General features: G+C 64.1%; 51 protein-coding genes (1 of these 51 running past the window's edge). 23 read left to right on the top strand and 28 right to left on the bottom strand.

The window, feature by feature from the left end; all coding sequences use genetic code 11:
* The 9 genes from GGQ99_RS23985 to GGQ99_RS24025 all read right to left on the bottom strand — a co-directional run.
* Positions 1-383, bottom strand: a 383-nt coding sequence (locus GGQ99_RS23985) for a proton-translocating transhydrogenase family protein (RefSeq protein ID WP_183264484.1), incomplete at its 3' end; no start/stop codon positions are given.
* Positions 383-1,684, bottom strand: a complete 1,302-nt coding sequence (locus GGQ99_RS23990) for a Re/Si-specific NAD(P)(+) transhydrogenase subunit alpha (RefSeq protein ID WP_183264485.1) — start codon at positions 1,682-1,684, stop codon at positions 383-385. The genes GGQ99_RS23990 and GGQ99_RS23985, both read right to left, overlap by 1 nt.
* A 291-nt stretch (positions 1,685-1,975) precedes the next feature.
* The gene (locus GGQ99_RS23995) at positions 1,976-2,224 is read right to left on the bottom strand and encodes an aa3-type cytochrome c oxidase subunit IV (RefSeq protein WP_108607019.1); all 249 of its coding nucleotides are present in this window, start codon (positions 2,222-2,224) and stop codon (positions 1,976-1,978) included.
* Between the two features lie 225 nt (positions 2,225-2,449).
* Positions 2,450-3,742, bottom strand: a complete 1,293-nt coding sequence (locus GGQ99_RS24000) for an ABC transporter substrate-binding protein (RefSeq protein WP_246389724.1) — start codon at positions 3,740-3,742, stop codon at positions 2,450-2,452.
* 65 nt (positions 3,743-3,807) lie between these two features.
* Positions 3,808-4,587, bottom strand: a complete 780-nt coding sequence (locus GGQ99_RS24005) for an N-acyl amino acid synthase FeeM domain-containing protein (protein WP_108607017.1) — start codon at positions 4,585-4,587, stop codon at positions 3,808-3,810.
* Positions 4,588-4,741: 154 nt separating this feature from the next.
* On the bottom strand, positions 4,742-7,051 hold the full coding sequence (locus GGQ99_RS24010; protein ID WP_183264487.1) for a putative bifunctional diguanylate cyclase/phosphodiesterase: 2,310 nt from the start codon (positions 7,049-7,051) through the stop codon (positions 4,742-4,744).
* Between the two features lie 139 nt (positions 7,052-7,190).
* Positions 7,191-10,667 (bottom strand): indolepyruvate ferredoxin oxidoreductase family protein, encoded by a 3,477-nt coding sequence (locus GGQ99_RS24015; RefSeq protein ID WP_183264488.1) that lies wholly within the window; start codon positions 10,665-10,667, stop codon positions 7,191-7,193.
* Between the two features lie 208 nt (positions 10,668-10,875).
* Positions 10,876-11,409, bottom strand: a complete 534-nt coding sequence (locus GGQ99_RS24020) for a hypothetical protein (protein ID WP_183264489.1) — start codon at positions 11,407-11,409, stop codon at positions 10,876-10,878.
* The gene (locus GGQ99_RS24025) at positions 11,402-12,001 is read right to left on the bottom strand and encodes a CGNR zinc finger domain-containing protein (RefSeq protein ID WP_183264490.1); all 600 of its coding nucleotides are present in this window, start codon (positions 11,999-12,001) and stop codon (positions 11,402-11,404) included. The genes GGQ99_RS24020 and GGQ99_RS24025 overlap by 8 nt, the downstream gene beginning before the upstream one ends.
* Before the next feature lie 94 nt (positions 12,002-12,095).
* Between GGQ99_RS24025 and GGQ99_RS24030 the strand changes: the two genes are divergently transcribed.
* From GGQ99_RS24030 to GGQ99_RS24040, 3 genes are all read left to right on the top strand, one after another.
* Entirely contained in the window at positions 12,096-13,001 is a 906-nt protein-coding gene (locus GGQ99_RS24030; RefSeq protein ID WP_183264491.1) for a branched-chain amino acid ABC transporter permease, read from the top strand.
* A 206-nt stretch (positions 13,002-13,207) separates the two neighbouring features.
* A complete protein-coding gene (locus GGQ99_RS24035) occupies positions 13,208-13,792 on the top strand; it encodes a TRAP transporter small permease subunit (protein ID WP_108607012.1) in 585 nt (194 codons plus the stop codon).
* Positions 13,789-15,537 carry a TRAP transporter large permease gene (locus GGQ99_RS24040; protein WP_183264492.1) on the top strand — a complete coding sequence of 583 codons (1,749 nt, stop codon included), beginning with the start codon at positions 13,789-13,791 and terminating at the stop codon, positions 15,535-15,537. The genes GGQ99_RS24035 and GGQ99_RS24040 overlap by 4 nt, the downstream gene beginning before the upstream one ends.
* Before the next feature lie 117 nt (positions 15,538-15,654).
* On the opposite strand, the gene GGQ99_RS24045 is transcribed toward GGQ99_RS24040, so the two are convergent.
* Positions 15,655-16,767 carry a TRAP transporter substrate-binding protein gene (locus GGQ99_RS24045; protein WP_108607010.1) on the bottom strand — a complete coding sequence of 371 codons (1,113 nt, stop codon included), beginning with the start codon at positions 16,765-16,767 and terminating at the stop codon, positions 15,655-15,657.
* A gap of 297 nt (positions 16,768-17,064) precedes the next feature.
* Between GGQ99_RS24045 and GGQ99_RS24050 the strand changes: the two genes are divergently transcribed.
* On the top strand, positions 17,065-17,838 hold the full coding sequence (locus tag GGQ99_RS24050; protein WP_183264493.1) for a gamma-glutamyl-gamma-aminobutyrate hydrolase family protein: 774 nt from the start codon (positions 17,065-17,067) through the stop codon (positions 17,836-17,838).
* A gap of 35 nt (positions 17,839-17,873) precedes the next feature.
* Here GGQ99_RS24050 and GGQ99_RS24055 read toward each other — a convergent pair whose 3' ends face one another.
* The 4 genes from GGQ99_RS24055 to GGQ99_RS24070 form a co-directional block, all read right to left on the bottom strand.
* A complete protein-coding gene (locus GGQ99_RS24055; RefSeq protein WP_108607008.1) occupies positions 17,874-18,908 on the bottom strand; it encodes a LacI family DNA-binding transcriptional regulator in 1,035 nt (344 codons plus the stop codon).
* 64 nt (positions 18,909-18,972) lie between these two features.
* Positions 18,973-19,911, bottom strand: coding sequence for a DMT family transporter (locus GGQ99_RS24060; protein WP_108609744.1), 939 nt, complete (start codon positions 19,909-19,911; stop codon positions 18,973-18,975).
* 94 nt (positions 19,912-20,005) lie between these two features.
* The gene (locus GGQ99_RS24065) at positions 20,006-20,518 is read right to left on the bottom strand and encodes a MarR family winged helix-turn-helix transcriptional regulator (RefSeq protein ID WP_183264494.1); all 513 of its coding nucleotides are present in this window, start codon (positions 20,516-20,518) and stop codon (positions 20,006-20,008) included.
* Between the two features lie 197 nt (positions 20,519-20,715).
* Positions 20,716-21,450 carry an intradiol ring-cleavage dioxygenase gene (locus GGQ99_RS24070; RefSeq protein WP_108607006.1) on the bottom strand — a complete coding sequence of 245 codons (735 nt, stop codon included), beginning with the start codon at positions 21,448-21,450 and terminating at the stop codon, positions 20,716-20,718.
* 182 nt (positions 21,451-21,632) lie between these two features.
* On the opposite strand from GGQ99_RS24070, the gene GGQ99_RS24075 reads away from it, so the two are divergent.
* The gene (locus GGQ99_RS24075; protein WP_108607005.1) at positions 21,633-22,715 is read left to right on the top strand and encodes a CobW family GTP-binding protein; all 1,083 of its coding nucleotides are present in this window, start codon (positions 21,633-21,635) and stop codon (positions 22,713-22,715) included.
* 115 nt (positions 22,716-22,830) lie between these two features.
* The gene (locus tag GGQ99_RS24080; protein WP_108607004.1) at positions 22,831-23,805 is read left to right on the top strand and encodes a WD40 repeat domain-containing protein; all 975 of its coding nucleotides are present in this window, start codon (positions 22,831-22,833) and stop codon (positions 23,803-23,805) included.
* A 61-nt stretch (positions 23,806-23,866) separates the two neighbouring features.
* Here GGQ99_RS24080 and GGQ99_RS24085 read toward each other — a convergent pair whose 3' ends face one another.
* The gene (locus GGQ99_RS24085) at positions 23,867-24,319 is read right to left on the bottom strand and encodes a hypothetical protein (protein WP_183264495.1); all 453 of its coding nucleotides are present in this window, start codon (positions 24,317-24,319) and stop codon (positions 23,867-23,869) included.
* Between the two features lie 73 nt (positions 24,320-24,392).
* Here GGQ99_RS24085 and GGQ99_RS24090 point away from each other — a divergent pair, with 73 nt between their 5' ends.
* Positions 24,393-24,824 (top strand): MarR family winged helix-turn-helix transcriptional regulator, encoded by a 432-nt coding sequence (locus GGQ99_RS24090; protein WP_108609743.1) that lies wholly within the window; start codon positions 24,393-24,395, stop codon positions 24,822-24,824.
* A 23-nt stretch (positions 24,825-24,847) separates the two neighbouring features.
* On the opposite strand, the gene GGQ99_RS24095 is transcribed toward GGQ99_RS24090, so the two are convergent.
* Complete coding sequence (locus tag GGQ99_RS24095; protein WP_159091616.1) at positions 24,848-25,300, bottom strand: hypothetical protein; 453 nt, start codon at positions 25,298-25,300, stop codon at positions 24,848-24,850.
* A 152-nt stretch (positions 25,301-25,452) separates the two neighbouring features.
* On the opposite strand from GGQ99_RS24095, the gene GGQ99_RS24100 reads away from it, so the two are divergent.
* Complete coding sequence (locus GGQ99_RS24100; protein WP_425486857.1) at positions 25,453-26,838, top strand: aspartate aminotransferase family protein; 1,386 nt, start codon at positions 25,453-25,455, stop codon at positions 26,836-26,838.
* A gap of 30 nt (positions 26,839-26,868) precedes the next feature.
* On the top strand, positions 26,869-28,257 hold the full coding sequence (locus tag GGQ99_RS24105; RefSeq protein ID WP_183264497.1) for a glutamine synthetase family protein: 1,389 nt from the start codon (positions 26,869-26,871) through the stop codon (positions 28,255-28,257).
* A gap of 17 nt (positions 28,258-28,274) precedes the next feature.
* Here the strand turns inward: GGQ99_RS24105 and GGQ99_RS24110 are convergent, their stop codons facing one another.
* Together GGQ99_RS24110 and GGQ99_RS24115 are read right to left on the bottom strand one after the other, a co-directional pair.
* Positions 28,275-28,568 (bottom strand): addiction module antidote protein, encoded by a 294-nt coding sequence (locus GGQ99_RS24110; protein WP_183264498.1) that lies wholly within the window; start codon positions 28,566-28,568, stop codon positions 28,275-28,277.
* A gap of 2 nt (positions 28,569-28,570) precedes the next feature.
* A complete protein-coding gene (locus tag GGQ99_RS24115) occupies positions 28,571-28,858 on the bottom strand; it encodes a type II toxin-antitoxin system RelE/ParE family toxin (protein WP_183264499.1) in 288 nt (95 codons plus the stop codon).
* A 196-nt stretch (positions 28,859-29,054) separates the two neighbouring features.
* Between GGQ99_RS24115 and GGQ99_RS24120 the strand changes: the two genes are divergently transcribed.
* Positions 29,055-30,290, top strand: coding sequence for a putative DNA modification/repair radical SAM protein (locus GGQ99_RS24120; protein ID WP_183264500.1), 1,236 nt, complete (start codon positions 29,055-29,057; stop codon positions 30,288-30,290).
* Positions 30,290-31,750, top strand: coding sequence for a UdgX family uracil-DNA binding protein (locus tag GGQ99_RS24125; protein ID WP_183264501.1), 1,461 nt, complete (start codon positions 30,290-30,292; stop codon positions 31,748-31,750). Before GGQ99_RS24120 ends, GGQ99_RS24125 begins: the two co-directional genes overlap by 1 nt.
* Position 31,751: 1 nt before the next feature.
* Here GGQ99_RS24125 and GGQ99_RS24130 read toward each other — a convergent pair whose 3' ends face one another.
* The 4 genes from GGQ99_RS24130 to GGQ99_RS24145 all read right to left on the bottom strand — a co-directional run bounded on the left by GGQ99_RS24130 (position 31,752) and on the right by GGQ99_RS24145 (position 36,309).
* Positions 31,752-33,017, bottom strand: a complete 1,266-nt coding sequence (locus GGQ99_RS24130) for a glycerate kinase type-2 family protein (RefSeq protein ID WP_183264502.1) — start codon at positions 33,015-33,017, stop codon at positions 31,752-31,754.
* An 18-nt stretch (positions 33,018-33,035) separates the two neighbouring features.
* Positions 33,036-33,542: a heme-degrading domain-containing protein gene (locus GGQ99_RS24135; RefSeq protein ID WP_183264503.1), complete on the bottom strand. Its 507-nt coding sequence runs from the start codon at positions 33,540-33,542 to the stop codon at positions 33,036-33,038.
* A gap of 57 nt (positions 33,543-33,599) precedes the next feature.
* Positions 33,600-34,919 (bottom strand): guanine deaminase, encoded by a 1,320-nt coding sequence (gene guaD / locus GGQ99_RS24140; protein ID WP_183264504.1) that lies wholly within the window; start codon positions 34,917-34,919, stop codon positions 33,600-33,602.
* 169 nt (positions 34,920-35,088) lie between these two features.
* Positions 35,089-36,309 (bottom strand): urate hydroxylase PuuD, encoded by a 1,221-nt coding sequence (locus tag GGQ99_RS24145; RefSeq protein ID WP_183264505.1) that lies wholly within the window; start codon positions 36,307-36,309, stop codon positions 35,089-35,091.
* 148 nt (positions 36,310-36,457) lie between these two features.
* Between GGQ99_RS24145 and GGQ99_RS24150 the strand changes: the two genes are divergently transcribed.
* Complete coding sequence (locus GGQ99_RS24150) at positions 36,458-37,378, top strand: LysR family transcriptional regulator (protein WP_108606995.1); 921 nt, start codon at positions 36,458-36,460, stop codon at positions 37,376-37,378.
* Between the two features lie 10 nt (positions 37,379-37,388).
* On the opposite strand, the gene GGQ99_RS24155 is transcribed toward GGQ99_RS24150, so the two are convergent.
* Complete coding sequence (locus GGQ99_RS24155) at positions 37,389-38,585, bottom strand: serine hydrolase domain-containing protein (RefSeq protein WP_183264506.1); 1,197 nt, start codon at positions 38,583-38,585, stop codon at positions 37,389-37,391.
* Positions 38,586-38,759: 174 nt separating this feature from the next.
* Positions 38,760-39,236 (bottom strand): SRPBCC family protein, encoded by a 477-nt coding sequence (locus GGQ99_RS24160; protein WP_183264507.1) that lies wholly within the window; start codon positions 39,234-39,236, stop codon positions 38,760-38,762.
* A 114-nt stretch (positions 39,237-39,350) separates the two neighbouring features.
* On the opposite strand from GGQ99_RS24160, the gene GGQ99_RS24165 reads away from it, so the two are divergent.
* Together GGQ99_RS24165 and dps are read left to right on the top strand one after the other, a co-directional pair.
* The gene (locus tag GGQ99_RS24165; protein ID WP_183264508.1) at positions 39,351-39,866 is read left to right on the top strand and encodes a winged helix-turn-helix transcriptional regulator; all 516 of its coding nucleotides are present in this window, start codon (positions 39,351-39,353) and stop codon (positions 39,864-39,866) included.
* Positions 39,867-39,977: 111 nt separating this feature from the next.
* Positions 39,978-40,466 (top strand): DNA starvation/stationary phase protection protein Dps, encoded by a 489-nt coding sequence (gene dps, locus GGQ99_RS24170; protein WP_183264509.1) that lies wholly within the window; start codon positions 39,978-39,980, stop codon positions 40,464-40,466.
* Positions 40,467-40,490: 24 nt separating this feature from the next.
* On the opposite strand, the gene xdhC is transcribed toward dps, so the two are convergent.
* From xdhC to uraH, 4 genes are read right to left on the bottom strand one after another with little or no spacing between them, the layout of a single operon-like run.
* On the bottom strand, positions 40,491-41,441 hold the full coding sequence (gene xdhC, locus GGQ99_RS24175; protein WP_183264510.1) for a xanthine dehydrogenase accessory protein XdhC: 951 nt from the start codon (positions 41,439-41,441) through the stop codon (positions 40,491-40,493).
* Entirely contained in the window at positions 41,438-43,798 is a 2,361-nt protein-coding gene (xdhB, locus tag GGQ99_RS24180; protein WP_183264511.1) for a xanthine dehydrogenase molybdopterin binding subunit, read from the bottom strand. The genes xdhC and xdhB overlap by 4 nt, the downstream gene beginning before the upstream one ends.
* Position 43,799: 1 nt before the next feature.
* Positions 43,800-45,281: a xanthine dehydrogenase small subunit gene (gene xdhA, locus GGQ99_RS24185; RefSeq protein ID WP_183264512.1), complete on the bottom strand. Its 1,482-nt coding sequence runs from the start codon at positions 45,279-45,281 to the stop codon at positions 43,800-43,802.
* Between the two features lie 3 nt (positions 45,282-45,284).
* Positions 45,285-45,650, bottom strand: a complete 366-nt coding sequence (gene uraH / locus GGQ99_RS24190) for a hydroxyisourate hydrolase (RefSeq protein ID WP_108606989.1) — start codon at positions 45,648-45,650, stop codon at positions 45,285-45,287.
* A gap of 178 nt (positions 45,651-45,828) precedes the next feature.
* Here uraH and puuE point away from each other — a divergent pair, with 178 nt between their 5' ends.
* From puuE to GGQ99_RS24235, 9 genes are all read left to right on the top strand, one after another.
* Complete coding sequence (gene puuE / locus GGQ99_RS24195; protein ID WP_183264513.1) at positions 45,829-47,262, top strand: allantoinase PuuE; 1,434 nt, start codon at positions 45,829-45,831, stop codon at positions 47,260-47,262.
* Positions 47,263-47,267: 5 nt separating this feature from the next.
* Entirely contained in the window at positions 47,268-48,113 is an 846-nt protein-coding gene (locus GGQ99_RS24200; RefSeq protein WP_183264514.1) for a bifunctional allantoicase/(S)-ureidoglycine aminohydrolase, read from the top strand.
* 21 nt (positions 48,114-48,134) lie between these two features.
* Positions 48,135-48,635 (top strand): ureidoglycolate lyase, encoded by a 501-nt coding sequence (locus tag GGQ99_RS24205; protein ID WP_183264558.1) that lies wholly within the window; start codon positions 48,135-48,137, stop codon positions 48,633-48,635.
* A gap of 4 nt (positions 48,636-48,639) precedes the next feature.
* A complete protein-coding gene (locus GGQ99_RS24210; RefSeq protein WP_183264515.1) occupies positions 48,640-49,233 on the top strand; it encodes a nucleoside deaminase in 594 nt (197 codons plus the stop codon).
* A 92-nt stretch (positions 49,234-49,325) separates the two neighbouring features.
* Positions 49,326-51,332 (top strand): CocE/NonD family hydrolase, encoded by a 2,007-nt coding sequence (locus GGQ99_RS24215; RefSeq protein WP_183264516.1) that lies wholly within the window; start codon positions 49,326-49,328, stop codon positions 51,330-51,332.
* A gap of 142 nt (positions 51,333-51,474) precedes the next feature.
* Positions 51,475-53,058 carry an ABC transporter substrate-binding protein gene (locus tag GGQ99_RS24220; RefSeq protein WP_183264517.1) on the top strand — a complete coding sequence of 528 codons (1,584 nt, stop codon included), beginning with the start codon at positions 51,475-51,477 and terminating at the stop codon, positions 53,056-53,058.
* A gap of 16 nt (positions 53,059-53,074) precedes the next feature.
* Entirely contained in the window at positions 53,075-54,034 is a 960-nt protein-coding gene (locus GGQ99_RS24225) for an ABC transporter permease (protein WP_108606981.1), read from the top strand.
* Between the two features lie 10 nt (positions 54,035-54,044).
* Entirely contained in the window at positions 54,045-54,875 is an 831-nt protein-coding gene (locus GGQ99_RS24230; protein ID WP_183264518.1) for an ABC transporter permease, read from the top strand.
* Positions 54,868-56,330: the 5' portion of an ABC transporter ATP-binding protein gene (locus GGQ99_RS24235; protein WP_183264519.1), read on the top strand. It continues 196 nt past the right edge of the window; only the first 1,463 of its 1,659 coding nucleotides appear in the window; the start codon lies at positions 54,868-54,870; its stop codon lies beyond the right edge, outside the window. Before GGQ99_RS24230 ends, GGQ99_RS24235 begins: the two co-directional genes overlap by 8 nt.

The following is a 56,330-nucleotide window of genomic DNA, read 5'->3' on the forward strand; positions in this document are numbered from 1 at the left end:
GTGACGAGGAAGCCGCCGAAGATGTTGACCGAGGCGAGCACCAGGGCAATGAAGCCGAAGCCGGTGGCAAGCCCGGAGGCTGCGATGCCGACGGCGAGCAGCGCCCCGACCACGATCACCGAGGAGATGGCGTTGGTCACCGCCATCAGCGGCGTGTGCAAAGCCGGCGTCACCGACCAGACGACGTAGTAGCCGACGAAGATCGCCAGCACGAAGATGGCGAAGCGGAACACGAACGGGTCGATCGCCCCGCCGCTCAGCGCATGTGCGGCATCGCCCGCGGCGTCCGCCGTCCCTTGGCTGGTGGCGAGATCCTGGATGCCGAGCCGGACGGCACCAACCGCCTGGTCGAGCTGGTTGAGGGCTTTCTGAAGACCTTCCATCACGCGTCTCCCTGCTTGGCCGGCTTCTTGGCGGTGGTTTTCTGGGCAGTGGTCTTTTTGGCAGCGGCCGGTTTTTCGGCCTTGGCGGCACCGTCGCTTGCCGGGTCGTCGCCGCGGTTCTGGCCCGCAACGACCGGCTTGGGCTTGTCCGCTGCAGCCGCTGCCGCGGCATTGGCGAAGTTGGGGTGAACGACCTTGCCTGCATCGGTCAGCATCGTTGCCTTGACCAGCTCGTCGTCGCGGTTGATGGCGATCTGCTTGGTCGTCTTGTCGACCATGGTCTCGAGGAAGGCGAACAGGTTCTTGGCGTAAAGCAGCGAGGCCGAGGCCGCGACACGGCCCGGCACGTTGAGATGGCCGACGATCTTGGCCCCGTTGGCGGTGGTGACGACCTTGCCAGGCACCGCACCTTCGACATTGCCGCCGCGCTCGACGGCGAGGTCGACAAGCACCGAACCCGGCTTCATCGAGGCGACCATGGCCGCCGACACCAGCTTCGGCGCCGGGCGACCCGGGATCAGCGCGGTGGTAATGACGATGTCCTGCTTGGCGATATGCTCGGCGGTCAGTGCCGCCTGCTTCGCCTGGTACTCCTTCGACATCTCCTTGGCGTAGCCGCCGGCGGTCTCGGCTGCCTTGAACTCCTCGTCCTCGACCGCCAGGAACTTGGCGCCGAGCGAGGCGACCTGCTCCTTGACCGCCGGACGCACGTCGGTGGCGGTCACGATCGCACCCATGCGGCGGGCGGTGGCGATCGCCTGCAGGCCGGCGACGCCGACGCCCATGATGAACACTTTCGCTGCCGGCACCGTGCCGGCCGCCGTCATCATCATCGGCAGCGCCCGGTCATATTCGGCGGCACCGTCGATCACCGCCTGGTAGCCGGCAAGGTTCGCCTGCGACGACAGCACGTCCATGACCTGGGCGCGGGTGATGCGCGGCATGAACTCCATGGCAAACGCCGTGACGCCTGCCCTGGCCATCGCCGCGACCGCGGCGTCGTTGCCATAGGGATCCATGGTGGCGAGCACCGCGGCACCTGGCTTGTAGCCCTTGAGCTCGGCTTCGGAAGGACGGCGCACCTTGAGCACGACATCCGCCTTGCCGGCATCGGCGGCCTTGCCGATCTTGCCGCCGACCGCAGCGAAATCGGCATCGGGGATGCGCGACAAGGTCCCCGCCCCGCTCTCCACGATCACGTCAAAGCCCAGCCCGACAAGGCGTTTCACCGTATCCGGCGAAGCACCAACCCGGCTCTCAATCGCATCAATCTCTCTCGGTATGAATATCGTCTGGCCCACCGTTAAATCCTTTCGGCTGGAACCTTACCAAACGTAAGGTGCCGGACGCAGATAAACGCGTCGGCGCCTTACCAACGAAAAGTATTCTGGACACTAACGGAGGTTGAAACCGCCGACGCACCCGTCCCTTTGGCCATGCCAAAACCTGCCCTTGCCAGACAAATGACCGGCAAGACTGCTGCGTGCGGCGCGTTCGCGTCTGTTCTATTCGAAGCGAAAATCACCGGTTCCAACTCCCCCTAGGCTGGAACGTGGACGACCGCGAAGGCCTCGCGGCCGCAGAAATAGAGATCAGCTAATATGGGTAGGCAGGTCGCGGAGCAGGAAGCCACCCACGGCGACGAGCACCAGGAACAGCACAGCCGAGGAGAAGAAGCCGGCCGGGGCAAAGAAGCCGAACGCCATGGCGACCATCAACGCGACGCAAAAGAGCGTGCCGTATTTGGAAAGTTTGATGAAGAGTTTGTAGGTGCCTTCATGCTCGGCGTAGTCCATCTGCGCGCCAAGTTCGACCGGGCCGGTCGGCGTGTTGTCAGCCATGAGAGTCCCTCCGGAAAACAAGTTCAAGCGCACATACCGAAATGCGCGCGGCAGGGCAATGGGAAGATTGCCCATAGGCTGCGACAAGATAATCAATCAAAAGCGATAAATCGCCTGCTGCCGCTCGATCCGCTCGATGTCGCTGCGGCCACGTGGCAAAAGCCTGTCTATCGATTCGGTGCTACCGTCGGCACCTCGGCCTCATCCCCGGAAGAGCGCTCGGCCCTACAACTTGCAATCTTCGTTCATCGCCCACGGCGCATGCGTCTCGGCATATTTGCGCGCCTCCAGGTCGGCCAGTGGCGCGATCATCGCGCGATCTGCCATCAGCGCGTCGGACGCCTTGACGAATTTTTCCCCGTCCCAACTGAGCATCCATGCGGCGGCATGACCGGCATGGTTGTCGCACGAGGTCGAGAACGTTCCGATCATCCCCTCCGCGCCGACCGAGACGAGCCTGTCGGCGTCGATCTTCAGGTTCTCAAGGCCCCAGCGCAGCTGCTCGGCATTGATGATCCTTTTGTCGAAGTGCTCCTGCGCGGCCTTGATCGCCTCGACCGACAACATCGAGATCAGCACGCCGCGCTGGTAGAACAGCTGGTCGAGTTCTTCTGCCGAAGTCAGCGACGTGCCGGCCTCGACGACATATTTACGGATGTCCTGCATTACCCCGGCGTTCGACGCCGGCAGGTTCCATGACAGGGTGCGATAACCCTTGCCGGCAGCGCCGACCGCCTTCAGGTCCTCGTCATGGCCGGACCACCAGATGCCGACCAGCTTGTCCATCGAAAAGCCGGTCTTGATCGCCTCGGCGAAAGCCCCCGCATTCATCGCACCCCAACCCCACAGCAGCACGAAATCCGGGCGCTCGCTCGCAATCTTCTGCCATTGCGTCGACTGGCTCTGCATTTCCTTCACGCCGACCGGGATCGGCAGCAGCTTGAAGCCGAAGGTGTCGGAATATTCCTGCAGCAGCGGGATGGGCTCTTCACCATAGGGGGCATCGAGGTGAAGAAGCACGATCTTCTTGCCGCGCAGGCTGTCGAGATTTCCACCGGAGATGCTCTTGAGCATCATCGAAGTGCCGTCCCAATAGGTGACCGGCGGGTTGAACACCCAGGGAAACACCTTGCCCTCGGCCATCGCCGAAAAGCCGTAGCCGGGTGCGAGAATCGGCCGCTTGTCGGCGGCGGCCTTCGGCAAAATCGCGAGCGTGGCGCCGGGCGACCATGGCTGGGTGACGATACTGGTGGCCTTGGTGCGGTCGTAGCACTCGGCCGCCTTGTCGGTGCTGAAGCCGGTCTCACATTCGCTGTAGGTCAGCTTGATGCCGTTGACGCCGCCGTCGCGCTCGTTGAGCATCAGCATGTAGTCGCGCTGGCCATCGGCCAGCGGCGTACCCGCGGCGGCAAACGGCCCGGTACGGAAGGCGAGATTTGCGATGCCGATCGCGTCCTGGGCCAAAGCCGGTGCCGACAGCATCGCTCCCGACAGCAAGACGACAGGAAGAAGGGACATCTTGCTCGGCGTCTTCATTCTTCCCAACCGTTGCGGACTGGCCGCCAAGGCGACCTTACGCGAGCTCAGGCGGCTTCGCGAAAATATTTTGCCGTCGGCAGGATGGTCAGCGGAGCCAGTTCGCCAAGCGGTGGCTTGCCGAACATCAGCCGCTGCTCCATCGGCGTCGACTTGAAGAAGGGAAAGCGCTGGAAGGAGCGCTCGCGAATGGCGTTTACATCGGCGCGATAGAGAACCACCTTGTTGAATACGCCCGGATACGAGCGCGGCTCGCTGATCCGCTCGGAATAATAGATCCGCTTGTAGAAGCCAGCGTGGTCTTCGCGAACTGTCGACAGGCAGTAAGGCGCCTTGAAGTGGAAGCACGCCATCCCGGCGAGGCGAAGCGTGATGTAGGGGATCTGGGGGTAGACGCGCGACCACTCGGGGTCGGATGCGAACCGGCTGGGGCAGATGAATGTCAGCCCCTTGGCCAACATCGGCATCACGATGTCGCCGAATGCCTTGGTCGACGGTGACAATGGCGTGGCCAGGGTGACGTGGTGGATACGAAGTGTGCTCACCAGATGCTGGTCGACATAGACACCAAAACGATACGCGTTGGGGGCCTCGTCCAACTCGTCATTGATCGTATGGCTTTCGTTGTCTGGGACCATATCGTTGGAGCGGTACGATTTGTACCTCAGCCGGTAGATGTCTTCGAGATCCTCGCCCTTGTCGCAACGTCGGTATTCGGTGCGCTCGAGCAAGCTCGAAACGTGGCGTGCAAATGACGACCCCGGTTCGGACGCACTGCTACTCTTGACGTCGGCGTCGCCGCCGGACGTCGCTTGATGAATGGTCATGGTAGTCCCCGTAATTCCGCCCGACTGAAGGGTAGCGGAGGCCGGGGTGATGTAAAGATGAAAATCAAACTGTTCCTGTTTACCTTCCGTTAAGGTTAATAGTTTACGGAAAATTAAGCATTTCCACACTGTCGGCAATGTATCTGCGGCCGCCTCAACGAGTGGCGGAGATTCGGGCGAGGCCGATATCCTTGGCGAAAGGCCAGACGGTGTTGGACATCGTTTCAATACCGGACGAAGACAGCGCCGAGCCGAACAGGAACCCCTGGACCAGGTCGGGTTGCACCTCGACGGCCAGGATCTTGAGCTGTTCGAAGGTTTCGACCCCTTCCACGGTGACCGCAAGCCCGAGCGGGCGCGACAGGTCGACGATGCCCTTGAGCAATTGCAGCGAGCGCGGGTTCTGACCGACGTCGGCGAGGAAGCTTCGGTCGATCTTGACCTTGTCGAGCGGCAGCTTGTGCAGGTAGCTCAGGCTCGAATAACCGGTGCCGAAATCATCCAGCGCGATGCGCACGCCAATGCTCTTCAGTTCCTCGACATAGCTGCGCGTCAGCGACTTGTCGTCGAGCAGTGCGGTTTCGGTGACCTCGATCTCCAGGCGGTGCGGCGCAAGGCCGGAGCTCGCCAGTGCCCCCCTCACCTTGTCGATGACGTCGCGGTTGCGGAAATCCTTGGCCGACAGATTGACCGAGACACTGATCTTCGCCGGCCATTTGGCGCATTCCACACATGCCGCATGCAGCACGAACGTGCTGATTTCGGAGATGATGCCCATCTCTTCGGCGAGCGGAATGAAGGTGGCCGGCGAGACCGGCCCGAGCTCAGGGTGATCCCAACGGCACAACGCCTCGCAACTGGCGATCCGCATCGTGGCCATGGAGACGATTGGCTGGTAGACGACGCGCAGGGCGCCTGCCTCGACGGCATTGCGCAGATCGGCCTTCATCAGCTGGCGGTTGCGGAAGGCCGCATCCATCACCGCCTCGAACAGATGCCAGCTGTTCTTGCCAAGGTCTTTGGCCTTGTAGAGTGCGAGATCCGCCTTGACGATCATCGCATCGACCTCGGAGTCCCGCACCTGTCCCAGGACCGCGCCACCGCTCGCCTGGATGCGCAGCACGTGACCGGCGACGTCGACCTCGCCTTGCATCTCGGCAAAGATGCGATCGAGTTCCGCTGTCAGATGTGCTTCGTCGTCGACCCTGTCGAAATAGATCATGAATTCGTCGCCGCCAAAGCGGCTGACCTTGACGTTGTCGCTGGCAAACGCCGCAAGCCGCTCCGCCACGGCATAGATCAGCCCATCGCCGACGGGATGGCCGAGCGTGTCGTTGACGCTCTTGAAGTCGTCAAGGTCGAGCACGGCAAGGGCGCAGAGTCGATCGCGGTCGCCGGCATGGATGCATTCGGCGACCACCTCATGGAAATAGGCGCGGTTGGGCAGCCCGGTCAGGCTGTCGTAGCGCGCCATGAAACGGATCTTCTCCTCCGCCGCGACGCGGGACGTCACGTCCTCGAAGGTGATGACGCCAAGCTCCTGGCTGCCTTCTCGTGCGGAAAATTCCAGGCACTGGCCATTGGCAAGCGCAACCAGGACCTTGCGGTCCTTGCCTTCGCGCAGCGCCCGCGTCAGCTGAGCCTCGATGTAGCGGCAGTCCTTCAGCGCAAGCTGACCGCCGGCCACGCCGCGCATGAGCAAGCCATGGATCGAGCGCCCCAGCAAAGCCTCGGGCGACTTGACCGACATCAGATGCGCAGCCTCGGCATTGGCGACCGCCACGCGCCCGTCCGGGCCAAGCATGACCAGGCCATGCGACATGGTGTTGAGCGCACGGTTGAACCGCTGGGCCAGACGATTGGCTTTCTTCTCTTCCGACACGGCGGTGAACAGCACGTCGCGAACCGTGTCGGCGAATTTTCGGATCGCAAACAGGAATGGCGCCGACAGCAGGCCCAAAAAGACGTGGTAGGCGTCGCCGCGCAGCAGGAAGCCGAGCGAGATTGGCCAGGTCAAGGCGATGATCAGGATGATCACCATACGCGGTGAGCCATAATTGCGGCCGGCGATCGACGTTGCCGTGGCGAGCGTCACGCAAACTGAGGCGATTTCGGCAAACGTATCGTGCGCGAAGTAGATACCCGCGAGGCAAAATGCGCCCAGCGACGCGCCGTGAAGCGAGCCGTAGAGAATGTAGTCATTTTCGCGCTGGTGCGCTTCTTCCCACGTCGTCGGAGACGGCAAGCTGTTGTACTTGCGGAAATTTCGCATGCGCAGCGTGCCGACAAGCAGCATGCAGATCGCAACAACCAGATAGAGCGGATGGGCCGTCTTCCACCAGACGACGACGATCAGGAAGGTCTGCGCGATGATACCGACGGCCAACGTAGAGCCATCGCGGAAAAGCGTTTCCACGAAGGGTATGTAGACGTCGACGGGTATCTCGTTGTTTCTTCTGCGCATCCGAGGCCTGCCTAGGAGGCCAAGGACTGCCACATCCGCCTTAAGAAAGGCTTAGAAACCGGGCGCGGCCAGCATCTGCTTGCCCATCGGGCTCCGAATAGGCCTGCTACCTTAGGTTCAGGTAAACAAGTCGTATCAACTATTCGGCGGCCTGAAGCTCAGTTCTTGTCGGCGGCGCTTTCAACCTTGGGACGAGACGCCCGCGTTCGCCTGCAGCCTTTTCGACACTGGCATGCTTGACGTGGCCATAGCCGCGGATCAGTTGCGGCACCGACGCAAGGCCTGCTGCCGCCTCGATGTTGTCGCTCGACAGCACGCTACGGATCAGTTCCAGATCGGCTTCGTAGCTGTCGAGCAACTGGCGCTCCATGCGGCGTTCGGCGGTGTAGCCGAAGATATCGAATGCGCTGCCGCGCAGCCCTTTCATCGCCGAAAGCAGCTTGAAGCCCTTCATCATCCACGGACCGAAACTCGACTTGCGCGGCACACCATCGGCCCCCTTGCGGCCAAGGATCGGCGGCGCGAGATGGAATTCCAGCCGGTCGTAGTCCTGGAATTGCTTCGCCAGTTCGCGCTGGAACGAGCCGTCGGTGTAGAGCCGCGCAACCTCGTATTCGTCCTTGACCGCCATCAGCTTGAACAGGGAGCGCGCAGCCGCTTCCGCGACCACGGTCGATCCGGGCCTAGCCTTCTCCTCTGCCGCGCGAAGCGAAGCGATGCGCCCGACGTAGCGTTCGGCGTAGGCCGCGTTCTGATAGGCAGTCAGGAACTCGGCGCGGCGCGCGATCACCTCGTCGAGCGTTTGCGCCACCGCAGGCTCCGCCCCACGGCCGGAACGGTCGATCATCGCGCGGACGAACTCCGGCTCGTGTGCTGCGCGCCGGCCCCAGCGGAAGGCGGCGACGTTCATCGCCACGGCCTCGCCGTTGAGCCCGATCGCCTTTTCGATCGCCTCGGCCGACAGCGGCAGGCCGCCATGCTGGAAGGCGAAGCCGAGCATGAACATGTTGGCGCCGAGCGAATTGCCGAAAAGGGCCGCGGCCGTGCGGGTGGCGTCGAAGAAATGCGCCTTCGCGTCCCCTGCCGCCTCGCGGATGGCCTTCTTGAGCCGTTCGGTGGGCAGCGAGAAGTCGGCTGAGCGGGTGAACTCGCCGGGCATGATCTCGGCGGTGTTGGCGACGAAGATGGTGTGGTTCTCGCGGACCGCCGCCAGCACCTTCTTGGCGCCCGACACGACGAGGTCGCAGCCCAGGATCAGGTCTGCCTTGCCGGCCGACACGCGGATGGCGTTAATGTCTTCGGGCGTGCGCGCGATGCGGACATGGGTGAACACCGAGCCACCCTTCTGGGCGAGGCCGGCCATGTCGATCATGCCGCAGCCCTTGCCTTCGAGATGGGCGGCCATGCCGAGCACGGCACCCACGGTGACGACGCCGGTGCCGCCGACGCCGTCGATGATCGCCGCCCAGCCGTCGCGGTCGAGCGCGAACTCCTTCGCCACCGGCACGCCCTCGAGCGGGTCGCCGGTGCCGGCAATGCCGTCGGCCTTGCGGATCTTGGCACCATGGACCGTGACGAAGGACGGGCAGAAGCCGTTGACGCAGGAAAAGTCCTTGTTGCAGCTCGACTGGTCGATCTTGCGCTTGCGGCCGAACTCGGTCTCGACGGGCTGGATGGAGACGCAGCTCGACTTGACGCCGCAGTCGCCGCAGCCCTCGCAGACCAACTCGTTGATGAACACGCGCTTGTCGGGATCGGGGAAGGTGCCACGCTTGCGCCGGCGTCGTTTTTCCGCAGCGCAGGTCTGGTCGTAGAGCAAGACGGTAACGCCCTTGATGTCGCGCAACTCGCGCTGGACGAGGTCGAGATCGTCGCGGTGATGGAAGGTGGCGCCGACAGGAAACTGCGAACGCCCGCCATATTTGTCCGGCTCGTCGGTGACGACAGCGATGCGCTCGACGCCCTCGGCGCGCACCTGGCGGGCGATCATGTCGACGGTCAGGCTGCCTTCATGTGGCTGGCCGCCGGTCATGGCGACGGCGTCGTTGTAGAGGATCTTGTAGGTGATGTTGGCATCCGAGGCGAGCGCGAAGCGGATCGCCAGCGTGCCCGAATGGTTGTAGGTGCCGTCGCCGAGATTCTGGAAGATGTGCTCGCGCTTGGTGAACGGCGCCTGGCCGACCCACTGCGCGCCCTCCCCGCCCATGGCGGTGAAGCCGATGGTGCTTCGGTCCATCCACAAGGACATGAAATGACAGCCGATGCCGGCACCGGCGATCGATCCCTCTGGCACCTTGGTCGAGGTGTTGTGCGGACAGCCCGAGCAGAAGAACGGCGTCCGCGAGGCCACGTCCTTGGTATCGGCGAGCATCGCCTGGTACTGGCGCAGCCGGCTGACGCGGGCGGCGATTTCCTCCGACGGGCCGATGACCTTGAGGATGCGCTCGCCCAGCGCAATAGCGATGTCGTTGGGATCGAGCGCGCCCTTGGCCGGAAACAGCCAGTCGCCGCGCTCGTCGCGCTTGCCGACCACCTTCGGCTGCATCGAGGTGCCGTAAAGCTCCTCGCGCACCTGGGTCTCGAGCAGCGAGCGCTTTTCCTCGACGACGACGATCATCTCGAGGCCGCTGGCGAAGTCCCTGATGTGCTCGATGTCAAGTGGCCAGGGGCAGCCGACCTTGAACAGGCGGATGCCGAGCTGGTTGGCGCGCGCCTCGTCGATGCCGAGATCGTCGAGCGCCTGGCGCACGTCGAGAAAGCTCTTGCCGACGGTGATGATGCCGATCTTCGGCTTGCGGCCGCCGGAATAGACGATGCGGTTGATGCTGTTGGCGCGGATGAAGGCGGAAGCGGCAGCGCGCTTGTATTCGTGCAGCCGCGCTTCCTGGCCAAGCTGGTCGAGCTCGTGGCGGATGTTGAGCCCACCGGGCGGCATGTCGAATTCGGGGATGACGATGTTGAGCCGATCGAGCGAGGCATCAACGGAGGCGGTCGATTCGATGTTGTCCTTGACGCATTTGATCGCGGCCCACGTGCCGGCGAAACGCGACAGCGCAAAGCCGTACAGGCCGTAGTCGATGAGTTCCTGCACCCCGCCCGGATTGAGGATCGGGATCATAGTGTCGACGAACAAGAACTCGGTGGCATGCGCATTGGTCGAGGATTCGGCGGTATGGTCGTCGCCCATCAGCGCCAGCACGCCACCCTTCTTCGACGATCCCGCAAGGTTGGCATGGCGAAAGACGTCGCCCGAACGGTCGACGCCGGGCCCCTTGCCGTACCAGACGGAAAAGACGCCGTCATGCTTGCCCTCGCCCAGAAGCTCTGTCTGCTGCGCGCCCCATACGGCCGTCGCAGCCAATTCCTCGTTGAGGCCGGGCTGGAAGACAATGCTGGATTGGGCGAGTTGCTTCTTGGCCTTCCACAGCTGCAGGTCGAGGCCGCCGAGCGGCGAGCCGCGATAGCCGGAGACGAAACCCGCCGTATCGAGGCCGGCAAGCCGGTCGCGCTCGCGCTGCATCAACAGCATCCGGATGACGGCCTGGGCGCCGGAGAGGAAGATCCGCTCCTTGCCGAGATCGAACTTGTCATCGAGAGCGACGTCGTGAAGCGTCATCAGCATTTCCTGTGCCCGAACCGGCCCCCGATTCGGGCGGCTGACCTTGGGTAGCTTAGGGATAGCTTTTCCGGGCACGGCTGTCGCGTCAAACGAATTTCTTTGCACGGGGAAAAGAACAATCGAAGATGCTTTTGGCCGCTTGCCACGAAACAATCCGAGCGCAGAGCGCCGCAGCGCGCACGAATATTGAAGCTGACCGCAATGCTCAGGCCGGCGGTGGACAGTTCACACCGCGGCCGCCGGGCAAATGCCCGTCCGGATGTCCCTTGAGCTTAGGATTGAGGTCGTAGAACGGCCCGGCGACAAGCGGCTTGTCGGGCAGCACCGACTGGTCCTGCGACGAGACCATTGTCGTCTCGATCACCTGCATTGCCTCGCCCTTCGCCCCTTCGATGACGATCGACACCTTGTAGGGCCGGTCCTTGGCCACGCATTCGAGCGGCGGGCTTTCGATCGTTACCTTGTCGCTCTGCGGCCAGATCTTCTGGCGCACGGCGATCGCCTCGCCGCCTGCGGGGTTCTCGAAATTCACCACGGCTACTTCGCTTTCGCCGACCGGCTTGAGCGGCCGCAAGGTCACCATATAGCGGACGGTGGCGACGCGGTAATTGAACACGAACAGGCGGCCGGACAGCTCGAAGTGCTCGCCCTCGGCGCCGCTGTCGCGGCAACCGGCCAGCCCCAGCAATGCCAGTGCGGAAAGTGCTATGGCAGCGCGCAAGAACCTCCGCTCAGACATTCGCCACCTCCTCCTTGCGCCTGCTGTAATGCCGCCTGGCCTTCTGGCGGTTGCCGCAGACGGCCATGTCGCACCACAGCCGGCTGCCGTTGCGGCTGCGGTCGACGAACAGCCATCTGCAGTTCGGACAGATCCTGAGCCGCGACAGAGCGTCGGTCGACATCAGAGACAGCGCCGAAACGGCAAGCGCGGCCTCGAATGCCAGCGGTTGCGCCGACACGCCGAAGGGCGCAGCCGCCGTCAACGTTTCGCGCGACCCGGCAAGCCCCCGGGCACAGGCATCGAGGAAATCAGGCATGTCGGCCGATGCCAGCCCGCCGGCAACCACTGCGTCGCGGAAAAGCCGGTCCGTGGTCTCGCGCAGGGCGATGACCTTGCCGGCGATGGCATGCGGGTCGGCTGCGGCAAGCGCCCGGCCCTTGAGTTCATCGGCGCGAAATAAGGTCGCTGCATCGGCAAAGCGGGAGATCTCGGCGGGATCGTCGAAGCGGTCGAAGCCGCGCTCGGCGTCGCCCCGCAACACGACCGTGTTGGCGGTGTCGAGCGCAAGCGCGCCGCCGGAAAAGCGATGCCGGGTCCAGGAAACTGACATGGTTTAAATCTAACTGGTAAAGCTAATTTGACAAGTTAGATTCGCGGGCGCAATTTTGCGGCGATGCGGAACGTACCGACCAGCCGGAAAGCGCATGCTCTATCTCCTGCAACAGCTTCTCAACGGCGTGCATTCGGCGGCGATCTATGCACTGCTGGCTTTCGGCTATGCGCTCGGCAACGGCCTTCTCCGTCGAACCAACCTTGCTTATGGCGGCATCTTCGCATTCTGCGGCCAGACCATGATCCTCACCGCGGTCTATGGCTGGCAGGTGCTGTGGCTGACCCTGCCCGCGACGGTCGCCTTCGGCATCCTCGTCGCGCTCGCCTATGCAGGATTGCTGAGCCGCCTGCTGTCGCGCGCCGTCTTCGCTCCGCTCGCCACCCGCTCGCCCAATGCGATTGTCGCCGCCACGCTCGGCGTGCTGCTGGTGCTGTCGGAACTGAGCCGCATCGCCGCCGACACCCATGACTATTGGCTGCCGCCGATGCTGGCGACACCGGTGGTCTTCGCGTCGAGCGGCAATTTCGTCGCGACGCTGACGGTCATCCAGCTGATCAATACGGAGATCGTCGTGCTGGTGATCGTCGGCGGCACGGCTTTCCTGGCCCGCTCCGATTTTGGCCGGCATTGGCGCGCAACGGCCGACGATCCGTTCGCAGCGCAGCTCTGCGGCATCGACACCGCACGCGTGTTTCATCGCGCGCTGTTGTACGGTGGTCTCTGCGCCGGGCTCGCCGGTGTTCTGGCAGCGCTCTATTACGGCAATATCGGCTTCGGTGCCGGCCTCGTCTACGGCCTCAAGATTTTGTTCATCACCGCGGTCGGCGGCTATTACGCCCCTGGAAGGGCAGCGCTCGGCGCCGCGATCTTCGGCATGGCCGAGGCCCTGTGGGCCGGCTACTTCCCGATCGAATGGCGCGATGCCTGGATGTATGCGCTGCTCGCCGCAATGCTGGTGCTGGCAGGCGACCGCAAGGACGCGCCCAGCGCTGTCTGAAGCACAGCTTCTGGCGTGCGACTTTGGTTGAATGTCGCAGCGTCAGCGCAGCTTTTTCCCCGGATTTGCAACCTTCGCAGCGGTTGACGCCATAGCGCTGTTATGTTGACGCGGCACCCATGACCGGCATACCCATGGACATCGGGGAATGCCGGAAAAAGAACGTCGGGGAACAACGGCTGCCCCATCAAATCAGGGAGGAATGCATGGCAGGGCTGCTCGCTCTATCCAGGGTCATTGACCGTATCAACGAGGCAATCGGAAAGATGGTCGCCTGGGCGATCCTTGTTGCCATCCTCGTCAGTGCGGGTAACGCGATCGTCCGCAAGGCGTTCAACATGTCGTCCAACTCCTGGCTGGAGCTGCAATGGTACCTGTTCGGCGCCGCCTTCATGCTGGCAGCCGCCTATACGCTCAAGCAGAACGAGCACATCCGCATCGACGTCGTCTACGGCATGTTCTCGCGCCGCGTGCAGCACTGGATCGACCTGCTCGGACACCTGCTGTTCCTGATGCCGTTCGTCCTCCTGATGATCTACTATTTCATCCCCTATGTGAGCCTGTCGTTCCGCTCGGGCGAAATGTCGTCGAGCGCCGGCGGCCTGATCCTGTGGCCGGCCAAGGCGCTGCTGCTGATCGGTTTCGTTCAGCTCGGCTTCCAGGGCATTTCGGAAATCATCAAGAAGGTCGCCATCATGCGCGGCGACATGGATGATCCGACCCCGTTCATCTCTGCCCACGAACAGGCCGAACTCGAAGGCAAGGCGCTTGCCGACGAGGTGCGTTCATGATCGAGTTCATCGCCCAGAACATGGCGCCGATCATGTTCTTTTCGCTCATCATCTTCATGCTGGTCGGTTACCCGGTCGCCTTCTCGCTCGCTGCCAACGGGCTGCTGTTCTTCCTGATCGGCGTGGAACTCGCGCCTTTCTCCAACGGCAGCATCAACCTGTCCTGGCCGCTTCTCTACGCCCTTCCGGAGCGCTTCTGGGGGGTGATGGCGAACGAAACACTGCTGGCGATCCCGTTCTTCACCTTCATGGGCATCGTGCTCGAACGCTCGGGCATGGCCGAAGACCTGCTCGACACCATCGGCCAACTGTTCGGACCGATCCGCGGCGGCCTTGCCTATGCGGTGATCTTCGTCGGCGCCCTGCTTGCAGCCACCACCGGCGTGGTTGCCGCCTCGGTCATCGCCATGGGCCTGATCTCCCTGCCGATCATGCTGCGCTACGGCTATGACCGCCGCCTTGCCTCCGGCGTCATCGCTGCGTCAGGCACGCTGGCGCAGATCATCCCGCCCTCGCTCGTGCTCATCGTGCTCGCCGACCAGCTCGGCCGCTCGGTTGGCGACATGTACAAGGGTGCGCTGATCCCCGGCCTGGTGCTGACCAGCCTCTACATGGGCTACATCCTGCTGATGTCGATCATCCGGCCGAAGGCGATGCCCGCACTGCCGCTCGAGGCCCGCACGCTGGGCCATGGCGTGACCTCGCTGTTCGTGGCGCTGCTGTTCGCCGCCGTGATCGCCTATGCCGCTCATGTCTATCTGTCGCCGACCCACGGCGCCAACGCCGACATCCTCGGCGCCTGTGTCGGCATCATCGTCATCTACATCGTGGCGATCGCCGACCGTAGCCTCAAGATCAACATGATGTCGCGGCTGGCCCAGCAGGTCATCATCGTGCTGATCCCGCCGCTGGCGCTGATCTTCCTTGTGCTCGGCACCATCTTCCTTGGCATTGCGACGCCGACGGAAGGCGGCGCGATGGGCTCGGTCGGAGCCCTGATCATGGCCGCGGCGAAGGGCAGGCTGTCCTTCGACGTGATCAAGCAGGCGCTGGCCTCGACCACGAGGCTGTCGTCCTTCGTCATCTTCATCCTGATCGGCGCGCGCGTCTTCTCGCTCACCTTCTACGGCGTCAACGGCCATCTCTGGGTCGAGCACCTGCTGGTGTCGCTGCCCGGCGGCGAGGTCGGCTTCCTGATCGCCGTCAACATACTGGTCTTCCTGCTCGCCTTCTTCCTCGACTTCTTCGAACTGGCCTTCATCGTCGTGCCGCTTCTGGCGCCTGCCGCCGACAAGCTCGGCATCGACCTGATCTGGTTCGGCGTCCTGTTGGGCGTCAACATGCAGACCAGCTTCATGCATCCGCCCTTCGGCTTCGCGCTGTTCTATCTGCGTTCGGTGGCAGCGCGCGTGCCCTATCTCGACAGGATCACCGGCAAGAACATCGAGCCGGTGACCACAGGGCAGATCTATTGGGGCGCCGTTCCCTTCGTCTGCATCCAGATCATCATGATCGGGCTGACCATCGCCTTCCCGCAGATGGTGATGCACTACAAGGGTCCGACGGTCGACCCGAGCAGCATCGAGATCAAGATGCCTGACATGCCCAGCCTGGATGGCGGGTTTGGGCTGCCGCCGCTCGGCGCGCCGCCTGCCGGCGGCACCGCTCCGGCAGCGCCGGGTACCGCGCCTGCCCAACCGGCAGCCCCGGCCCCCGACCTGTCCAAGCCGCCGAGCTTCAACTGAACCTGTCGGCAAGCAAAAAGGGCGCCCACGGGCGCCCTTTTTCGTTCCGGCCTTGGCCGCTGGCAAAGAAAAACCCCGGGGCGGCGCCCCGGGGTTTCTTCGCGAGTAGCGATCAGCTCAGAGTTTGCCGCCGCGCTGCTGTACCATCATGAAGGTGTCGTAGTTGTATTCGGCGACCTGCATGTTGAGGTAGTAATCCTTGCGGAAGGCCTTGATCGATTCCCAGGTCTTCTTGAATGTGGCGTTGCCCGCCTCGATCTCGGCATAGGTCTGGTTTGCCGCGTCGAAGGATGCCGACATGATCTCGGGGCTGAACGGACGCAGTTGGGCGCCGGCCGCAACGAGGCGTTTCAGAGCGGCCGTATTGAGCCAGTCGTAGGCGGAAAGCATGTTCGCGTCCGCCGCCTGGCAGGCCACCTTCAGCACCGACTGGTACTGCTTCGGCAGTTCCTCGAACTTGGCCTTGTTGAACAAGGAGTGGACGGTCGGACCGCCTTCCCACCAGCCGGGGTAGTAGTAGAACGGCGCGACCTTCACGAAGCCGAGCTTTTCGTCGTCGAACGGGCCGACGAATTCAGCAGCATCGATCGTGCCCTTTTCCAGGGCCGGGTAGATGTCGCCGCCAGCGAGCTGCTGGGGAACGACGCCGAGGCGTTCGAGCACCTTGCCGGCAAACCCGCCGACGCGGAACTTGAGGCCCTGGAGATCGGCGACCGTGTTGATCTCCTTGCGGAACCAGCCGCCCATCTGGACGCCGGTGTTGCCGCTAGGGAAGCCGACGATGCCCTGCGTTCCCAGGAACTCATTGAAGAGATCGATGCCGCCGCCCTGATAGTGCCATGCGTTGATGCCGCGCGCGTTGAGCGAGAAGGGCACCGCCGAGCCGAGCGCCCAGGTCGGGTCCTTGCCCCAGAAATAGTAGCAGACCGTATGCGCGGCCTCGATCGTGCCGGCCGTTACAGCGTCTGCGACCTGCAGCGCGGGAACGATTTCGCCCGCAGCGAAAACCTGAATCTGAAAATTGCCGTCCGTGACTTCCGACACATACTTTGAAAGCGTCAGCGCCCCGCCGAAGATCGTGTCCGAAAGCGACTTCGGGAACGACGAGGCCAGGCGCCACGTAACCTTGGGATTGGACTGGGCAATTGCCGGTGCTGCAAGCGTCGCGGCAGCCGCTGCTGCCCCGACGCCGGTCGCGCCGGCCTTCCTGATAAATGAACGGCGATCCATCAAATTCCTCCCATGCTGAACCGAAAGAACCTATGCGACGCTGAGGAAATTGTTGGCCTCCCCCCACTACGCGCCCGCGACAATACACGGCGAAGAGTGCGAGTAAAGCGCGCCCGGCTGGGCACTCGAAGTTTGGCCTAGGAAAACGCTGCGGCACCCAAGCATCTAAAACTATAGTCTAATCCCGATTTCGCGACGCATGACAGGCATGCAAACTTGTGTTGGAAAAGAGCCTTCGGATCGCCTATTTTATGGGCAAGGAAACCGCATGCTTCCCACAAGGATCTGAACCTCATCATGCACCAGCCGCTTGTCGCCGTGTCGACCGATGTCCGCCAGTTCGAGAACTACACCTGGCATGCGGCGCCCCAGCAATATCTGGAGGCGGCGATATCGGGCGCCGGCGTACTGCCGCTTCTTGTGCCGTCGTTCGGCGACCGGCTCGACTTCGACGAACTGCTTTCGTCTGTCGATGGCGTCATGCTGACCGGCTCCAAGTCGAACGTCGACCCGCGCCTTTACGGCGAGGAAGCGACCGAAGCCAACGGCCCCTACGACCCGGCGCGCGACTCAACCACCATGCCGCTGATCCGCAGGGCGATCGAGCGCGGCGTGCCGCTGCTCGCCATCTGCCGTGGCATCCAGGAACTCAACGTCGCTCTCGGCGGCAGCCTCGCCACCGAGATCCAGGAACGCGAAGGCTCGATGGATCACCGCGCCCCGGTGAGCGACATCCAGGACGAGCGTTTCGCCATCCGTCAGACGGTCACCATCAAGCCCGGCAGCTGCCTGGCTGGCGTGTTCGGCCCCGGCGACATCATGGTCAATTCGGTGCACCGCCAGGCGGTCGAACGGCTCGGCCCGAAATTGCAGGTCGAGGCGGTGGCGCCGGACGGCACGGTGGAGGCGGTGTCCGTGCGCGACTCGCGCGCCTTCGCCGTCGGCGTGCAGTGGCACCCGGAATATTGGGTTGGTACGGACGACGTCTCGCAGCGCATCTTCAAGGCGTTCGGCGATGCTGTCCGTGCGCATGCCGTCGCACGCCATGCGGCAAGGACGGCGGCGGAGTAAGTTCTACGCCCCGGGGCAACTGTCCCAGCCGGTTTTCAAGTCCGCTCTTTGGGCTTTCCAGTCGACTGCCGGACGTGCAACTCCGGCTTGATCAGTTCCTGCGACGGCCGCACCGACTGGCCGTTGAGCTTGTCGAGCAGCGCACTGGCGGCGCGGCGGCCGACCTCGCGCTGGCCGTTCCACACCGTGGTTAGCGCCGGCGTTGCGATCTGTGCTTCCTCTAGGTCGTCATAGCCGGTGACGGAGACGTCAATGCCCGGCACGAGCCCGGCGCGGGCGATGCCGTTCATCAGGCCGATGGCGACGAGGTCGTTCCAGCAGCAGGCGGCGGTCGGCTTGTCCTTGAGCGCCAGGAACTGCCCGGCCGCCTCGAAACCGCCCTGCTTAGTGCGCGGACCGGCGATGCGCCACGATGGCAGCACTTCGAGCCCGGCCGCCTCCATCGCGTTGACATAACCCTGGTAGCGGTGACGGCCGGTCGAGGTCTGGTCGGTGCCGCCGATCATGGCGATGCGCTTGTGCCCGAGCGAAATGAGATGATTGGTGGCAAGCGCGGTGCCATAGGCGTCGTCGCCCCGGAACACCGGTACTTCCGCGCCCTCGACCGATCGCGCGATCAGTACGGCAGGCAGGCCGTTTTCCTCGGCCATGATGATGTCTTCGGCCGGCGTGCCGATGGCTGGCGACATGATCACGCCGTCGGCGCCGAGCTGCAGCAGCGTGTCGACGAAGGTGCGCTGCTTTTCGAGGTCGTCGTAGTGGTTTGAAAGGATAAAGGTCTGCCGGCTGCGATCGAGCTCGCTCTCGATGGAGCGCAGTATCTCGGCGTAGAACGGGTTCATGATGTCGTGGACGACGACGCCGACGATGCCGGAGCGCGAGGTGCGCAGGCTGGCGGCGCGGCGATTGTAGATATAGCCGATCTCGCGGGCGTGCTGCTTGATGCGGTCGCGGGTGGCGTCGGCGACGAGCGGGCTGTCCCGCAGCGCAAGCGACACGGTAGCGGTCGACACACCCAGCGCGTCAGCAATCGTCGAAAGCTTGATCTTCTGAGCCAGCGGGCCCTCCATCCGCAAGCGTGAACGGACGGTCTTTTAAACCGTTTAAAGCCGTATGCCATTGTTCAACGGCAAATCAAAGCTTTTTTGCCAGCTCCTCGGCTTCGGCATTGGGCGCGGCACGGTTCTTGACCCGCAACTTGTGCTCGCGGTGGATGATGTAGAGACCGCTGGCAACGATGATCGCAGCCCCCGCGAGGGTGTACCGGTCGGGCAACTGGTCGAAGACCAGCCAGCCGAGGATGATCATCCACACCATCTGCAGATAGGGATAAGGCGCAAGCGCCGTGGCTGTGGCGCGCTGATAGGCCTTGATCAGCAGCCAGTGGCCGAAACCGCCGAAGACTCCCAGGCCGAACAGCACCAGCCAGTCATAGAGATGGGCGGGCATCGAACCTGCCAGCGGCAGCGCCGGCAGCATGAAGATGGCGGGCACGACAGCCGAATAGAGGATCAGGCTCTCGGCCGTTTCGCGGCTGCCCATCTGCCGGGTCATGATGGTGTAGAGCGACGAGCTCAGCATGGCGCAGATCGAGAACAGGTGGCCGATGCCGAAGCCGCCGAAACCCGGTCGGGTGATGACGATCACGCCGATGAACCCGACCGAGACGGCAAGCCAGCGCCGCCAGCCGGCCCACTCGCCGAGCAGCGGCCCGGCAAGCGCGGTGATGACCATCGGGCTGGCGAAATTGATCGACACCGTTTCGGCGAGTTGCAGTGTCTGCAGCGCCATGAAGTTGAAGATGGTCGAGCCGAACATGAACACGGCGCGCAGTATCTGCAGCCAGATGTTCTGCGGCACCAGGCGCTCGGGCCGCCGCCATGCCTTGAACAGCACCATGACGAGCATTGCATGGACCGCAAAACGCACCCAGGTGACGAAAGGGGCGGCCATGCCCGACGTCACCAGGTGCTTGGCGCTGGTGTCGAGGAAGGAAAAGACCAGGCCCGACGCGAATATCAGCAGGATCGCCGATGACGGCGTTGCAGTTTCTGCTGGTTTTTCAGGAGTCACGCTGGCAGGCCGGATGGAACGGAGGATCACTCGCTATTGCGCCAATAGGCGCCGCCCGGCAAGGCAAAACTCGTGTCTGCAGGCGACGAAGCGCCTATTCCGCCGCTTCGGCTTCCGCTTCTGGCTCCACCTCGGCCGTACCCTCGACATCGGCAGCCGCCTCTTCGTCGATGATCGTCAGGTCCGACAGATTGGCCTCGATGCGCAGGAGAAGCTTGGACAGCTGCTTCAGATCCTTCTTGTCGAAGCCCTTGAGCGCCTGCTTTTCGGTCTTCTTGACCGACTTTTCGATGGCGCGGATGGCATCTTGGCCGGTTTCGGTGAGGAAAATGTGGGCCTGGCGGGCATCGGTGTCCGAAGCGCGCTTTTCAAGAAAACCCTGCGCCTGCAGCCGGTTGATGGTCTTGGTGATCGTCGGCGGACGCACGCCCAGCCGCGAGGCGAGCTGACCGGGAGTCTGGCCGTCGTCGTCGTGCAGCGACAGCATGATCTGGTCCTGGCCGGCATAGAATCCGTGGGCAAGGAGCCGTGCGGCAAGCGAGGTGCGCGCCAGCCTGGCCACTTGGTGAAGCCGGCTCATCGCCGCGCCTTTGTTGGACTTGGACATCCGCCTCTCCTGCGCCACGCCCCCGTGCCGTACTGGCCGAGAATAGTTGCTGCGTAGCCCTTGGCAATCGACAGTGCGGGAGATTGTTGCCGTCTCACTTTGCCGGCAACCGACCTTCCGCATGAGCGCTATTGCCAGACGGATGTTACAGTTCGATGACAGATACCGTTCGCCGGCAAATTTCCGGGCAACGCAGCCTACGCTGCCCTTTTCACCGCGATGATCATCAGCGCCTCGTAGGCGGCAGCAGCCTCGCGCACCGCACTTTGCACGCCCTGGCCGGCGCGACGCAGGATGCCGTCGTCGGCATTCATCGTATCGCGCTCCCCGCTGCGCTGGTTGTAGGGCGCGACGGCGGTGAAGATGTGCTCGCTGAGATCGTCGGGAAAGAACATCTGGCCGGTCATCGCCCTGCCTTCGCTCGGAAACGCCTTGAAATGGATATGCGTGGTGCGGCCGCGATACCAGCCGGGATAGATGGTCTTGAAGGTGACGATGCCGTCCCTGCCGGTGCGCTGCCAGCCGCGGAGGAATTTTTCGCCCGTGGTGTCGACGTCGCGGCCGTCGCCCTGGCCGGGATAGCCCGAATAGTGGCCGGTCGCGTCGCAATGCCAGAGGTCGACGCGGGCGCCCTCGATCGGCACGCAAGCCTCGTCGACGACCTGCAGTTGCACGGTGAGCGCAACGCCCTTCCTGCCTTCGGTGATCTCGGCGCGCTCCAGCGCCGGATCGAAATAATAGGGACCTTCGGTCGTTTCCGGCGTGATCGAGCAGACGCCGGCCTCCGGCATCAGTAACGAGGCTCCGGATGCCGGCGTAGTTTGCTGCGCAAACAGCTGGACCGGCACCAGCGCGCTGCCGCTCGCGGTCACTGCGATGAGGCCAAGCGCCCGGCGGCGGCTCAGTCTGCTGGGAAAAGATGCTTTCGGCATCGATGCTGTCTCCGAAAATGGGGCGGCAAGCCCTTGCCCAGCCCTCAATCTAGGCACGTCCCGGCCACCGTCCCAATGAAACTTCCGTAATGTGCGCAACGCGCCGCCTTGATGCCGTTTGAGACGTGCAAAAGCGTCTCCGGCATCCTATATGGAGCCTCTATTCGATCCCGAGGACGACCATGACCGAAGCTCAGACCCAAATCCCCGTCACCGTACTGACCGGCTATCTCGGCTCGGGCAAGACGACCCTGCTCAACCGCATCCTGTCGGAAAACCACGGCAAACGTTATGCGGTCATCGTCAACGAATTCGGCGAGATCGGCATCGACAACGACCTGATCGTCGAATCCGACGAGGAAATCTACGAGATGAACAATGGCTGCGTCTGCTGCACCGTGCGCGGCGACCTGATCCGCGTCGTCGAAGGCCTGATGCGCCGCCCCGGCCGCTTCGACGCCATCGTCGTCGAGACCACCGGCCTTGCCGACCCGGTCCCCGTCGCCCAGACCTTCTTCATGGACGAGGACGTTCGTTCCAAGACCAAGCTCGACGCCGTCGTCGCCCTGGTCGACGCCAAGCACCTGCCGCTCCGCCTCAAGGATTCTCGCGAGGCCGAGGACCAGATCGCTTTCGCCGACGTCGTCGTGCTCAACAAGACCGATCTTGTGAACGAGGATGAACTGCGCCAGGTCGAAGCCGCCATCCGCGCCATCAATCCTTCGGCCAGGATCCATCGCACCACCCGCGCCGGCGTGGCCCTCGACCAGGTGCTCGACCGCGGCGCCTTCGACCTCAAACGCGTGCTGGCCGACGACCCGCATTTCCTCGATGCCCACGATCATGACCACGACCACGATCACGAATGCGGCCCGGATTGCGGCCACGACCATCACCACCACGACCATGACCATCATCACCATGATCACGACCACCATGACCATGGCGCGGTGTCGCCGATCCATGACGTGACGGTGCAGTCGGTGTCGCTGCGCGGCGGCGAGATGGATTCCAAGAAATTCTTCCCCTGGATCGAGAAGATCACCCAGATGGAAGGCCCCAACATCCTGCGCCTCAAGGGCATCATCGCCATCAAGGACGACCCGGACCGCTATGTCATCCAGGGCGTGCACATGATCATCGAGGGCGACCACCAGCGCGCCTGGAAGGACGACGAGAAGCACGAGAGCCGGCTGGTGTTCATCGGCCGCGAGCTCGACGCCGAGCGTCTGAAGCGCAGCTTCGAGGCCTGCCAGGCGGCTTAAGCGCCAACGTGTCCACGGAATACCCTGCCCCTCATCCGCCTGACGGCACCCTCTCCCCGTAAACGGGGAGAGGGTAAGGGTAAGGGCAGCATAAATCTCGAATGGAATAGTCTCTATGCCCACAGTCGCGCCGCTTGATCTCGATGGCCATTGCATCGCAGCCGCCTTCCTCGACAACATTCCGTTTTTCGCGCTCGCCGAGGGCATGGTGCACTGGCTCGACCACGGCCAGAAGTCGATCAAGCTGCATGATGGCCTGCTGTCGGCGACGACCAACGCCGGCAACGATCAGCTGATCACTGGCGGCGAGGACGGCAAGGTGATGTCGCTAAGCTCGTCAGGCACCGCTGAAGAACTCGCCAGCGCCGGCAAGAAATGGGTGACCTCTGTCGCCTCGGGACCGCAGGGCGCCGTCGCTTATGCCAGCGGCCGCAATGCCTGGGTGCGCTTCGCCGACGGCAAGACCAAGGAATTCGCCCATCCGCGCTCGGTCGAAGGCATCGCGTTTTCACCGAAGGGCATGCGCATCGGCGTCGCCCGCTACAATGGCGCGACGCTGCATTTCCCCGCCGCCGACGGCACCCCGACCGAGTTGCAATGGGACGGCGCGCATACCGGCATCACCTTTTCGCCCGACGGCGCCTTCCTGGTCACCACGATGCAGGAAAACGCCCTGCATGGCTGGAAGCTGGTCGACGCCAAGCACATGCGCATGACCGGCTATCCCGCCAAGGTGAAAAGCCTGTCGTGGAGCGCCAAGGGCAAGTGGCTGGCGAGTTCCGGCGCGCCCGCGGCCATCGTCTGGCCGTTCACCGGCAAGGACGGCCCGATGGGCAAGGCGCCGCTGGAGCTAGGCACGCGCGGCAACACCATGGTGACGACGGTTTGCTGCCATCCGAGCGAGGACATCGTCGCCATCGGCTACGACGACGGCATGGTGATGGCTGTGCGTTTCGCCGATGCCAAGGAAGTGCTGTTGCGCCGCCCCGGCAAGGGCGCGATCACGGCAATGGCCTGGGACAAGGACGAACGCCGCCTCGCCTTCGGCAGTGCCGCCGGCGACTGCGGCGTCATCGACATCGCCGGCTAGAGCAATTCCAGGAAAAGTGTGAAGCGGTTTTCCGTCCGGAATTGCGTCAAACGCTCTAAATTCAGCCTGCGCGTACCGCCCTGGCCGGCTTGCGGCGCAGCGCCAGGCCGTCGCGCATGTTGAGCGACAAGAGCGTTATGTTGACGGCGCCGGCCGCCAGTTCGAGCGCCTGGACGGCGAAGAAGGCCGCATCGAATCGGCCAGTTTCGGCCCAGCCGGCGAGCACATAGGCCGACGGCAGGAGTACCAGAAGGCCGTTGGCGGCGACGATGCGCATCCGGCGCTTCTTCTGCTGCACCACCGGGCTCTTCCAGCCCCTGCCGAGCGAGAAGCCCGAGGCGCCGGCGACCATCATCGCCGGGATCAGCACGACCATCCCGGCAAGTATGGCCGCCTTGACCGCAGCTATGGTTTCGGCGCTGCCGGTGAGTTCGGCCGCGGCCGTGGCAATCCAGAAGCAGGTGATCGTAAGCAAGGCGACCGCACCGGCCGCCGCATGGAGCTTCGCTTTCATCGTCGAGCCTCCGATTTGGATAGCAAGCTATATATCATTGCATAGCATGCTATTCAACAGCTATCTCTCAACCATGGCTTTCCAGAAAGAACGCTCGGCCGGCTATCTCGCAAACCAGATGGCGCGCCTGTTCGCCAAGGGCCTGCATGAGCGTATCCGGCCCCTCGGGCTGGCGCCGGCGCAGTTCATGACGCTGCTGGCGCTCTGGGACGAGGACGGGATTTCCCAGAGCGAACTGGTGCGGCGCCTCGACGTCGAGCAGGCCACCATGGCCAACACGTTGACCAGGATGGAGCGCGACGGGCTGATCGAGCGGCGCGCCAACCCCGACGATGGACGCTCGCAGGCCATCCACCTGACGCCGACGGCGAAAGCGCTGCGTGATCCCGCAACCCAGGCCGCCCGCGCGCAGAACGAGACAGCGCTCGCCGATTTCTCCGAAGGCGAACGCCAGGCATTCCTGGCGCTGATGCGGCGTGCCATCGCCGCCATGCACAAGGGTTGATTTGGGAGAGGCGTTTCGCTGGCCTATTCGACCAGGCAGGTTGCGCGGCCGGTGAAGTTATAGGTCTTGCCGTCGCCGCCGGCAGCGCCCGTCATGTCGAAGACGGTGACAGAATACTGGCCGATATAGTCACCCTCGTCGCCCGACCTTGTCCTGATCGTCACCTCGACATAGCCGTGCGGCTTGTCGCCGACGCGCTCGCGGTAGACCACCATGCGCAGCTCTTCGCCGTCGAGCCAGTATTGCGCGAGGTGCTCGCGCTCGAAGGTGATCTTGCGCAGGTCCGCCTCGACCGCCTTGTTGGCGATTTCGATCTGGCCGCGAAAATCGAAGACCGGACTGCCCATGCCGCGAGTGACGCCACTCTCGATGGTCAGTTTCACTGCCTCATCCTTGGCACCGCATGAAAGCCCGCCAGAGGCAACGGCCGGGCCCGCTGCAAGCAGGATCGACATAAGCGTCATCATAACACGCATCAGCATCCACCCCCAAAGCACAGTGTCATGATCGACGATGCGCCGGGATGGTCAAGGGCTGCGGGACTGCGCCAATCGACGCCGTGCGCACGGCCAATTGCCGTTTCGCGTCGGCTCTGGCTAGAGTGGCGCCCGTCTTTCCAATGGGAGCCATGATGAACCGCATCGAACGACCTGATGCCACCGAAGGCTGCGTAGCACTTTCGCGCATATCGGAGCTTGCTGCCGCCGAGGCCGAAATCTTCATCAGGGCGCGGCCGAAATCGCAAGCCTCCCTCGGCAACGGCGTGGCGGGCTTCTTCGGCGGCGTCCCGATGCACTGGATGAAGGACTGGCCGACGCCCTTCCCGATTCTCGTCGACAAGGCGAGCGGTGCTACCATCACCGATGTAGACGGCAACAGGCTGGCAGATTTCTGCCTTGGCGACACCGGCTCGATGTTCGGCCACTCCCCTGCCCCGGTCGCCCGCGCCATCCGCCGCCAGGCGAGCCGCGGCCTGACCTACATGCTGCCGTCGGAGGATTCGCTGACGCTCGGCCTGCTGCTCGCCGAGCGCTTCGGTCTGCCGCACTGGCAGATCGCCACCACGGCCACCGACGCCAACCGCTTCGCCCTGCGCGTCGCCCGCGCCGTCACCGGCCGCGACAAGATCCTGGTGTTCAACGGCTGCTACCATGGCGCCGTCGACGAGACGATGGTGCGGATGGACAGCGGCAAGCCGATCAACCGCCCCGGCCTCGCGGGCGAATTCCGCGACCTCACCGCCCGCACCCGTATCGTCGAGTTCAACGACCTGCCGGCCCTGGAGAAGGCGCTGAGCCATGGCGACGTCGCCTGCGTCATATCAGAGCCGGTGCTGACCAACTCCTGCATGGTGCTGCCCGAACCGGGCTTCCTCGAAGGCGTGCGGACGCTGACCCGCAAGGCCGGCACGCTGCTGCTCATCGACGAGACCCACACCATCTCGACCGGCCCGGGCGGCTACACCAGGAAACACAACCTCGACCCCGACCTGTTCGTGCTCGGCAAGCCCGTCGCCGGCGGCGTGCCGGCGAGCGTCTGGGGCATGAGCGAGCAGGTCGCGGCCCGCTACGCTGCCTACAACAGCACCAAGCAGCCGGGCTATTCCGGCATGGGCACGACGCTGTCGGCCAATCCCCTGCAGTTCGCGGCGATGCGCGCCACGCTCGAAGAGGTCATGACCGAGGCCAACTACGCCCACATGGAGAAGCTGGCTGAACGGCTGGCCACCGGCCTCGACAAGGCCATCCGAAAACACAAGCTGCCTTGGCACGTGATGCGCGTCGGCGCCCGTGTCGAGTTCATCTGCGCTCCCGGCCCGCTGCGCAATGGCGGTGAGGCCGAGCATGCGCACGCCTCGCGGCTCGAAGCCGCCATGCATGTGGCGTTGGTCAATCGCGGCGTGCTAATCGCGCCGTTCCACAACATGATGCTGGTCTCGCCGGTCACCACGGCACGTCAGGTCGACAGGCTGGTTGCGGCTTTCGGCGATATTGCCGCCACGCTTGCCGCATGAGACAAGGCATCAGGACAATTGAGTAAGATCATGACATCTCCTTCCGGCTCGAGCATCGACGAGGCCAGGGCCTTCCTCGACGCCAATCCCGACATAGAAGCCTTCGACATCGTGCTGACCGACGCCAATGGCGTCGGCCGCGGCAAGATCATCCGCCGCCACGAGTTGATGGGGCTCTACGAAGGCGGGCGGCACCTGCCGATCTCGATCCTTGGCCTCGACATCACCGGCGAGGACGTGCACGAAACCGGGCTGATCTGGGATTCCGGCGACGGCGACCTCAGGGCGTGGCCGATCCCGGGCACGCTGAAGCCGATGCATGGCACGAGCCCTGCGCGCGGCCAGTTGCTGATGTCGATGTACCATCTCGACGGCGCGCCGATGACCTCGGACCCCAGGCTCGTGCTGCAGCGCCAGGTCGACAAGCTGGCAGCAAAGGGCCTGCATCCGGCCGGTGCCTTCGAGCTCGAGTTCTTCCTGCTGTCCAACGAACGCGACGGGGACGGCAAGGTCCAGCCGGCACGCGCCGTGCTCGATGGCCGCGCCTCGGGCAAGACCGAGGTCTATTCGGTCGACCATCTGCACGGCATGGAGCCGCTGTTCTCCGACATCTATGCCGCGGCCAAGCTGCAGGGCATTCCGGCGGAAACCGTCATTTCGGAATACGCGCCGGGCCAATACGAACTCACCTTGCGCTACCGCAAGGACGTGATGCAGGCCGCCGACGACCTGATCATGCTGAAGCGCATCGTCCGCATGCAGGCGCGCCGCCACGGCGTGACCGCATGCTTCATGGCCAAGCCGATCGAGAAATATGCCGGCTCTGGCATGCATTTCCACGCCTCGCTGCTCGACAGCAACGGCACCAACGTATTCACCGAAGCCAAGGAAGGCGAATGGCAGCCGAAGCTGCTGCACGCGCTCGGCGGCCTCGCCGACACCATGGCGGAGTCGATGCTGGTGTTTGCCCCGCACGCCAACTCCTGGCGCCGCTTCGTGTCGCAGTCCTACGCGCCGGTGGCGCCGACCTGGGGCGTCAACAACCGCTCGGTGGCGCTGCGCGTGCCTGCGGGCGACGCCAGGAACCGCCGCATCGAACACCGCCCCTCGGGTGTCGACGCCAATCCGTATCTGGTCGCAGCAACCATCCTCGCCGGCATCTCCAAGGGCTTGGAAGAACAGCTCGACCCCGGCCCCGAGACGTCAGGCAATGGCTATGAGCAGGCCGAAGGCAGCGAAAGCGTGATGCCGCCGGACTGGCGCACCGCGATCGAGGCGGCGAAGCGCTCGGAGTTCCTGCGCGAAGCGCTCGGCCACGACCTGCACCGCACCTTCACGGCAATCAAGGAAGCCGAGTACCTGCGCGTTGCCCGCACGGTGAGCGAGTTGGACTACCACCTCTATTTGCACGAGGTTTGAGGGCGGATAGCAGCCGGCTAGGACTTTGGCGCCGGCTGTATCGTCACGGTCAGACCGAGACTCCTGACGACGCCGAGCAGCGTCGTCAGTCGCGGGTCACCGTGGGCGCTGAGGGCTTTGTAAAGGCCTTCACGCGTTACTCCGGCATCCTTTGCAACTTGGCTCATGCCACGAGCACGGGCCACCACACCAAGTGCGTGCGCAATGTAAGCCGCGTCACCAGTCTCAAAAGCATCGGAAAGCAACTCAGCCTGCGCTTCAGGCGTGTCGAGATAGGATGCCGCGTCGAATGGAGTGGTCTTAAGGGCCATACTCAAACCTCCTTGGCCAGTTCCAAAGCGCGCTTGATGTCGCGCGCCTGGTTGGATTTGTCGCCGCCACATAGCAGAATAATCAGTATCCTTCCGCTCTGCACGAAATAGACCCGATAGCCGGGACCGAAGTTCACGCGCAGTTCGCCGATGCCATCGAAGAATTTGACATCGCCAAACAGACCGGCCTCGAGCCGAACCACGCGTTGGGCGACCTTGCGCCGGTCCGCCAAGTCCCGAAGCCCATCAATCCAGTCTCGGAATGTGTCGGTCTGACGGACCTCGAACATGCGTGAACTATAATTCACAGTCGCCTGGGAGTCAATGCTGATGTAAACTATCGTTCACAGCGCTGATCGCCTTCAAGCCGCTAGACAGTTTTGCCACGCCAAGATCGAGCTTTGCTGATCTTATGTTCCAATCACATTTCGCTGCCCTGCAGCAAAGACTCTGGCCTTATCGGTCGAAAGAACATACCATGAACGGATGCCCATTCTTTCCACCCACGAGAAACTCGCGATCCTCTCCGACGCAGCGAAATACGACGCCTCCTGCGCCTCGTCGGGCGCCGGCGGGCGCGACTCGCTGGCGTCGCGCGGCATCGGCTCGACCGAAGGCATGGGCATCTGCCACTCCTATGCGCCCGACGGCCGCTGCATCTCGCTGCTCAAGATCCTGCTGACCAATTTCTGCATCTACGACTGCAGCTATTGCATCAACCGCTCGTCCTCCAATGTCCGCCGCGCCCGCTTCACGGTCGACGAGGTCGTGCGGCTGACCATGGACTTCTACAAGCGCAACTACATCGAGGGGCTGTTCCTGTCCTCCGGCGTCATCCGCTCGCCCGACGAGACGATGGGCGAGATGGTAGAGGTGGCCAGGCGGCTTAGGCTCGACGAGAAGTTCGGCGGTTACATCCATCTCAAGACGATCCCGGAAGCCTCTGCCGAGCTGGTCGAGAAGGCCGGCCTCTATGCCGATCGCCTGTCGATCAATGTCGAGCTGCCGACCGACGAGGGCGTGAAACGACTGGCGCCGGAGAAGCGGCCCGAGACGATTCGTGTCTCGATGGCCAGGTTGCGCTCGAAGATCGAGGAAAAGGCGGAACCGACGCTGAGAACCAAGAAACGCGAACGGTTCGCACCCGGTGGCCAGTCGACCCAGATGATCATCGGCGCTGACGCCACGCCCGACGCCGGCATCCTCAAGACCAGCGCCCGGCTCTATGGCAGCTACCAGCTGCGCCGCGTCTATTACTCGGCCTTCAGCCCGATCCCCGATGCCTCGTCGGCGCTGCCGCTGAAAAGGCCGCCGCTGATGCGCGAACACCGGCTCTACCAGGCCGACTGGCTGATGCGCTTTTACGGCTTCGACCAAGGCGAGATTCTCGACGGCACGACGGACGGCATGCTCGACCTGGAAATCGACCCCAAGCTCGCCTGGGCCCTTCGTAACCGCGCTTTGTTTCCGGTCGACGTCAACCGAGCCGAAAGGGAGACGCTGCTGCGCATTCCCGGGCTCGGCACGCGGGTGGTCAAGCGTATCCTAGAGACACGCCGCTTCCGGCGACTGCGCCTCGAGGACATCGGCAGGCTTTGCCAGTCCATCGCCAAGGTCCGTCCGTTCATCGTCGCCGAAGGCTGGTCGCCTGGTGCGTCGACCGATGCCTCGCGCCTGCGCGAGACGGTGGCGCCACAACCCCGGCAACTGGCGCTGTTCTGATGGCCATCCAGCCCGCATTCGCGCTCGCCGCCCACAGCGTACGCCTCGCCAGTCCGACAGATTTCGACGGCTGGCGCGATGCGGCGCGCCGGCTGGCCCTCAACGAGGTGAAGCCCGAGGACATCGAGTGGCATATCGGCGACGCGGGAGGTACCGGCAGGGACTTACCACCAGCGCCCGTGGGCGTGGAACTGCGGGTTGCCAAGGACTTCATCGACCGCGCGGCAGCCGTCGCCTGCCACAGCCACAGTGAGCGCTTCGCCCTGCTCTATCACCTGCTGTGGCGGCAGCGCCAGGAACCGCATTTGCTCCGGATCGCCTCGGACCCCGACGTGCGCCGCTTCGAGGCGATGGAGAAATCGGTTCGGCGCGACGAGCACAAGATGCATGCCTTCGTCCGCTTCCGGAAGATCGGCGACGGCAATAGTGAGCGCTTCGTAGCCTGGTTCGAGCCCGACCACTTCATCCTCGAACGTGCCTCCTCGTTCTTCGTGCGCCGCTTCACCGGCATGCTCTGGGCAATCCTCACGCCGCATGCTTCGGCAGAATGGAATCGCGAAAGGTTGGCGCTTGGACCCGGCGCATCAAAGGACGATGCCCCCGCCGCAGACCAATCGGAAGATATGTGGCGGACCTATTTCGCCAGCATCTTCAATCCCGCCCGCCTCAAGGTGAAGGCGATGCAATCGGAGATGCCGAAGAAATACTGGCGGAACCTTCCCGAGGCCTCGCTCATTCCCGGCTTGGTAGCCGGCGCCGACCAGGCCGCCAGGGAGATGATCGCGAGGATGCCGACGATGCCAGCTCCGCATCACCAGGCGATACAGGCCAGGCATTGGCCGGCTGCGGAAGTACCGACGGAGACTGAGGCTCAATCCATCGACGCCCTGCGCCAGCAGGCGAGCCAGTGCCGGCGCTGCCCGCTGTGGAGCGAAGCGACCCAGACGGTTTTCGGCGAAGGCCCCGACGATACCGAACTGGTGTTTGTCGGCGAGCAGCCCGGCGACCAGGAAGATCTTCAAGGCCGGCCCTTCGTCGGCCCCGCCGGCAAGATCTTCGACGCGGTACTTCAGGAAACCGGCATCGACCGCACGGCGGTTTACGTCACCAATGCCGTCAAGCACTTCAAGTTCGAACCGCGCGGCAAGCGCCGCATCCACAGCAGGCCGAATGCCGGCGAGGTGCAGGCCTGTCGCTGGTGGCTGGCGCAGGAACTCAAGCTGCTGAAACCTCGACTGGTGGTGGCGCTCGGCGCCACCGCGGCCCAGTCACTGCTGCAGGCACCGGTGGCGATCACTAAACAGCGTGGCCAGACCATCAGCCGTGGCGACGGCCTCGCCGTATTCCTGACGATCCACCCTTCCTACATCCTGCGCATCCGCGAAGCGGAACAAGCCGCGGCGGAGCGTGCCCGCTTTGCCGAGGACATCAGGACGGTGCGCGCGATGATGGCTGCCTGATCTATCTGACCAGGATCGCCCTGAGATCGTTGACGTTTGTGCCGGTCGGCCCGGGGACAAAAAGATCGCCCACCGCGTTGAACGCCGTCCAGGCGTTGTTGCCGGCGAGCATCGCCTTGGCATCGACGCCTTCACCGTGCATCCGCGCCACGGTCGAGCCGTCGGCGAAGGCACCGGCATTGTCTTCCGAGCCGTCGATGCCGTCGGTATCGGCGGCCAGCGCGTCGATGCCCTGGAGCCCGTCAATGCCGATGGCGAAGGCGAGCAGGAATTCGCTGTTGCGGCCGCCCTTGCCTTTTGCGCGCAGCGTGACCGTGGTCTCGCCGCCCGACAGGATCAGCACCGGCTTTCGGAACGGACGGTTGCGCACGGCGACCTCGCGGGCGATCGCGGCATGCACGCCACCTACTTCGCGCGCCTCGCCTTCGATCGCGTCGGACAGGATCACCGTTTCGACCCCGAGCTTGCGGGCCGCTGCGGCGGCCGCGTCGAGCGACACGGCGGCCGAGGCGATGACATGCACCTCGTTGCGGGCAAAGCGCGGATCGGAAGGCTGGGGAGCGTCGGCGGCTGCCGAGTTGATGTGGGCCATGACGTTGGCCGGCAGCGCGATCCTGTAGGTCTCGATCATCCTGAGCGCGTCGGCGCGCGAGGCCTCGTCGGGCACCGTCGGCCCCGATGCAACCAGCGCCGGGTTGTCGCCTGGGATGTCCGACACCACCAGCGAGACCACGCGCGCCGGATAGGCTGCGGCGGCGAGCCTGCCGCCCTTGATGCCGGAGATGTGCTTGCGGATGGTGTTCATCGCCGAGATCGGCGCGCCCGAGGCAAGCAGCGCCTCGTTGACGGCAATCTCGTCGGCAAGCGTCAGGCTGCCTGCCGGCGATGGCAGCAGCGCCGAACCGCCACCGGAGACCAGGGCCACGACGAGGTCGTCCTCGGACAGGCCCGAGACCGTCTCTAGAAGGAGCTTGGCGGCCTCAAGGCCGTTGGCATCGGGTACCGGATGCGAAGCCTCGATGATCTTGATGCGCTTGCAGAGTGCCGCAAATCCGTAGCGCGTGACGACGACACCTTCCAGCGGGCCGTCCCATGCCTTTTCGAAAGCGGCGGCCATTTGCGCCGAGCCCTTGCCGGCGCCGATGACGATGGTGCGGCCCTTGGGCTTTTCCGGTAAGTGGCGGCGGATGGTGAGTTCCGCGTCGGCGGCCGCGACAGCGGCCTCGAAAATGCTGGTGAGAAACTGCTTCGGGTCGGTCATGGCCATCGGTACGCTCAAACTCTCTCAGCTGCTCGAAACGGGGGACAAGGCAAGCTCGTCGCCGGGGATGCCAAGGTGGGCGCAGAGTGCCGCGACCACCACCTCATGATCCTGACGCTCGGGCAGGCCCGAAACGGCAATGGCACCGACGACGCCAACGCCTTTGACGCGGATCGGAAAGCCGCCGCCGGCCAGCACATAGTCGTCGATCGGCAGCGCATCGCCGACGGGAAAGGTGCGGTCCGTCCGCGACTTTTGCAGCACCATGCGATAGCTGCTGCGGTGGAAGGTCCTGACGACGTTGATCTTGCGCCGCGCCCATTCGGTATTGTTGACCGTCGAGCCGGGCAGCGCGCAGTAGAACAGTGCGCGGTCCCACAGGCGGATGTCGACGATGATGGGGAAGTTTTCCGACAGGCCGCGCGCCCGGATGGCCGCGCCGATGTCGAACGCCACGGCCTCGTCGAAGCGCTCGAAGACCAGTCGGTCCTCCTGCTCGGCGATCTTGTCCAGATCCTCGGCTGCTGCCATCGTCCGTTCCTCCATCAGACACGGCTCACATGGCAGACACAGGCGGAGGACGCAAGGTCAGGCGGCTTGATCCATCGTCGTCTTGGCGGCTTTGCCCGCGACATAAACCTCCACCACGGCGCGGTCATCGCCCAGCGTTTGCAGCAGGAACAGCTCTTCGGCCAGTGTGCCGGTGCGTTCCATCCTCAGCCGCATGCCCGGCGTGGCGCGCGCATTGAGCACCACGATGTCGGCGTCGGTGCCGACTTCGAGGGTACCCACCTTGTCCGAAATCGACAGCGATTCGGCATTGCCGCGCGTCAGCTGCCAGTAGGAGGCCAGCGGGTTGAGCTTCTCGCCATTGAGGGCGATGACCTTGTAGGCCTCGTCCATCGTGCGCAGCATCGAATAGTTGGTACCGCCGCCGACGTCGGTTGCGGTAGCGATGCGCAGCGGCTTGTCGCGCTTGCGATAGCGCTGGTAGTCGAACAGGCCCGAGCCGAGGAACAGGTTGGAGGTCGGGCAGAACACCGCGATCGAGCCATGGTCGGAAATCGAGTCGGATTCGCGCTCGCCGAGATGGATGCAGTGGCCGAGCAGCGTGCGTTTGCCGAGCAGGCCGTAGTGTTCGTAGACGTCGGTGTAGTCGCGCGACCAGGGATAGAGCTCCTGGGTGAAGGCGATCTCGGCGTGGTTTTCCGATAGGTGCGTCTGGATGTGCAGGTCTGGATGCTCGCGCGCCAGCTGGCTGGCCATCTCCATCTGCTCGGGCGTCGACGTGATGGCGAAGCGCGGCGTGATGGCATAATGCTGGCGGCCCTTGCCGTGCCACTCGGCAATCAGCGCCTTGGTGTCGTCATAGCTCGCCTGCGGCGTGTCCAGCACGCCATCCGGCGCGTTGCGGTCCATCATCACCTTGCCGGCGATGTTGAGCATGTTGCGGTCGTGCGATTCGGCGAAGAACGCCTCGGCCGACTGCTTGTGCACGGAGCAATAGGCAGCGACCGTCGTCGTGCCGTGGCGCACCATCTCGTCAAGGAACAGCCGCGCGATACGGCGGCCGTGCTGGGCATCGATAAAGCGTGTTTCCTCGGGGAACGTGTACTTGTTCAGCCATTCCAGTAGCTCGGCGCCATAGGCGGCGATGATCTGCATCTGCGGGATGTGGACATGGGCGTCGATGAAGCCGGGCAGGATCAGGTGCGGCCGATGGTCGATGACCTTGACGTCGCCGCCGGCCTGGGCCGCGACCTGGGCATAGGCGCCGACAGCGGCGATCTTGCCGTCGCGCATCAGCACCCCACCGTCTTCCTCATAGGCATAGGACGCATGGTCGTCGGCGCTGTCGGGCCAGCGCAGGAAGGACAAGGTACGGCCGCGAAGAAGTGTGGTGGTCATGATCGGACTCTACAAGCTTTCTGGCGTGGCGAAACCGCGGCTGTCGCCGCGCGTCGAAATGGGCGCGATGACGCGCCCTGAACCTGCAATCTGCGTATCGCGGTCTTATTGCTGGAGCATGATCCTACCCGAAAACCGGGTTCCGTTTTTCGGGATCATGCGCCAGGCGCTACTTCCGCGCCTGCTCGTACCAGGCGACCAGCAACGCCCGCTCTTCCGGCGTGATCTGGGTGACGTTGGCGGGCGGCATGGCGTGGCTGCGGCCGGCCTGCAGGTAGATCTCGCGGGCATGCTCGGCGATCGAATTGTCGGTCTCCAGCACCACGCCCTTGGGCGCGTAGTAGACGCCTTCGTAGGATGGCTCATTGGCATGGCACATGGCGCAGCGGCCGAGCACGGTATCGCGCACCTTGGGGAACTGCGCCGCCGCGATATAGGGCTGGGTGGTGACGGAAGCGTTCTTGTCCTCGCCGGTCAGCACCTTCGGCACGGTCGACAGCCACATGATGACGATGAACAGCAGGCCGGCGACGAACCAGGTCCAGTGCGGATTGCCCTCGCGCTTGTGGATGGTGTTGAAGTAGTGGCGGATCAGCACGCCGATGATGAAGATCAGCGAGGCGATGACCCAGTTGAACTCGGTGCCGAACGCCAGCGGATAGTGATTCGACAGCATCAGGAACACGACCGGCAGGGTCAGGTAGTTGTTGTGCGTCGAGCGCGTCTTGGCGATCTTGCCGTATTTCGGATCGGGTTTGCGGCCGGCAATGAGGTCGGCGACGACGATCTTCTGGTTCGGGATGATGGTCATGAAGACGTTGGCCGACATGATCGTCGCGGTGAAGGCGCCGAGATGCAGGAAGGCCGCGCGGCCGGTGAACAGCTGCGTGTAGCCCCAGCTCATGAACACCACGACGACATAGAGCACGATCATCAGCAGCGTGTCGTGATCGCCGAGCTTGGACTTGCACAAGAGGTCGTAGACCACCCAGCCAAGGCCGATCGAGGCGAGCGAAATGGCGATAGCCACCGGCGCCGACACGTCGAGCACATTGCGGTCGATCAGGAACAGCTCGGCACCGCCATAGTAGACGATCCAGAGCAGCGCGAAGCCAGACAGCCAGGTGGCATAGGATTCCCACTTGAACCAGGTCAGGTGCTCCGGCATCTGCGCCGGCGCCACCAGGTATTTCTGGATGTGGTAGAAGCCGCCGCCATGGACCTGCCATTCTTCGCCATGGGCGCCGACCGGCAGTCCGTCATGCTTCCTCAGCCCGAGATCGAGGGCGATGAAATAGAACGATGAGCCTATCCAGGCCATCGCGGTGACGACATGCAGCCACCGCACGGCGAAGCTTGCCCAGTCCATGAAAAATGCCAAGTCGTACATCCGCCGTCCCTTTTCCGCAGCAGCAGCAATCTTACGATGCCAAATGCACGGGGGAAGTGAAAGGATTCGCGATGACTTTCAAAAAAATCTGGAAAATACTACCGTATCGCGGCACGGCATAAGCCGGCTATGGAACCCACGGCATCGCATGGCTTATCTCGACAACATCGCCGTTTTCGTTCGCGTCGTGGAACTCGGCAATCTTTCTGCCGCGGGCCGCGACATGCGCATTTCGCCTGCCGTCGCCTCCAACCGCATCAAGGAACTGGAAAAGCACCTCGGCGTCAGGCTTTTCAACCGCACCACGCGCCAGTTGATGCCGACCGAGCATGGCAACGTCTTCTATTCCGGCGCCAAGCAGGTTCTGGAGGCGATCACCGAGGCTGAAGCCGCGGTCTCGGCACTTTCCGGCCAGCCACGCGGCACCATCCGCGTTACTGCCCCGCTCGGCCTTGGCCGTCGGCTTGTCGCTTCGGGCATTCCCGAATTCCATGACAAATACCCCGACATCGAGGTCCGGCTGCGTCTGTCGGACCACAATGTCGACATCCTCAAGGAAGGCATCGACGTCGCTTTCCGGCTTGGGGTGATCGAGGATTCCAGCCTCCGCATGCGCGGCATCATGGAATGCGAGCGGGTTCTGGTCGCTGCCCCGAAATATCTCGAAAAGCGCGGCGAGCCCGAAAGCGCCAACGACCTGATCGGCAAGAAGCACGACTGCCTGATGCTGCGTTATCCCGGCTCACGCGAGTTCTACTGGATGCTGGAGACCGCGGCAGGACCGACCAAGTTCGAGGTCCATGGCCCGTTCGATTCCGACGACGGCGACGTTCTGACCGGCTGGGCCCTGGCCGGGCGCGGCATCATCAATAAGCCGCGCTTCGAGGTCGAGCCCTTCATCCGCGACCAGCGGCTGAAGATCATCCTGCCGCAGACACCGCCGACGCCTGTCCAGTTTGCCGCCGTCTATCCCCACAAGAAGCTGCAGGACCCGAAGGTCCGGCTGCTGCTCGACTTCATGGCCGACCGCTGCCACAAGCTGATCAAGGACATCCTCGCCCACAAGTAGGACGGTCGCGTCAGCTCATGGCCTGGTAGGCCGAAGTCCAGAAGTCGGTGTAATGCGCCGGCGCCTGCGGCGAATCCATCAGCCTCTGGGAAAGCAGGATGCCGGCAAGGTCGTTTTCAGGATCGGCATAGCCCGAGGTGCCATAACCGCCATCCCAGCCAAAACGTCCTGGCACCTGCCAGAGGTTGTCTCGCTTGAGCGCCACCGACATGCCGAGACCCCAGCCCGAATTGCCGTTGAAGAACATCCGCCCGCTCGCCTTCTCCTCGTCGGTAAGCTGGTCCGTCGTCATCAGCTCGACCGAGGCGCGCGACAGGATGCGCTCGCCACCGAGCCTGCCCTTGCCGAGCAACATCTTCTGGAAGGCAAGGTAGTCCTCGGCTGTCGAGACCAGTCCGCCGCCGCCTGCCTCGAAGGTCGCCGGCTTGGCAAACGACCCACCCCTGGCTTCGTCGTAGACGCCGAGCTTGCCGGTCTGGAAATCCCGGGAATAGGCGGTGGCGAGCCGGTCGACCTTCTCGACTGGGCAATGGAAGCCGGTATCCTTCATGCCGAGCGGGCCGAAGATGCGTTCCTGCATGAAGGCCGACAGCGGCTGTCCCGCCGCGCGGGCGACCAGCACGCCGGCGACGTCGAGGCCTGTGTGGTAGAGCCAGCCTTCACCGGGCTGATGGGCGAGCGGCAGCGAGCCGATGCGCTTCATGTAGTCGTCGGGCGAGCCGCGGAACAGGTCGGCACTCGGCGCGATGCCGGCTTCCTGCATGGCGTGCTGCAGCGGGTACCGAAACGGATAGACCATGATCGCGCCGAGCCCGAAACGCAGGGTCAGCAGATCGCGCAGGGTGATCGGCCGGCTGGCGGGAACAGTCTCGGTGAGCGGGCCGTCGATCGCTTTCAGCACCTTGCGATCGGCAAGCTCGGGCAGCCATTTGTCGACCGGGTCGTCGAGGCGCAGCCGCGACTCCTCGACGAGGATCATCGCCGCAACCGCAGTGACCGGCTTGGTCAGCGAGGCGATACGGAAGATGCTGTCGCGCTGCATCGGCGCCGAGCCGTTGAGCGCGAGCGTGCCAACGGCTTCTATATGGGTTTCGCTACCCCGGCTGACGGCCCAGACGAGCCCAGGCAGGTCGCCGCGCTCGACATGACCAGCCATCACCTTGCGCATCCGCTCGAGTCGGTCGGGAATAAAGTTGCCTGTGCTCATCGTCGTGCTCCCTGACTTTGCAGCCGCGCTCGAAGCGCCCGCTGCTGGTTGTGCCGACGCCCCTTCTGCCGAGGCAAGCAATGCCGCAAACGCCGCGCCCTTCATGACGGTGCGGCGATCCATTCCCGATATCGTGCCCATCCTTGCATCCTTCCTGTGGTGGACGACAGTCCGTCAGCCCGCCGTCTCGTCCAGGTGCCTGGCCAGCGCTTCAAGAAGTTCGGCCCAGCCCGCCTTGCGATCGGCCGTCTGGGCATCGGCGTTGTCGCTGTCGAGATAGGCGGCCTGCTCCGAGTAGACGAGCCGAGTGCCCTCGCCTTCCGGTACGAACTCGATGGTTGCCAGCGAGGCGGAGAAGGGTTTGCCCTCTGTTGCCATCACATAGGCGAAGACGATCCGCCTGTCGGGGACGATGTCGAGATAGGTCGTGTCGTTGGAGAACGACGCTCCGCCCTCGAAACGGAAACTGCTGCGCTCGGAACCGCCGGGCCTGAAGTCGACGACGAACTCGTCGACCTGCCAGCCTTCGCCCTCGACGAACCAGCGGCGCTTGCGGTCGGCCTGCGAGAATGCCGAAAACAGCTCCGCCGGTGACACCGGGTAGACGCGATGGCTGCTGAAGGTGGAGTGCGATGTTGAGGTGCTGGACATTCCTTTCCTCCTCTTGTGGGTGCTGCAACCAGAATTAAAACCAGTTGCATTTACTAACCAGTTGCAGGCTAGCGCAACTGATTTTATGTTGCAACCAGTTCTTGGAGACATTGCATGAACCAGCATCAACGGTCGGGCTGCCCGATCAACCTCACCCTCGAGGTGGTCGGCGACAAATGGAGCCTGATCGTCCTGCGCGACATGATGTTCGGCAACCGTCGGCATTTTCGCGAGCTACTGACGAACTCCGAGGAGGGCATTGCCTCCAATATCCTGGCGGACCGGCTGAAGCGCCTTGTCGAGGACGGGCTGATCACCAAGGCCGACGACCCCAGCCACAAGCAGAAGGCGATCTACAGCCTGACAGAGATGGCGATCGAACTGCTGCCGGTTTTCGCCCATATCGGCGCCTGGGGCCGCAAGTGGCTGCCGGTCAGCGAGGAACTCAGCATCCGTGCCGAGCTGCTGGAAACGGGCGGCCCCGAGATGTGGCAGCGCTTCATGGAAGAGCTGCGTGCCTCCCATCTCGGCGAACCGCTGTCCGAGACGGCAAAGCAGCGGCTTCCGGTGCGCGAACAATTGCAAGCGGCCTATCTCGAAGTGGTCGCCCGCAACGCCGCCGCTGGCTGACTTTCGACTGGTCCAGCCCGGAACCGAACTGTCGTGAGGCTGTTGTACGCTGCGGATGCCTTCCGGCCGGCCGGGGGGGGCAGGCACGACCCGCGGATCAAGGAGCAGCCGATGATTTCCCACCCGACACGCAACGACCTCAAGTCCAACGCCAAGAAGGTTTCGATCGAGCTTCTGAACGCACGGCTGGCCGACGCGATCGACTTGGCGCTGATCACCAAGCAGGCGCACTGGAACGTCAAGGGCCCGCACTTCATCGCCATCCACGAGATGCTCGATGATTTCCGCAAGTACCTCGACGAACACGTCGACACCATCGCCGAACGTGTCGCCCAATTGGGCGGAGCGGCACTCGGCACTTCGCAGGTGGTGGTCGAGGCCAGCAAGCTGAAGCCCTATCCGACCGACATCTCGAAGACCAAGGACCACATCGCCGCGCTGATCGACCGCTATGCCGACGCCGCGAAAAGCGTGCGCTCGGCCATCGACGAGGCGGGAGAGGCGGGCGACGCCGACACCGCCGACATCTTCACCGCCTATTCCAGGGCACTCGACAAGTCGCTGTGGTTCCTCGAGGCCCACATCCAGGAAAACGAATAGCCTGGCCGGTTCCGACGGCGGCGGTCACTTTGCCGGCAGAGCCAGCGCGGTCATGATCTCGGCTGCGGCAAGGGCGGCGATTACAGCGGGGCGCTTGTCCTTGACTGCGTCGCCGCCGATCGGGCAGACCAGCCGTGCATACTGCTCGTCGCTGCCGCCGGCCGTCTTGAGGAACCAGCTCCTGAACGTCGCCTTCTTGGTCTTCGAGCCGATCATGCCGACATAGCCGGTGTCGTCGCGCTTCAGCGCCTCGGCAACGATCAGGAAGTCGAGCGCATGGTCGTGGGTCAGCACCACCACGGCCGAGCCGGAGGGCGCCTCGCGCACCATCTCCTCCGGAACCGGGGTCAGCCTCACATCAATCTCCGCCGGCATGCCGTCGAGCGCATCGGCGCGGGTCTCGACGACCACCACATTCAGCGGCAGCAAGGCAAAAGCGGATGCCAGCGCGTGGCCGACATGGCCGCCGCCGAAGACCAGCACATGTGGCAGGGCAGCGTCCGATATTTCGGCCGAAGCGACCAGGTCGGCAGCCATTGCCTCGTCGACGTGGCGGACGGCAACCTCGACCCGTCCGCCGCAGCACTGGCCGATCTCCGGCCCGAGTGGAATGTCTAGGGTGAGCGTTTCCCTCCCCCTTGAGGGGAGGGTGGCGGCGAAGCCGCCGGGTGGGGTCGTTTCGACCGGGCTCAACACCACTTGGGCGCTTCTTCCTGAGGTTACCCCCTCTGCCCGCTTCGCGGGCATCTCTCCCTCAAGGGGGGAGATCGACCCCTTCAGTATCGCCCGCGCGCTGTCGATCGCCATGAATTCGAGCTGGCCGCCGCCGATGGTGCCGAAGATGCGCTCGGGCGACACCAGCATCCACGCGCCCTTTTCGCGCGGGGTCGAGCCCTTGGCCTCTGCCACCTCGACCAGCGCCACCGAAGGCGCTGCGTCGAGGAATGCCCGGAGGCGCTTGGCCGTCTTGCTCACTTGGCCTGGGCCGCCTCGGCCCGGAGGCGTTCGATCGCCATCAGCACCCGCTCCGGCGTCGCCGGTGCGTCGAGACGCGGGCAGACCTTGTGGTCGGCGACGCTCGCAACCGCATCCGACAGCGCCTGCAGCACCGAGATGCCGAGCGGCAGCGGCGGCTCGCCGACGGCCTTGGAGCGGTGGATCGTCGGCTCATAGGCTTCCGACCAGTCGGTCAGTTCCACGTTGAAGATCTTCGGTCGGTCGGAAGCCAGCGGGATCTTGTAGGTCGACGGCGCATGGGTGCGCAGCCGGCCCTTGCCGTCCCACCACAGTTCTTCGGTCGTCAGCCAGCCCGTGCCCTGGACGAAGCCGCCCTCGACCTGGCCGATATCGATGGCCCGGTTCAGCGACCGGCCGGTATCGTGCAGGATATCGGCCCGCTCGATGACATACTCGCCGGTCAGCGTGTCGATCGACACCTCCGAGCAGGCCGCGCCATAGGAGTAATAGTAGAAGGCGTGGCCCCTGCCCTTGCTGCGATCCCAGTGGATCTTCGGCGTCTTGTAGTGGCCGGCGGCCGACAGCTGGATGCGGTTGAGATAAGCCTGCTTGACCAGGTCGTTGAAGGAAATCTCCTGGTTGCCGACGCGCACGCGGTTAGGCAGAAACACCACCTGGTCGCCCGGCACCTGGTACTTCTCGGCGGCGAAATCGGTCAGCCGCTTGCGGATCTGCCGCGCCGCGTCCTGTGCCGCCATGCCGTTGAGGTCGGCGCCCGAGGACGCCGCCGTCGGCGCAGTGTTGGGCACCTTGGCGGTGGTCGTCGCCGTGATCTTCACCCGGTCGAGATCGATCTGGAACTCTTCCGCCACCACCTGCGCCACCTTGAGGTGAAGGCCCTGGCCCATCTCGGTGCCGCCGTGGTTCATGTGCACCGAACCATCGGCATAGACGTGCACCAGAGCGCCGGCCTGGTTGGACTCGGTCTTGGTGAACGAGATGCCAAACTTGACCGGCGTCAGCGCCAGTCCGCGCTTGACGAAGCGGCTGTTGGCGTTGAACGCCGCGATCTCGCGCCGGCGGTGGGCATAGGACGCGCTCTCCTCCAGTTCCGCGACGATGCGGTGGATGATGTTGTCCTCGACCTTCTGGTGATAGGGCGTGAGGTTGCGTTCGCCGGCAACGCCGATGGCGTCGTAGAAGTTCCGCTTGCGGATCTCGAGCGGGTCCTTGCCGAGCGCAAACGCCACCTCTTCGATGACGCGCTCGGCGCCGACCATGCCCTGCGGGCCGCCGAAGCCGCGGAACGCAGTGTTCGACACGGTATTCGTGTAGAGCGTCGACGACTTGGCATGCACGTTCGGATAGAAATAGGCGTTGTCGCAGTGGAACAGCGCGCGGTCGCCCACTGGCCCCGAGAGGTCGGCCGAGAAGCCCGCATTGAGCGCGAACATGTAGTCGACGCCGAGGATATTGCCTTCCTCGTCGAAGCCGACTTCGTAGTCGATGGCGAAGTCGTGCCGCTTGCCGGTAGCGGTCATGTCCTCGTCGCGGTCGAGCCGGACCTTGACGGCGCGCTTGTGCTTCTTCGCAGCGATGGCCGCAATCGCCGCGCACTGGTTGGCCTGGGTTTCCTTGCCACCGAAACCGCCGCCCATGCGGCGTACCTCGACCGTCACCGCATGGCTGGGCACGCCGAGCACATGCGAGACGAGGTGCTGGGTCTCGCTCGGTCCTTGCGTCGAGCAATAGACCACGACCTCGTCGTCCTCGCCGGGCACGGCGAGTGAAATCTGGCCTTCGAGATAGAAGTGATCCTGGCCGCCGAGCTTCATCCGGCCTTTCACCCGGCGCGGTGCCGCGGCAATCGCAGCCGCCGCGTCGCCGCGCTTCAGCGTCAGCGGCGACGTCACCTGCTTGTCCTTCTCCGGATCGAGGTCCCAGATGCTGATGACCGCCGGCAACTCGTCGTACTCGATCTTGGCCAGGCGCGCCGCCCGGCGGGCCTGCTCGCGGGTGTTGGCCACGACCGCGAAGATCGGCTGGCCGTGGAACTCCACCTTGCCCTGAGCGAAGACCGGGTCGTCATGCATGCCGCTCGGCGAAATGTCGTTTTCGCCCGGCACGTCGGCATAGGTCAGCACGTCGACGACGCCGGGCGCAGCGCGGACGGCAGACAGGTCGACCGACTTCAGCGTGCCATGGGTGATGTTGGATAGGCCGAGGCCGACATGCAGCGTGCCCGCCGGTTCCGGCATGTCGTCGATGTAGACGGCTTCGCCGGCAACGTGTTTGTGCGCGGAATCGTGGCGCTGGTCGGTGTGCACGCCGCCCGTGATCTTCGCCGCCTTGAGGTTGGGTTGGTGCTGGGTCATCTCAGGCAGCCTCATATCTCGACACCGTGAACGGCGCCTTGGTGCCGGTCGTCTCCACATGGAAACGCAGCAGCAGGTTCTTCGCCACCAGCGCACGATACTCCGCCGTGGCGCGCATGTCCGTCAGCGGCGTGAAGTCTTCGGCAAACTTCGCCATCGCCGCCTCGACCGTTTCTTCGGTCCAAGGCTTGCCGACGAGCGCCTTTTCCACAACGCTCGCCCTCTTGGGCGTCGCCGCCATGCCGCCATAGGCGATGCGGACGTCTGCCACGGTGCCGTCCTTGGCAAGCTGCAGCCAGAAGGCACCGAGGGTGGCGGTGATGTCCTCGTCGCGGCGCTTGGTGATCTTGTAAACGGCGAAATGGTCGCCCTTGGCCGGCACCGGCACATGCACTGCCTCGACGAACTCGCCGGGCGCGCGGTCCTGCTTGCCATAGGCGATGAAGAAGTCCTGCAGCGGGATGGTGCGGCGTGTCTTGCCCTTGCGCAGCGTCAGTGTCGCGCCGAGCGCGATCAGTGGCGGTGGCGTGTCGCCGATCGGAGAGCCGTTGGCGATGTTGCCGCCGATGGTGCCCATGTTGCGGACCTGCTGGCCGCCGATGCGGTCGATGAGCGGGCCCAGCGCCGGAATGCGCTTCGACAACATCTCGAACGCCTCGGTGTAGGTGACGCCGGCACCGATGGAGATGACGCCCTTGTCATCGTCAAGCGAATGCAGGCCGTCGATGTTGGCGATGAAGACGGCGGGCGCGATGGCGCGCATGTGCTTGGTGACCCAGAGGCCGACGTCGGTCGAGCCGGCGACGACGGTCGCGGTCGGCTCGGCATCGAGCACGTCGGCGAGATCGTCGACGCTGGCCGGGATGACGAAGCGGTCCTTGCCCTCGCCGACCTCGACGCGGGTGCCGTCCTTGAAGGCTTCGAGGCGGGCGGTGATCGCCTTGCGCTCGACCAGCAGCGGATCCTTGGCCACCTTGCCGTAGTCGGAGATGGCGCGCGCGGCGCGCATGATCGCCTCGTAGCCGGTGCAGCGGCAGAGATTGCCCTGCAGCGACTTTTCGATCGCTTCGTCCGACGGCTCGGGCGAGCCCATCCACAGGCCGTAGAGCGACATCACGAAGCCCGGCGTGCAGAAGCCGCACTGCGAGCCATGGAAATCGACCATGGCCTGCTGCACCGGATGCAGTGTGCCCGCCTCGCCGGCCAGATGCTCGACGGTCACGACATGGCAGCCGTCGAGCGAAGCCACGAAGCGGATGCAGGCGTTGACGCTTTCATAGACCAGCTTGCCGGCAGACAGCCGGCCGACAAGCACCGTGCAGGCACCGCAGTCGCCCTCGGCGCAGCCTTCCTTGGTGCCGCGCAGCGTCCGGCGCAAGCGCAGATAGTCGAGCAGCGTTTCGTCGGGCGCGACCTGCGAAAGCGTCATGTCCTCGCCGTTGAGGATGAAGCGGATATGGTTGCGTGTCTTGACCGTCGCCATGGCTCAGCTGCCCCTGTAGGTGGAATAGCTGTAGGGGGAGATCAGCAGCGGCACATGATAGTGCGTTCGCTCGGCCATGCCAAAGCGGATCGGCACGATGTCGAGGAAAGCCGGCTGCGGCAGCTCGGTGCCTTGGCGGCGCAGATAGTCGCCGGCCGCGAAGACGAGTTCGTATTCGCCCGTCAGGAATTCGTCGCCGGCAAGCAGCGGCGCGTCGCAGCGGCCGTCGGAGTTGGTGGCGACCTTCTTGAGCAAGGTCCGCACATCGCCCTCGATGCGGAACAGCGAAATCGACAGCCCCTCGGCAGGCTTGCCGGATGCAGTGTCAAGGACATGGGTGGTGAGGCGTCCGCCTTCAGCCTTTGTCATTCGCTCTCCCTACTGGCGACACGCGCCATCATCATTGATTTTGCGCCATTTAAGGCCATTGCATAAGGTGCGGTCGAGAACACCGCTACAAAAAGACTTTCAAAATTTTTCGAGGGAATGTCTGCCGCTCCTTTCGCTATCCTGCTCCAGTGGCAGTAATCGACCGGTTCGAGGGATCATGCGTTACGTAAGAGACATGCGCGGCTATGGCGCGAACCCACCAGATCCGAAATGGCCCGGCCGCGCCAACGTCTGCGTGCAGTTCGTGGTCAATTACGAAGAGGGCGGCGAGAACAACGTCCTGCACGGCGACGCAGCCTCCGAAGCCTTCCTGTCCGAGATCGTGGGCGCGGCCCCGTGGCCGGGCAAGCGCCACTGGAACATGGAATCGATCTATGAATACGGCGCCCGCGCCGGCTTCTGGCGGCTCCACCGCATGTTCACCGAAACCAAGGTGCCGGTGACCGTCTACGGCGTCGCCACCGCCCTTGCCCGCTCGCCCGATCACGTCGCGGCGATGCAGGACGCGGACTGGGAAATCGCCTCGCACGGCCTGCGCTGGATCGACTACCGCGACCACGAGGAGGCTGCCGAACGCGCCGACCTGCTCGAAGCGATCCGCCTGCACACCGAAGTCGTCGGCGAACGCCCCACCGGCCTCTATCTCGGCCGCACTTCGGTCTATTCCGTGCGCCTCGCCGCGGCCGAAGGCGGCTTCGACTGGATTTCCGACACCTATGACGACGAGCTGCCCTACTGGCTCGACCATGACGGCCATGGCAATGCCATTCCGCCGCAGCTGGTCATCCCTTACACGCTCGATGCCAACGACATGCGTTTTGCGACCGCGCAAGGCTTCAACTCGGGCGACCAGTTCTACGCCTATCTCAAGGACAGCTTCGACACCCTCTATGACGAGGGCGCCAAGGGCCGCCCGCGCATGATGAGCATCGGCCTGCACTGCCGCCTCGTCGGCCGTCCCGGCCGTGCCGAGGCGCTGCGCCGCTTCATCGAGTACGTACAGGGCCACGATAAGGTCTGGATCGCCCGCCGCGCCGACATCGCCCGGCACTGGCGCGAAAACCACCCCTACCAGCCGCAGGCGCTGCGCCCTTCGCGCATGGCGCGCGACGAATTCGTCCAGCGCTTCGGCTCGATCTTCGAGCATTCGCCCTGGATCGCCGAACGCGCCTTCGAATTCGAGCTCGGACCGGCTCATGACAGCGCCGGCGGCCTGCACAATGCACTCTGCCGCGCCTTCCGATCGGCGAGCGAGACAGAGCGGCTCGGCGTGCTCGCCGCCCACCCCGACCTCGCCGGCAAGCTGGCCCAGGCCAAGCGCCTGACGGAGGAATCAACCAAGGAGCAGGCATCCGCCGGCCTCGACGCGCTGACCGACGCCGAGCGCACCCGCTTCACCGAGCTCAATGCCACCTATGTCGAGAAATTCAGCTTCCCCTTCATCATCGCAGTGCGCGACAATGACAAGGCAAGCATCCTGAAGGCATTCGAGACCCGCATCGCCAACAGCCGCGACCAGGAATTTGCCGCCGCCTGCAAGCAGGTGGAACGCATCGCCTGGTATCGCCTCAACGACCTCCTTCCAAGCTAAGAAAAATGGCAAAACGCTCCTATTACGCGCCGAAAGGCGGCCTCCCTCCCCAGACGGACCTGATCACCGACCGCGCCGTCTTCACCGAAGCCTATGCGGTGATCCCGAAGCGCGAGTTTTCGGACATCGTCACCAGCTTCCTGCCGCACTGGGACAAGACGCGGCTGTGGGTCATCGCCCGTCCGCTCTCGGGCTTCGCCGAAACCTTCTCGCAATACATCATGGAAGTGCAGCCCGGCGGCGGCAGCGACCGGCCGGAACCCGATGCGGGCGCCGAAGGCGTGTTCTTCGTCGTCGAAGGCGAAGTGACCGTGACCGTTGCCGGCAAGAGCCATGTGCTGACGCCGGGCGGCTACGCCTATTTGCCGCCGGCCAGCGGCTGGACGATGCGCAATGCCGGCGTAGAGACGGCGCGCTTCCACTGGATCCGCAAGGCCTATGAATATGTCGACGGCCTCGACGCGCCCGATCCACTGTTCCTGAACGACAACGACATCGAGCCGAATGCCATGCCGGATACGGATGGCAGATGGGCGACGACCCGCTTTGTCGATCCCAACGACCTGCGCCACGACATGCATGTCACCGTGGTGACGTTCGAGCCCGGCGGCATCATCCCCTTCCCGGAAACCCACGTCATGGAGCACGGCCTCTATGTGCTCGAAGGCAAGGCGGTCTACCGGCTGAACAACGACTGGGTCGAGGTCGAGGCCGGCGATTTCATGTGGCTGCGCGCCTTCTGCCCGCAGGCTTGTTATGCCGGCGGCCCCGGCAGGTTCCGCTACCTGCTCTACAAGGACGTCAACCGCCACATGCAGCTCGGCGCCTTCAACGCCACGCGCCGCCGCTGAGGGTCAGTCATGTCGGGTGAGATGAAGCGGATCGTGGCCAAGCCCCTGACGCGCGAGAACTTCGCCGAATTCGGCGAGGTGATCGACACCAACTGCGACAGCCACTACCCGATCAACGCAGGCAAATGCGAGCGCTATCACGCGCTCGCCCGTGTCGAGGCGGCCGGCCCCGACGGCCACGTCATCATCAACATCTTCAAGGGCACGCCCTATCCGTTCCCGCTGAAGCTTTCGATGGTCGAGCGCCACCCCTTCGGCAGCCAGGCCTTCATTCCGCTGTCGCCGCGGCCTTACCTCGTCGTCGTCTGCCACGACATCGGCGACGGCCCGGGCGAGCCGCACGCCTTCGTCGCCGCGCCCGGCCAGGGCGTCAACTATCCGCGCAATCTCTGGCACGGCGTACTGACGCCAATCGGCGAGAACCAGGACTTCGTCGTCGTCGACCGTGGCGGCACCGGCCCCAATCTCGAAGAGTTCCATTTCTCGCACCCCTACGAAATCGTCCTTCCGGAAGGCTTCTGAGCAAATGGCCGAACTCTCGCTGATCGAGCGCCTCTTCGACGTCATCGAACACGACATCGTGCCCAAGACCGCCGAAGGCGTGACGAAGGGCAACAAGCTGTTCGGCGCAGCACTGCTCGCCAAGGACGACCGTTCGCTGGTGCTGGCCGAGACCAACAACGAGCTCGAAAACCCGCTCTGGCACGGCGAGATGCATTGCCTGAAGCGCTTCTACGAAATGCCCAAGGCCAGCCGTGCCGACACCAAGGACCTGATCTTCCTGTCGACCCACGAGCCCTGCTCGTTGTGCCTGTCGGCCATCACCTGGGCTGGCTTCGACAATTTCTACTATCTGTTCAGTCACGAGGATTCGCGCGACAGCTTCGCCATCCCGCACGACCTGAAGATCCTGAAAGAGGTCTTCACGCTGGAGCCGGGCGGCTACAACGCCGACAACGCCTACTGGAAAAGCTTTTCGCTACGCAAACTGGTCCGCGAATTGCCCGAACCCGACCGCACGCGGATGGAAGAGCGCGTGGCCAGGATTTCGGCGCTCTACGACGAGATGTCCGGCACCTACCAGGCGAGCAAGGGCGACAACGACATCCCGCTGAACTGACGCGAACAGGCCAGAGAAATCCGCTCTCTGGCTCATTCGCCACCCTTTGCGTTTGGCATCCTGTCGCCTACTGATGGCGCAGGGAGCCACGCATGAAAACCATCACCGAATTTCCGCGCGACATCGTCGAATTTCCCGACATGGGCATCGTCATGCCCGATGGCACGCGCCTGTCGGCGCGGGTGTGGATGCCCGCCGATGCCGACCAGGACCCGGTGCCCGCCATCCTCGAGCACCTGCCCTACCGCAAGCGCGACGGTACGACGACGCGCGACTGCCTGACCCATCCCTACTTCGCTGGCCATGGCTACGCCTGCATCCGCGTCGACATGCGCGGCAACGGCGATTCCGAAGGGCTGATGGACGACGAATACACCGAGCAGGAATGGCAGGACGCCTGCGACGTCATTGCATGGGCCGCAGCCCAGCCCTGGTGCAACGGCAAGGTCGGCATGATGGGCATCTCCTGGGGCGGCTTCAACGGCCTGCAGGTGGCGGCGAAACAGCCAACGGCCCTGAAGGCTGTCATCACTTTGTGCTCGACCGACGACCGGTATGCCGACGACATCCACTACAAGGGCGGGTTGCTGCTCAACGAGAACATGGGCTGGGGTGCGACCATGCTGTCCTACTCGTCGCGACCGCCAGACCCAGCACTCGTCGGCGACAAATGGCGCGACATATGGCTCGACAGGCTTGAGCATGAGCCGTTCCTGCCGGCGGTCTGGCTGAAGCACCAGACCCGCGATGCCTACTGGAAACGGGGCTCGGTCAACGAAAACTATTCCGCCATCAAGGCCGCCGTGCTGGCTATCGGCGGCTGGGGCGACGCCTACAAAAATGCGGTGTCCCGTCTGGTCGAGGGCGTACAGGCGCCGGTCAAGGGCATCGTCGGCCCGTGGATCCACAAATACCCGCATTTCGCCGTACCCAATCCGGCCATCGGCTTCCTGCAGGAGGCCCTGCGCTGGTGGGACCGTTGGCTCAAGAGCAAGGACACCGGCGTCGAAGACGACCCGGCGATGCGTCTCTACGTCATGGATTCCGAGCCGCCGCGCGACTGGTATCTCGAACGCCCGGGCCGCTGGATCGCCGAACGGCAATGGCCGTCGCCGAACATTGCCGCCACGCGCCTTGCGCTCGGTGCGAATGGCATTTTGGCCGAGGACGCCAGGCTCGACGCGGCCGTTTCGATTAACTCGCCCCAGGATTGCGGCATGGACGGCGGCGAGTATTGCGCCATCTGGCTCGGGCCTGAACTGCCGGGCGACCAGCGCGTCGACGACGGAAAATCCGCATGTTTCGACGGTGCTGTGCTCGACGTCCCGCTCGACATTGTCGGGGCGCCGGTCATCCGCCTGAAGCTCGCAACCGACCGCCGGCACGGCATGGTCGCGGTGCGACTGTGCGACGTCCAGCCGGACGGCGCCTCGACCCGCATCACCTATGGCGTGCTCAACCTGTGCCACCGCAACGGCCACGAATTCCCTCAGGAGATTGTGCCCGGCGAGACGATGGCGATCACGCTCAAGCTCGACGACATCGCCTATAGGGTACTGCCCGGCAACAGGTTGCGGATCGCCGTGTCCTCGACCTACTGGCCGCTTGTCTGGCCCTCGCCCGAAGAGGTCACGCTGACCCTCCATGACGGCGCCATCGACCTGCCGGTACGCCCCTCCGGCGACGGCGATGAATGGACCTTCGAGGAGCCCGAGGGGGCGACGCCCTGGCAGACCGAAACATTGCGCGAAAGTTCGAACAGCCGCACCGTCGAACGCGACGAAGCGGCCGGCACGGTCAGCCTGCGCATTGTCGACGACTTCGGCGAAATCCGCGATTCCGACCACGGCCTGGTCATCGGCGATGTCGCCCGCGAACTCTGGACAATCGATCCATCCGACCCGCTTTCTGCCCATGGCGAGACCCACTGGACGCAGACTTTGTCGAGAAACGACTGGGCCGTCCGGACCGAAACTTTCACGACCATGCGTTCTGACGGCCAAAACTTCCAGCTGACCGGCCGGATCGAGGCCTATGAAGGCGAGACGCTGGTGTTCGAACGAGATTTCGACGAAATCATCGCACGCGATCACATCTGACGCGGAAGCGGCTTGGTCCAAAAGCGACGTGGCGATTGCGCCACTCGATGTCGCATTCGGCCTTGCCGATGCCCTTACGTTACGGTCAATATTGCCACCAGAAGTCGAGCAATAACGACCGCCAGAGTGAGGAGCCTTTCCAATGTCGAATGAACTGGAATATCTGAGCCGCCGGGTCGCTGCGGGCAAGTTGAACCGCCGTGACTTCCTGGGCCGCGCCGCGGCCCTGGGTGTCGCGGCAAGTTTCGCGAACTCGTTGCTCGCCAGCGCCGCCAAGGCCGAGGGCCCCGTCAAGGGCGGTGTCCTTCGCGCCGGCATGCAGGGTGGTGCCGCCACCGACAGCCTCGATCCGGCGTCGTGGTCGAGCCAGGTGCCCTATTTCTTCGGCCGCCAGTGGGGCGAGCAGCTGGTGCAGATCTCGCCCGAGGGCGAGCCCAAGCCGGCGCTCGCCGAGGAATGGGGCGCATCCGACGACGCCAAGACCTGGACCTTCAAGATCCGCAAGGGCGTGCAGTTCCACGACGGCAAGGAGATGACCCCCGCCGACGTCGTCGCGACCATCGAACGCCATTCCGACGAGAAGGCGAAGTCCGGCGCGCTTGGCCTGATGGGCGGCATCGCCTCGGTCAAGGCCGACGGCCAGAACGTCGTGTTCGAGCTCAAGGAGGCCAACGCCGACCTGCCCTTCCTGCTCGACGACTACCACCTGATGATCCAGCCCAATGGCGGCAAGGACAAGCCCGACGCCGGCATCGGCACTGGCCCCTACAAGATCACCGTCAACGAAGCCGGCGTGCGGCTCGGCGGCGAGAAGTTCGCCAATTACTGGCGTGACGACCGCGGCTTTGCCGACCAGATCGAAATCATTGTCATCAACGATGCCACGGCCCGCACGTCTGCGTTGCAGGGCGGCCAGGTCGATATCATCAACCGCGTCGAGCCGAAGATCGTCGAGTTGATCAAGCGCGTGCCGGGTGTGGTCATCCGCAACGTCGCCGGCCGCGGCCATTACGTCTTCATCGCCCACACCAACACGGCGCCCTTCGACAACAACGATCTGAGGCTTGCGCTGAAATACGCGCTCGACCGCGAGGAGATGCTGCAGAAGATTCTGATGGGCTACGGCTCGGTCGGCAACGACACGCCGATCAACAAGGCCTATCCGCTGTTCACCGAGATGGAGCAGCGCAAATACGATCCGGAAAAGGCAGCCTTCCACTACAAGAAGTCGGGCCATTCCGGCTCGGTTCTGCTGCGCACCTCCGACGTCGCCTTCCCCGGTGCGGTCGATGCCGCCCAGCTCTACCAGCAGAGCGCGGCCAAGGCCGGCATCACGCTCGAGGTCAAGCGCGAGCCCGGCGACGGCTACTGGTCGGAAGTCTGGAACAAGCAGCCCTACTCGGCTTCCTACTGGGGCGGGCGCCCGACCCAGGACCAGATGTATTCGACCGCCTACTATTCCAAAGCCGAATGGAACGACACGCGTTTCCAGCGCGAGGACTTCGACAAGATGCTGTTTGCGGCGCGTTCCGAGCTCGACAACGACAAGCGTAAGAAACTCTACGCCGACATGGGCCAGATCGTCCGCGACGAAGGCGGCGTGATCACCCCGATGTTCAACGACTTCATCGACGCAACCAGCGCCAAGGTCGGCGGCTGGGTCGATGACGGCAACCAGGAGATGATGGGCGGCTACGCGCTGTCGAAGTGCTGGCTGAACGCCTGACAAGGGCGTTGAGCGCATGTCCAATCCGATTCTGAAACTGATCGCCCAGCGCATTGCGCTGGGCCTTCTCCTGCTCCTGGCCGTTTCGGTCCTGATCTTCGCCGGCACCCAGATCCTGCCCGGCGATGTCGCCCAATCCATCCTCGGCCAGTCGGCCACGCCCCAGGCGCTCGCCAATCTGCGCGAGGAACTCGGCCTCAACGACCCCGCCATCGTCCGCTATTTCAGGTGGCTCGGCGGCGTCCTCACCGGCGACCTCGGCACGGCCCTGTCGAGCCGGCAGGACATCGCCGCCTCGATCGGCGGACGTCTGTGGAACACGCTGTTCCTCGCCTTCTGGGCGGCTGTCGTTTCCGTACCGCTGGCGATCATCCTCGGCCTGCTGGCCGTGCGCTATCGCAATGGCTGGATCGACAAGACCATCTCCGGCCTGGCGCTGGCATCGACCTCGCTGCCCGAGTTCTTCATCGGCTACCTCCTGGTCTATTTCTTCGCCGTGAAGCTGCAGTGGTTCCCGGGCATCTCCACCGTCTATGACGGCATGCCGTTCCTCGAACGCATGAAGGCGATCGCCCTGCCGGCTACTGCGCTGACACTGGTGGTGCTGGCCCACATGATGCGTATGACCCGGGCCGCGATCCTCAATGTCATGCAGTCGGCCTATATCGAGACGGCGGAGCTCAAGGGTCTTTCGCCCTTCGACATCATCCGCAAGCACGCCTTTCCCAATGCGATTGCGCCGATCATCAACGTGGTCATGCTCAACCTTGCCTTCCTCATCGTCGGCGTGGTCGTGATCGAGGTGATCTTCGTCTATCCCGGCATGGGGCAATACCTCGTCGACCATGTCGCCAAGCGCGACGTGCCGGTGGTGCAGGCAGTGGGGCTGATCTTCGCAGCGGTCTATATCGGCCTCAACATCGTCGCCGACATTGCCGCCATCGTCGCCAATCCACGCCTCCGGCATCCGAAGTGAGGGGCGCGCCATGCTGGACCTGAAACGCATCCCCCTTGGCGCCGCGATCGGCCTGATCCTGACCGCATTGTTCCTCATCGCGGCGATCTTCGCGCCGCTGATCGCACCCTATGGCCTCGGCGAGATCGTCGGCGACGTCTGGGCGCCGGCCTCCGGCCAGTTCCTGCTCGGCACCGACAATCTCGGCCGTGACCTGCTTTCGCGCATGATCTACGGCGCGCGCACCACCATCTTCATCGCCGTCATGGCAACCACCTTGTCGTTTTCGCTCGGCGCGATACTGGGCTTCACCGCCGCCGTCGTCGGCGGCTGGTTCGACACCGGCATGTCGCGCTTCGTCGACTTGCTGATGGCGATCCCGACGCTGATCTTCGCGCTCGTGGTGCTGTCGGTGCTGCCTTCGACCTTGCTGACCCTGATCCTGGTGATGGGCATTCTCGACGCAACGCGCGTCTACCGGCTGTCGCGCGCGGTTGCCGTCGACATCAACGTCATGGACTTCGTCGAGGCGGCCAAGCTGCGCGGCGAAGGCAAGGGCTGGATCATCTTCCGCGAGATCCTGCCCAATGCGCTGTCGCCGCTGGTCTCGGAACTCGGCCTGCGCTTCATCTATGCCGTCCTGTTCCTGTCGGCTCTGTCCTTCCTCGGCCTGGGCGTGCAACCGCCTGACGCCGACTGGGGCGGCATGGTCAAGGAAAACAAGGACGGCATCGTCTTCGGCATCCCGGCAGCACTGATCCCGGCCGCCGCGATCGCCGCACTCGCCATCTCCGTCAACCTCGTCGCCGACTGGGTGCTCAACCGCACCACCGATCTCAAGGGAGGGCGTGGCAATGGCTAAGGCACCCGCGAACGGCTCCGGCCCGCTGCTCGACATCCGCAACCTCAGGATCGAGGCAAAGGTCTACCCACCCGGCGAGGCACCGCGCACCATCACCCTGGTGCACGACGTGTCGCTGACGCTGGAAAAGGGCAAGGTGCTTGGCCTGATCGGTGAATCGGGCGCCGGCAAGTCGACCATCGGCCTGTCGTCGATGGCCTATGGCCGCGGCGGCGTAAAGATCACCGGCGGCGAGATCCTGCTCAACGGCCGCGACATCCGTAAGGGTGGCACGCAAGGCATCCGCGCCCTGCGCGGCCGCGAGGTCTGCTATGTCGCGCAGTCGGCGGCGGCAGCGTTCAACCCGGCACACCGGCTGATGGATCAGGTCGTCGAAGCCTCGATCCTGCACGGCGTGGCGAGCCGGGCGGAGGCCGAAAAGCGGGCTGTTGCACTGTTCAGGAAACTCAGCCTTCCCGATCCTGAAAACATCGGCCAGCGCTTCCCGCACCAGGTCTCGGGCGGGCAGCTTCAGCGCGTCATGACGGCCATGGCGCTGTGCTCCGAGCCGGACCTGATCGTCTTCGACGAGCCGACGACCGCACTCGACGTCACCACCCAGATCGACGTGCTCGCCGCGATCAAGGAGGCGATCCGCGACACCGGCGTGGCAGCGCTCTACATCAGCCACGACCTCGCCGTGGTCGCGCAGGTCTCCGACGAGATCATGGTGCTTCGGCACGGCAGGCTGGTCGAATGGGGCGGCACACGCCAGATCATCAAGGAGCCACGCCAGGAATACACCTCAGCACTCGTCTCGGTGCACGAGATCGAACACCAGGAGAAGGAACCCGGCGCCAACCCGTTCCTTTCGGTCAGGAACGTCACCGCCGCTTATGGCGGTGGCACGATCAAAGTGTTGAAGAACGTCTCGGTGGACATCCTGCCAGGCCAGACGCTGGCCGTGGTCGGCGAATCCGGCTCCGGCAAGTCGACGCTGGCCCGCGCCATCACCGGCCTTCTGCCGCCCGAGCAGGGCAGCATCACCTTTGCCGGCCGCACGCTTTCCAATCGCCTCGCCGACCGCAGCCGCGACGACCTGCGCGAGTTGCAGATGATCTACCAGATGGCAGACGTGGCGATGAACCCGCGCCAGACCGTGGGCACGATCATCGGCCGGCCGCTGGAGTTCTATTTCGGCATGGGGGGCAAGGAGCGCGATGCCCGCGTCGCCGAACTGCTCGACAAGATCGAGATGGGTCGCGGCTTTGCTGATCGCTATCCGGCCGAGCTTTCCGGCGGGCAGAAGCAGCGCGTCTGCATCGCCCGTGCGCTCGCCGCCAAGCCGCGTCTGATCATCTGCGACGAAGTGACGAGCGCGCTCGACCCGCTGGTCGCCAACGGCATCCTCAAGCTGCTGCTCGGCCTGCAGGCCGAGGAAGGCGTCGCTTATCTCTTCATCACCCACGACCTCGC

Origin of the sequence: Aminobacter niigataensis (assembly GCF_014200015.1) — a bacterium.
Classification (GTDB): Bacteria; Pseudomonadota; Alphaproteobacteria; order Rhizobiales; family Rhizobiaceae; genus Aminobacter; species Aminobacter niigataensis.

Excerpts from the sequence above, each read along its gene's own strand:
- GGQ99_RS23995 (WP_108607019.1), bottom strand. The coding sequence starts at position 2,224 with ATGGCTGACAACACGCCGACCGGCCCGGTCGAACTTGGCGCGCAGATG.
- GGQ99_RS24000 (WP_246389724.1), bottom strand. The coding sequence starts at position 3,742 with ATGTCCCTTCTTCCTGTCGTCTTGCTGTCGGGAGCGATGCTGTCGGCA.
- GGQ99_RS24005 (WP_108607017.1), bottom strand. The coding sequence starts at position 4,587 with ATGACCATTCATCAAGCGACGTCCGGCGGCGACGCCGACGTCAAGAGT.
- GGQ99_RS24010 (WP_183264487.1), bottom strand. The coding sequence starts at position 7,051 with ATGCGCAGAAGAAACAACGAGATACCCGTCGACGTCTACATACCCTTC.
- GGQ99_RS24015 (WP_183264488.1), bottom strand. The coding sequence starts at position 10,667 with ATGACGCTTCACGACGTCGCTCTCGATGACAAGTTCGATCTCGGCAAG.
- GGQ99_RS24020 (WP_183264489.1), bottom strand. The coding sequence starts at position 11,409 with ATGTCTGAGCGGAGGTTCTTGCGCGCTGCCATAGCACTTTCCGCACTG.
- GGQ99_RS24025 (WP_183264490.1), bottom strand. The coding sequence starts at position 12,001 with ATGTCAGTTTCCTGGACCCGGCATCGCTTTTCCGGCGGCGCGCTTGCG.
- GGQ99_RS24030 (WP_183264491.1), top strand. The coding sequence starts at position 12,096 with ATGCTCTATCTCCTGCAACAGCTTCTCAACGGCGTGCATTCGGCGGCG.
- GGQ99_RS24035 (WP_108607012.1), top strand. The coding sequence starts at position 13,208 with ATGGCAGGGCTGCTCGCTCTATCCAGGGTCATTGACCGTATCAACGAG.
- GGQ99_RS24040 (WP_183264492.1), top strand. The coding sequence starts at position 13,789 with ATGATCGAGTTCATCGCCCAGAACATGGCGCCGATCATGTTCTTTTCG.
- GGQ99_RS24045 (WP_108607010.1), bottom strand. The coding sequence starts at position 16,767 with ATGGATCGCCGTTCATTTATCAGGAAGGCCGGCGCGACCGGCGTCGGG.
- GGQ99_RS24050 (WP_183264493.1), top strand. The coding sequence starts at position 17,065 with ATGCACCAGCCGCTTGTCGCCGTGTCGACCGATGTCCGCCAGTTCGAG.
- GGQ99_RS24055 (WP_108607008.1), bottom strand. The coding sequence starts at position 18,908 with ATGGAGGGCCCGCTGGCTCAGAAGATCAAGCTTTCGACGATTGCTGAC.
- GGQ99_RS24065 (WP_183264494.1), bottom strand. The coding sequence starts at position 20,518 with ATGTCCAAGTCCAACAAAGGCGCGGCGATGAGCCGGCTTCACCAAGTG.
- GGQ99_RS24070 (WP_108607006.1), bottom strand. The coding sequence starts at position 21,450 with ATGCCGAAAGCATCTTTTCCCAGCAGACTGAGCCGCCGCCGGGCGCTT.
- GGQ99_RS24075 (WP_108607005.1), top strand. The coding sequence starts at position 21,633 with ATGACCGAAGCTCAGACCCAAATCCCCGTCACCGTACTGACCGGCTAT.
- GGQ99_RS24080 (WP_108607004.1), top strand. The coding sequence starts at position 22,831 with ATGCCCACAGTCGCGCCGCTTGATCTCGATGGCCATTGCATCGCAGCC.
- GGQ99_RS24085 (WP_183264495.1), bottom strand. The coding sequence starts at position 24,319 with ATGAAAGCGAAGCTCCATGCGGCGGCCGGTGCGGTCGCCTTGCTTACG.
- GGQ99_RS24090 (WP_108609743.1), top strand. The coding sequence starts at position 24,393 with ATGGCTTTCCAGAAAGAACGCTCGGCCGGCTATCTCGCAAACCAGATG.
- GGQ99_RS24095 (WP_159091616.1), bottom strand. The coding sequence starts at position 25,300 with ATGCGTGTTATGATGACGCTTATGTCGATCCTGCTTGCAGCGGGCCCG.
- GGQ99_RS24100 (WP_425486857.1), top strand. The coding sequence starts at position 25,453 with ATGATGAACCGCATCGAACGACCTGATGCCACCGAAGGCTGCGTAGCA.
- GGQ99_RS24105 (WP_183264497.1), top strand. The coding sequence starts at position 26,869 with ATGACATCTCCTTCCGGCTCGAGCATCGACGAGGCCAGGGCCTTCCTC.
- GGQ99_RS24110 (WP_183264498.1), bottom strand. The coding sequence starts at position 28,568 with ATGGCCCTTAAGACCACTCCATTCGACGCGGCATCCTATCTCGACACG.
- GGQ99_RS24115 (WP_183264499.1), bottom strand. The coding sequence starts at position 28,858 with ATGTTCGAGGTCCGTCAGACCGACACATTCCGAGACTGGATTGATGGG.
- GGQ99_RS24120 (WP_183264500.1), top strand. The coding sequence starts at position 29,055 with ATGCCCATTCTTTCCACCCACGAGAAACTCGCGATCCTCTCCGACGCA.
- GGQ99_RS24125 (WP_183264501.1), top strand. The coding sequence starts at position 30,290 with ATGGCCATCCAGCCCGCATTCGCGCTCGCCGCCCACAGCGTACGCCTC.
- GGQ99_RS24130 (WP_183264502.1), bottom strand. The coding sequence starts at position 33,017 with ATGGCCATGACCGACCCGAAGCAGTTTCTCACCAGCATTTTCGAGGCC.
- GGQ99_RS24135 (WP_183264503.1), bottom strand. The coding sequence starts at position 33,542 with ATGGCAGCAGCCGAGGATCTGGACAAGATCGCCGAGCAGGAGGACCGA.
- guaD (WP_183264504.1), bottom strand. The coding sequence starts at position 34,919 with ATGACCACCACACTTCTTCGCGGCCGTACCTTGTCCTTCCTGCGCTGG.
- GGQ99_RS24145 (WP_183264505.1), bottom strand. The coding sequence starts at position 36,309 with ATGTACGACTTGGCATTTTTCATGGACTGGGCAAGCTTCGCCGTGCGG.
- GGQ99_RS24150 (WP_108606995.1), top strand. The coding sequence starts at position 36,458 with ATGGCTTATCTCGACAACATCGCCGTTTTCGTTCGCGTCGTGGAACTC.
- GGQ99_RS24155 (WP_183264506.1), bottom strand. The coding sequence starts at position 38,585 with ATGAGCACAGGCAACTTTATTCCCGACCGACTCGAGCGGATGCGCAAG.
- GGQ99_RS24160 (WP_183264507.1), bottom strand. The coding sequence starts at position 39,236 with ATGTCCAGCACCTCAACATCGCACTCCACCTTCAGCAGCCATCGCGTC.
- GGQ99_RS24165 (WP_183264508.1), top strand. The coding sequence starts at position 39,351 with ATGAACCAGCATCAACGGTCGGGCTGCCCGATCAACCTCACCCTCGAG.
- dps (WP_183264509.1), top strand. The coding sequence starts at position 39,978 with ATGATTTCCCACCCGACACGCAACGACCTCAAGTCCAACGCCAAGAAG.
- xdhB (WP_183264511.1), bottom strand. The coding sequence starts at position 43,798 with ATGACCCAGCACCAACCCAACCTCAAGGCGGCGAAGATCACGGGCGGC.
- xdhA (WP_183264512.1), bottom strand. The coding sequence starts at position 45,281 with ATGGCGACGGTCAAGACACGCAACCATATCCGCTTCATCCTCAACGGC.
- uraH (WP_108606989.1), bottom strand. The coding sequence starts at position 45,650 with ATGACAAAGGCTGAAGGCGGACGCCTCACCACCCATGTCCTTGACACT.
- puuE (WP_183264513.1), top strand. The coding sequence starts at position 45,829 with ATGCGTTACGTAAGAGACATGCGCGGCTATGGCGCGAACCCACCAGAT.
- GGQ99_RS24200 (WP_183264514.1), top strand. The coding sequence starts at position 47,268 with ATGGCAAAACGCTCCTATTACGCGCCGAAAGGCGGCCTCCCTCCCCAG.
- GGQ99_RS24205 (WP_183264558.1), top strand. The coding sequence starts at position 48,135 with ATGAAGCGGATCGTGGCCAAGCCCCTGACGCGCGAGAACTTCGCCGAA.
- GGQ99_RS24210 (WP_183264515.1), top strand. The coding sequence starts at position 48,640 with ATGGCCGAACTCTCGCTGATCGAGCGCCTCTTCGACGTCATCGAACAC.
- GGQ99_RS24215 (WP_183264516.1), top strand. The coding sequence starts at position 49,326 with ATGAAAACCATCACCGAATTTCCGCGCGACATCGTCGAATTTCCCGAC.
- GGQ99_RS24220 (WP_183264517.1), top strand. The coding sequence starts at position 51,475 with ATGTCGAATGAACTGGAATATCTGAGCCGCCGGGTCGCTGCGGGCAAG.
- GGQ99_RS24225 (WP_108606981.1), top strand. The coding sequence starts at position 53,075 with ATGTCCAATCCGATTCTGAAACTGATCGCCCAGCGCATTGCGCTGGGC.
- GGQ99_RS24230 (WP_183264518.1), top strand. The coding sequence starts at position 54,045 with ATGCTGGACCTGAAACGCATCCCCCTTGGCGCCGCGATCGGCCTGATC.